Source organism: Brevundimonas sp. GW821-FHT12E07, assembly GCF_058807035.1.
On sequence record NZ_JBXAQH010000003.1, the window covers coordinates 1 to 56,136 of the forward strand.

Consider the following 56,136-nt stretch of genomic DNA (forward strand, 5'->3'; position numbering starts at 1 on the left):
GCCGCCGCCGGCGCCGCCCCTGTCGGCGCCACGACTGGCGCCCCCGCAACCGCTCCTGCCGCGGCGCCCGCCGCGCCGGCCGCCCAGTAATCGCGAGCCCGATAGAGATCATGGCCACCGACATCACTGCTGACGATCACGCGCACGGGCACGACGCCGCCCACGACGCTCACGACCACAAGCCGGGCTTCTTCACCCGCTGGTTCCTGTCCACCAACCACAAGGACATCGGCACCCTGTACCTGCTGTTCGCCATCATGGCGGGCATCGTGGGCGGCGCCCTGTCGGGTCTGATCCGCTGGGAACTGGCCGAGCCGGGCATCCAGATCTTCCGTGAAGGCTCGTCGATCAACCTGCTGGGCCTCGTCGACCAGTCCAAGCACGGCTACAACGCCGTGGTCACCGCCCACGCCCTGATCATGATCTTCTTCATGGTCATGCCGGCGATGATCGGCGGCTTCGGCAACTGGTTCGTGCCGATCATGATCGGGGCGCCGGACATGGCCTTCCCGCGCATGAACAACGTCTCGTTCTGGCTGCTGGTCGCGGCCTGGGTGCTGCTGATCATCTCCATGTTCTCGGACGGCGGTTCGGGCCACGGCATCGCCGGCGGCTGGACCATCTATCCGCCGCTCTCGACCAAGGGCGCTCCCGGACCGGCTGGCGACCTGGCCATCTTCGCCCTGCACGTCGCGGGCGCCAGCTCGATCCTGGGCGCGGTCAACTTCATCACCACCATCTTCAACATGCGCGCCCCGGGCATGACCCTGCACCGGATGCCGCTGTTCGCCTGGTCGGTGCTGATCACCGCCTTCCTGCTGCTGCTGTCGCTGCCGGTTCTGGCCGGCGCCATCACCATGCTGCTGGCCGACCGCAACTTCGGCACCAGCTTCTTCGACCCGGCCGGCGGCGGCGACCCGGTGATGTTCCAGCACCTGTTCTGGTTCTTCGGTCACCCCGAAGTTTACATCCTGATCCTGCCCGGCTTCGGCATCATCTCGCACATCGTCTCGACCTTCTCGCGCAAGCCGGTCTTCGGCTATCTCGCGATGGCCTACGCCATGGTCGCCATCGGCTTCATCGGCTTCATCGTGTGGGCGCACCACATGTACACGGTCGGGATGTCGGTGAACCTGCGCGCCTATTTCGTGGCGGCGACCATGATCATCGCCGTGCCCACGGGCGTGAAGATCTTCAGCTGGATCGCCACCATGTGGGGCGGCTCCATCGACTTCAAGACGCCCATGCTGTGGGCGATCGGCTTCATCTTCCTGTTCACCGTCGGCGGCGTGACCGGCGTGGTCCTGTCGAACGCCGGCATCGACTACAGCCTGCACGACACCTATTACGTCGTCGCCCACTTCCACTACGTCCTGTCGCTGGGCGCGGTGTTCGCCATCTTCGCCGGCTTCTACTACTGGTTCGAGAAGATGTTCGGGGTGAAGTACAACGAAGCCCTGGGCTGCGCGCACTTCTGGATCATGTTCGTCGGCGTGAACGTGATCTTCTTCCCGCAGCACTTCCTGGGCCTGCAGGGCATGCCGCGTCGCTACATCGACTATCCGGACGCTTTCACCCTGTGGAACCACGTCTCGTCGATCGGCTATGTGATCACGATCATCGGTGTCGGCGTCTTCCTGATCATGCTGCTGGAAGCCGCGATCCGTCGCCGCAAGGGCGTCGCCAACCCCTGGGGCGAAGGCGCCACGACGCTGGAGTGGACCCTGTCTTCGCCCCCGCCCTACCACCAGTTCAACGAACTGCCGGTGGTCAAGGACGAGCACGACCACTGAGGTCCTCGCCCCGCAAGGGTGCGAACCTCGAAACGACCAAGGGACCCCGGTGGCCGCCGCGCCGCCGGGGTTCTTCTCTTCCAGCGCCCCGTATCCGGGGGTAAGAGACCCGCGTGACCAAGACCGCCGCCACCCCCGTCCTCTCCACCGCCCAGCCGGAAGACTATTTCCAGCTGCTCAAGCCGCGCGTCATGTCGCTGGTGGTGTTCACCGGCGCGACGGGGCTGGTGGTGGCGCCGGGGTCGATCAATCCGTTCGTGGCGGCCATCGCCATCCTGTGCATCGCCGTCGGCGCGGGCGCGGCGGGGGCGCTCAACATGGCCATCGAGGGCGAGACCGACGCCCTGATGCGGCGCACGCGTGGCCGTCCGGTCGCGGCGGGGCGCGTCAACAAGAATGACGCCATGGCCTTCGGGGCCGTGCTGTCGCTGTTCTCGGTCATGCTGCTGGGCATGAACACCAACTGGATGGCGGCCGGTCTGCTGGCCCTGACCATCGTCTATTACGCCGGCTTCTACACGGTGATGCTGAAGCGCCGGACGCCCCAGAATATCGTCATCGGCGGTGCGGCGGGCGCCCTGCCTCCGGTCATCGGCTGGGCGGCGGCGACGGGATCGGCGCCCTGGCAGGCCTGGCTGCTGTTTATGATCATCTTCCTGTGGACCCCGCCGCACAGCTGGGCCCTGGCCCTCTATTCGGCCGGGGACTACGCCAAGGCGGGCATTCCGATGATGCCGGTGGCGCGGGGCGCGAAGTCGACCCGGCTGCAGATCCTGCTCTATTCCCTGATCTTCGTGCCGGTCGCCATTGCGCCGGGCCTGACGGGTCTGGGCGGCTGGATCTATCTGGCGGTGTCGGTGGTCGGCGGCCTCGGCTTCCTGGGCTTGGCCTGGCGGCTCTATCGTTCGCGCGCGGGCGACCCCGTCGGCGCCGAGGGGCCTGACAAGGCGGACACCGTGGGGAGGGAAGCCGCGATTTATGACGTCAAGCTTGAGGCCAAGCCGGCCCGCAATCTGTTCGCCTTCTCTATCCTGTATCTGATGGCCCTGTTCGCGGCATTACTCGTCGAGAACCTGTCCAGCCTGCCGCCTGTCTCCCTGTAGGACGCCGCTTACGATGGTCATCCAGCTTTCCCCCGCAGAGGTCGCGGCGCGCAGCCGCCGCAACGTCTGGATCGGCCTGGCCCTGGCGGCCTTCGTGGTCCTGTTGTTCTCGACCACCTTCCTGAGGATGCAGGCCAACCAGAAGGCCGAGCGGGAGAAGCAGGCGGCCGTGGCCGCCGGCCCGATGCACCCCGAAAAGACCTACGATTCGACGCTCGCCCGATGAGCCAGCCTGCGAGCAAACGGGCGCGGATGATCGCGGCCATCTGCCTCCTGACGGTGATCGGCATGACCGGCGCCGCCTTCGCCGCCGTGCCCCTGTACCGGATGTTCTGTCAGGTGACCGGGTTCGACGGCACGGTGCGCCGGGCCGAGAAGGCGCCGGACCAGATTCTGGACCGGATGGTGACGATCCGCTTCGACACCAATGTGCGCGACCTGCCGATGAAGTTCGTCGCCGAACAGACGCTCCAGCGGGTGCGGATCGGCGAGACGGGCCTCGCCTATTTCGACGTGACCAACACCTCGGACCAGCCGATCCAGGCGCGCGCGGCCTATAATGTCGTGCCGGAATACGCCGGACCCTATTTCCAGAAGCTGCAGTGCTTCTGTTTCGACTCCCAGACCATCGCGGCCGGCGAGACGCGGAAATTCCCGGTCCAGTACTTCGTCGCCCCCGAACTGGCGACGGACCGCGAGGCGAAAGGGGCGACGGAAATCACCCTCAGCTACACCTTCTATCCGGCGAAAGACGGCGCACCCGAAGCCTTGGGTAACGGCCGGACGGGGCTGGCGATTCCGGCGAAAAGCTGAGCCTGCGGGCTTCCGGCAACGCTCGCCTCATTTTTGCCCCGCGCCCCGCTCGACGGACCGTCAAAATCGGCTATAGCCTGAAGCTGACGACTTTCGCGTTCTCAACGAGATCCTGAAGATGGCCGATAACCACGCCGCTCCGCATCACGACTATCACCTCGTGAATCCCAGCATCTGGCCGCTGTGGTGCTCCGCCACCACCGTGGTGATGATGGTTGGCGCGGTCATCTGGATGAAGGGCCTGTTCGGCTTCGAGGCCGGCACCCACTGGCCGTTCTTCCTCGGTCTGCTCCTGACGCTCGGCGGCATGGGCCTGTGGTGGGCGGATGTGGTCAAGGAAGCCAACCAGGGCGACCATACCCCGGTCGTGGCCATCGGCCTGCGCTACGGCATGGTTCTGTTCATCGCCTCCGAGATCATGTTCTTCGCGGCATTCTTCTGGATGTTCTTCGAGATGTCGGTGTTTCACACCGCGCGTCAGCACATTCCGGAAGTCGCCGGCTGGGCCGACACCGCCAAGGCCTGGTCGGCCTGGCCGCCCAAGGGGATCGAGGTTCTGGACGCCTGGCAGCTGCCGCTCCTGAACACCGTGACCCTGCTGCTCTCGGGCTGCACCGTGACCTGGGCTCACCACGCCCTGCAGGTCGGTGACCGCAAGGGCGCCAAGCTGGCCCTGTTCCTGACCATCGCCCTGGGCCTGCTGTTCACCTGCGTGCAGGCGTACGAGTACCACGAGATCATCGGCGAGAAGCTGTTCTTCAACGAGGAAGCCGCCAACTCGGGCCTCTATGGTTCGATCTTCTTCATGGCCACCGGCTTCCACGGCTTCCACGTTCTGGTCGGCACCATCTTCCTGATCGTCTGCCTGATCCGTCTGCTGAACGGCGCCTTCACGCCCAAGCAGCATTTCGGCTTCGAGGCCGCCGCCTGGTACTGGCATTTCGTCGACGTGGTGTGGCTGTTCCTGTTCGCCTTCGTCTACGTCATCTTCGGCTAGTTGAGCCGGGACCCGCAGTCTGAAACGCTTGAGCCGGCCCGGATCGACCCGATCCGGGCCGGTCTGCTTTGCCGCTGTCCGAACTGCGGCAAGGGCCGGCTGTTCGAGGGCTTCCTGAAGGTGGTCGAGCGGTGCGCGGCCTGCGGCTTCGACTTCACCCGGCTGAACACCGGCGACGGGGCCGCCATCTTCATCATGCAAATCGCCGGCGGCCTCGTGGTGTTCACGGCCCTCTATCTGCAGATCGCGCTGAACCCGCCGATCTGGCTGATGCTGCTGATCGCGCTTCCGATGTCGCTGATCCTGTCGCTGGGTCTGATGCGGCCCGGCAAGGGGCTGATGATCGCCTTGCAGATGAAGAACCGGACGAAGGGCTGACCATGAAGCGCTTCCCCTGGATCCTGACGCTCGCCGTCCTGCCCTGCCTCGTCCTGCTGATCGGGCTGGGGGTTTGGCAGGTGCAGAGGCTGCACTGGAAGGAAGGCCTGATCGATCAGGCCGACGCGGCGGCGAAGGCCGCGCCGGCGCCGATCACCGAGGTTCTGACCGCCGGGGATCCGGAGTTCAGGAAGGCCCTGATCGTCTGTCCCGGCCTGCCGACCGCGCCATACGTCGAATTGCAGACGATCCATGAGGGCGATGTCGGGGTCCGGCTGGTTTCGGTCTGCCGCGCGCCGGGCGAGGCGAAGCCCTTCCTGATCGACCGGGGCTTCCTGCCGGACACGGTGTCGGCCCGGCCGCGCGTGACCGAATCGACCCTGCCGCTTTCGCTGCTGGTCGAGCTGCGGCGCACGCCCAAGGCCGGAGGCGGGATGACGCCGCCGCCCGCAGGCAATCATTTCTACGCCCGCGACAGCGCTGCCATGGCCAGGGCCCTTGGCGCGTCGGACGCCTCGGAATTCACTCTCTACGCCCTGTCGTCCAGCAATCCGGAGCTGGGCGCGCTTCAGGCCTCGGCTCCGCCCGCCGCCTTCGCCAACAATCATTTCGGCTACGCGCTGACCTGGTTCGGACTGGCGGTGGCCCTGATGGGCTTCTATGTGGCCCTGCTCCGTCGGCGACTGGCGCCGGCGCCCGCGAAAGACACACACTGACCGCCACCCTCCATACCCTCACCAACGGCGTCCGCGTCGTCTGTGATCCGATGCCCGGGCTGAAGACCCTGGCCCTGACCGTCGCCGTGCGCGGCGGGGCGAGATGGGAGAACGAAGGGCAGTCCGGATGGTCCCATCTTCTCGAACATCTGGTGTTCAAGGGCGCCGGAGACATGGGGGCCAGGGACATCGTCGAGCGGATCGAGGCCGAGGGCGGCACGATCAACGCCGCCACGGGCTATGAGCGCACCAGTTTCGAGGTCCGGGCCCTGGACGGCTCGCTGGGGCTGGCCATGCAGGTGGTGTCGGACCTCGTCTTCCGCCCGACGCTGGATCCGGCCGAGATCGAGCGCGAGAAGGATGTGGTGGCCCAGGAGATCGCCGAGGCCTTCGACACCCCCGACGATCATGTATTCGAAATGGCCCAGACGAAGGCCTTCGCCGGCCAGTCGATGGGGCGGCCGATTCTGGGCTCGGTCGAGAGCCTGAAGCCGGTCACGCGCGAGAGCATCGGCGACTGGCGTGCGCGCCTCTATTCGCCCGACCGGATGGTGGTGGCGGTCTCGGGCGCGGTGGACGAAGCCGAACTGCTGGAACTGGCCGGGCGCTGGTTCGGATCGGCCGTGGCGACGCCCGCCGAGGCGCCGGAGCCCGCGACCTTCACCGGCGGGGCCGCGACGCTGAGCCGCAAGATCGAACAGGCCAATATCGTCTTCCAGCTGCCTTCGGTCTCGGCGACCGACCCGGACCTGCCGGCCATGCGGCTGTTCACCGAAATCCTCGGCGGGGGCATGGCCTCGCGCCTGTTCCAGAGCGCGCGCGAGGAGCGGGGTCTGGCCTATGCCATCGACGCCTATCAGGAGGCGTACGAGGACACCGGGGTGCTGGGCGTCTATGCGGGCGCGGCCGCTGACCGGTCGGTCGAGCTGGCCGGGGTCTGCGCTGACGAGATCAAGGCCCTGGCGACCGAGGGGCCGACGGACGCGGAACTGTCGCGGGCGAAGGCGGTGCTGACCGCCGGCCTGTGGATGTCGGACGAGAGCCCGGCCAGCCGCGCGGGCCGCAACGCCGCCCAGACCCTGATCTATGGCGCGCCCGTGTCGTCCGACGACAGCGCGGCCCGGATCGCAGCGGCGACGGCGGACGATCTGCGCCGGGTCGGGCAGCGGGTGCTGGCCTCGGGCCTGTCGGCGACCTCGGTGCTGGGCCCCAAGGCGGCCCATGCGGCGGGGACGGCGTTCGCGAAGGGTCTGAAATCCGCCTGAGGGAACTCACGGGTTCACAAGTCCGCGGTCTCCACGCTAACCTGACCCCATGGCCCTTCTCGACTGGATGACGGATGCGACCGGCCCGGTGGTCGAAGGGCGGGGCGTGATCCTCCGGCCGCCGCGCATCGGCGACTATGCGGCCTGGGCCGACCTGCGCGAGAGCTCGCGCGACTATCTGCAGCCGTGGGAGCCGGCCTGGCCTGACGACGACCTGACCCGCGCTGCCTATCGACGGCGGCTGACCGTCTATGCGCGCGAGATGGAGCTGGGCAACGCCTGGCCCTTCTTCGTGCTCGATCCGACCGGGCGGACCCTCTACGGCGCCATCACCCTGTCCAACATCCGCCGGGGCGTCGCCGAGACCGGCACCCTGGGGTACTGGATCGGCCGTCCCTATGCGGGCGAGGGGCACGGCACAGCGGCCGTGAAGGCGATGTCGCGCCATGCCTTCCGCCAGCTGAAGCTGCACCGGCTGGAGGCCTCCTGCCTGCCCTCCAACGGCCCGTCGCGGCGCGTGCTGGAGAAATCCGGCTTCCGGCTGGAGGGCGAGGCGCGGGCTTATCTTAAAATTAACGGCGCATGGGCAGATCATCTGCTGTTCGGCCTCTTGTCAGAAGACGCCGAACGGGCCGACTTAAGGTCCTCCTGAAGGAAGAGCGCCCCCTCCCGTGACCCCCACGCGATCCCGAACACTGGCCTGGGATGCGACGACGGCGATCGAGGCCCTGGCCGCGGCCGACACCGCCCTGTGGATATGGACCCCTTCCGAAGACACCCTGCGCTTCACCGGCGCGACCCGCCCGCTGGGTCTGGGCCCGCTGGCGCCGGAATGTTCGGGCGCCGCCTTCGTCGCCGTCACCCTGCCGCAGGACCGGTCGCTGGCCGAGAGCATCCTGACCCCGAAAGAGGAAGGCTCCGAGATCGCCGTGCGTCTGAGAATGCGCGGCTCCGAGACCTGTCTGTGGCGCGGCGTCTGGCTGGAAGACGGATTGCGCGCCGCCGGGATGGTGGCGCTGGAGACCAAGTTCGCGAGCGCGGACAAGGACGCCCTGACCGGGCTTCTGGACCGCCGCGCCTTCCTGGCCCGCGCCTCCGATATTCTCGCCGTGCCCGGCGACTATGACGTGGTCGTCGCCGACGTGGACCGGCTGCGGCGGCTGAACGAAGCCCTGGGCCACGAACGCACCGATCTGGTGCTGTCGGCCCTCGGCTCGCGGCTGGCGGCGGCCTTCTCGGACGGGGCCGCGCCGGCGCGGATCGGCGAGGACGAGTTCGCGGTCATCCTGCAACGGGGCATCACCCACTCCAGCGACCGGGTGCGGGATGCGCTGGAACAGCCGCTGCGCATCGCCGGCTTCGACATCTATCCGACCGTCTCGATCGGCTCGGTCGCCTGCGAGGGCGGGGCCGATGCGCCGGATCCGGCCGAGCTGCTGCGCCGCGTCGAACTGGCCGTGGGTCAGGCCAAGGGCGCCGGGCGCGGCGGGGCCGCCGCCTATGGGCGCGCGCTGGAGAGCGACAGCCTCAGCCGTCTGGCGCTGGAGGCGGACCTCAGGAACGCCTTCGTGCGCGGCGAGATCGAACCCTTCTTCCAGCCGATCGTGAACCTGAACACCGGCGCCGTCGCCGGTTTCGAGGCCTTGGCCCGCTGGCGTCACCCCAAGCGCGGTCTGGTGCCGCCGGACGAGTTCCTGGGCCTGACCGACGAAATGGGCCTGATGAACGATCTGGGCCTGATGATGATGACCCAGTCGGCGCGTCAGCTGGCCGAATGGCTGCAGCGTCACCCCCTGGCCGGCAAGCTGTTCTGCAGCGTCAATCTTTCGGTCGGCGAGATCGAGCGGCCCAATCTGGTCGAGGACGTCCAGCGGGTCATTCAGGAGACCGGCCTGCCCAAAGGCGCGCTCAAGCTGGAGGTCACCGAGGGCGACATCATGCGCGACACCGCCCGGGCGGCGGTGATCCTGCAGCAGCTCAAGGACGTTGGCGCCTCGCTGGCGCTCGACGACTTCGGCACCGGCTTCTCGTCCCTGTCCTATCTGGCGCGCCTGCCGTTCGACACCCTGAAGATCGACCGCTACTTCGTCCTGACCATGGACAAGGACGAGGGCTCGGCGAAGATCGTCAAGTCGGTGGTCAATCTGGGCCGCGACCTGAACCTGGAGGTCGTCGCCGAAGGGGTGGAGAACGCGCCTCTGGCCAAGCTGCTGCTCGACGCCAGCTGCCACTATGGTCAGGGCTTCGGCTACGCCCCCGCCCTGCCGGCGCAGGAGGCCGAGGTCTATCTGAATGAAAGCCTGTCCGACGGCGCCGCGCCGCTGAAGCAGCGGTCGGCTTGATTTGAAGGTCGTCCAGTTATTGGCGGCCGTGCTCGTCGCCGTCCTACTGGCCCTTATGTTGTTCGCTACGCGCCCCAAACCCGAGGGCTTGGCCATCAAGACGGTCGAGAGCGCGTTGGGCGAGAACTTTGCCGGGACGGCCAAAGTGACCGGCCGCTATCTTTTTCGCGATACCGACGGCGCCGTTCGGCGCTGGACGGAACTGGTCTGCGGCGTGGCCGGAGACATTGATCGGCGGACCTTTGCGGTTCTGGTCTACAAGCGCCGCAGCACCATGAGAGTGGAGGAGTTCGCGATCTCGTTGCCAGCGGGTCGGACGCCGACCGCGCGAGAGGCTCAGTTACTCGGCGCCTGCCCTACCTGATTCTCAGGTTCCCGGCTGGCGGTAGGGGATCAGGCCGACCAGACGGCGTTCCTCGCCGCGCGGGTCGGGCGTGGCCCTCGAGACCGTATTCCACTGCATGGTGACCCGGCCGGGCAGCTCATACTTCGGCCAGGCGGGGACGCCGGAACCGTTCGGATCGCCGGTTCGGGCGAAATTGATCAGGGCCGAGGACATGGCGTCGGCGACGGCGTCCGTATCGGGTCCGCCGCCTGTCATCGAGACCATCTCGCGGTGATTGCGGAACATGAAGGGGATGTCGCCGCAGTGGGGCGCGCCCATCCGCCCGTCCAGCACCGGACTCTGCCAGTCGAATTGATAGACCCAGGTGTTCGCCCCCGGCTGGACCGCGCGGCGATCGGCCTGAATGATCTGGGCCCGCCAGGAGCGCAGCTCGGTGGTCATGGCGAAGAAGATCTGGCTGGGCGAATAGCCGGGATGTTTGTCGCGGTACCAGACGACCGCCGATTCCGGCGTCAGGGGCCCGAAGAAGTTCGGGATCGACCGCTTCAGGGTGGGCAGCAGCTCGTCCCACGTCAGGGTGGACAGGGCCGGATCGTCCAGACCGATCAGATAGCGGGTCTCGTCATGGGTGTTGCCCATGATCAGGGCGACGTCGCGCGAGACCGGGGTGGCGTCCGGCTCGAACGGGTCGCGGGTCAGGGAGCGGCCGTCCAGCACCGGTCCGGTCGAGACCCCGCGCGTCGCCGCGATCAGCTGGTCCTTCGACATCGTCAGCAGGGCGTCGGGGCTTTCGACGGCGGCGTTGGTCAGGAATTTCCGCGCCGCCGTGGTCGCCATCTCGGCCGGGGTGACGGTCACCTGCTGGCCGCTCATGGTCATGACCCGTTGGAACAGGCCGCGCGCGGCGGGCATGGCCATCAGGACAGAAGCCTTGGCCCCGCCGCCCGACTGGCCGAACAGGGTGACCCGGCCGGGATCGCCGCCGAAGCCTTCGATATTGTCGCGGATCCACTGAAGCGCGAGGACGAGGTCGAGCATGCCGGCATTGCCGGAATCGGCGAAGCGCTCGCCTCCCAGTTGGCCGAGATAGAGATAGCCGAAGGCGTTAAGGCGATGGTTGACGGTGATGACGACCGCATCGCCCCATTTGGCCAGATTGGCGCCGTCGTAGAGGAGGCTGTTGGCCGACCAGCCCGAGAAGCCGCCGCCGTGGAACCAGACCAGCACCGGCCGCTTCGCGCCGTCGAGCGCGGGGGTCCAGAGGTTGAGGTTCAGGCAGTCTTCCGAGGTCTGGGCTTGAGTATAGGTGCTGTCGGGCAAATAGCCGGCGCCGGGGTTGCCGCCCGGCTGGGGCGCGGGGGCGCCGAAGTCGAGGCAGGGCCGCACGCCGCGCCAGGGCCGGGGCGGCTTCGGCGGCGCGAAACGGGTCTGGGCCGTATCGGCGCCATAGGGCACGCCCTTGAAGACGGCGACGTCGCGGTCGCGGAAGCCCCGAATGCGCCCGGCGTTGGTTCTTGCGTGGACACCGGTGTCATCGCGAGGCACGGCGAAGGACGGCGAGGCGGCGAGGCCCAAACCCAGACCTGCGCTCGCGGCGGCTCCGGCCAGAAGGCCACGGCGGTCGATGGGGTCTGTCATGGCGTTTCCTCGGGGCTTTGGCCGCGTCTCGTTGCGGCGACCTTCGGCCCGCGAGGAAGGGTGGTCAAGACGGAACGGGCTTGCCTCGAAGCCGCGCCGGGTCGAGGTTGGCGGCGGGAGAAGAAACCATGTCCAGACGCCGTCTCGCCGCCTTCGCCCCAACCCTCGCGCTGCTGTCGCTGCTGGCCGCCTGTGGCGAGCGCAAGCCCGCCGATAGTCCCTCGCCGCCCGCAACCCCCGCCGCCGCACCTGCCCCGACCGCATCCGCTGTGCCGGCCGGATGGAAGACGTACAGCGACCCGGTCCTGGGCATCGCCTTCGACTATGCGCCCGATCGCCATACGGACGGCTGCGGCGACGTCGGCGAAGGGGTGGTCTGCATTGGCCTGTTCGGGCCGGGCTCGAAAGAGGCCCTGATCTATTTCCAGCCCATCGACGGGTCGCTGGACACGGTGGCGAAGGAGCAGGCCGGGTTCGAGAAAAACGCCCAGGGCGTGCTGATGACCACCTACGGTCGGTTCGAGCCGGTTCCGGTGGAGCGCTTCACAGCGCAGGGCGGGCCGGGGCTGAAGGCGACCGTGACCTGCGGCACGCAGGACGAGGAAACGGGCTTCCACGCGGCGGGCGGCGAATGCCTGTGGGCCGTGGTCAGCGACGGGACCCATGCGGTGGTGGCGACGACCCAGGGCGTGATCGGTCTGGACGCGGAAACGATGAAGAGCCTGACCTCCGTGCGGTTCATTCCGAAAGGCTGAAGTCTTCCCTACTCTTCGACGCCGCCGGGTACGGCTCTCGAGGCTTTCCGAAATTTCACGTGCCAATCCAGTCTGATCGATCGATGCTACCGGAAGGTGTTTCCGGAGGGCTTGAATGACAAGATTGCTGACCGTCCTGACGGGTGTGCTGGCGGGGCTGGTGTTTTGCGGCGCCGCCTTCGCCCAGAGCTCTGCGCCGATCACCGACAGGGACGTGATCGGTGAGTGGAGGCTGCTGATCACGCCTGCCGAGGGACAGGGACGCACCATTACATTCAAGGCCAGAGACGGGAGCCAGCGGCTGGATTTCCCGGTGGCGATCACGGCCAGACCCAACGGCCGCCTCGGCTGCACCGTCAGCGGTGATCTCGCCGAATGCACGATCAGGAATGGCGATCTGCGTATTTCGTCGCCGGGCGACGGCTTCACCATGGTGTTCACGCTGACCGACCGAACGCGGGCCGGATTTGGCGGCGTGGCCGATTTGAGAGTCCGTAGGATGCCGATCGGCGGGCGCATCGGGACCGTGAGCATGGCTCGCCGCCCCTGACCGCCTCTCCCGGCGGCCTGTGACGTCCGGTATCCGCTGGCGATCAAAGCCGATCCCTGCGATCAAGGTGCAAACCGGGAGACCCCTGATGAGCGGAAAAACCTATGTCGGTATCGGCGGCTGGACCTTCGAGCCCTGGCGCGGCGTCTTCTATCCGGACAAGCTGAGCCAGAAGAAGGAGCTGGGCTACGCCAGTTCGAAACTGACCTCGATCGAGATCAACGGCACCTACTATTCCGGCTTCAAGATCGACACCTGGATGAAGTGGCGCGACGAGACGCCCGACGACTTCGTCTTTTCGGTCAAGGCCAGCCGCTTCTGCACCAACAGGAAGGTCCTGTCGGAGGGCAATGAGAGCCTGGAGCGGTTCCTGGATCAGGGGCTGACGGCCCTGGGGCCCAAGCTGGGGCCGATCAACTGGCAGTTCATGGCCACCAAGAAGTTCGACCCGGTTGATTTCGAGGGGTTCCTGAAACTGCTGCCCAAGGAAAAGGACGGGGTCCGGTTGAGGCATGCGCTCGAGGTCCGCAGCCCGACCTTCGACAATGAGCAGTTCTACGACCTGGCCCGAAAGTACGGCGCGGCCATCGTCTATGCCGTCGATGACGAAAGCCCGACCTGGCCGAAGATCGATCAGGAGACCGCCGACTTCACCTATGCCCGGCTGATGTCGAGCCGCGAGGACGAGCCGACGGGCATGTCCCCGGCCGAGCTGGACGCCATCGCGAAACAGACGACGGGCTGGGCGAAGCGCGGCGACGTCTTCGCCTACTTCATCGCCGGGGCCAAGGTGCGCAATCCGGCCGCAGCCATGGCTCTGATCGAGAAGCTGAAGTAGGCGAAGACGGGCCTCGTCAGCGCTCCACGGTGCGCACGACGCGATAGAGGCCGGGGTGGGCCGTGCCGAAGGCGCGGTTGCGCTCCAGCCAGCCTTCTGCGGTCAGGTGGGCGAAGACCTGTCGCATGGCCGCCTCGTCTTCGGTCTGGGCGTAGTTCACGATCCGGGTCCGGTCGAGGCTCAGGTGCAGACTGGCCGAGAGCCAGCCGGGCACATGGTCGCGGCAGGATCCGGCGGCCTCGGTCAGCAGGTCGATCAGGTCTTCCTGTCGGCCGGGATGGACGTCGAACACATTGATCTGGGTGATGACGCCGTTGTCGGCGGTGATGATGGGCAAGGCTCTTCTCCACGATTGAGGCAAGTCGGGAGAGGTCGTTCGGACTTCCCGACAAGCCGGACGACGCGCAGGCGTCAGGCTTGTCGAGGGGCGGCGCATGGGGCGCTGCCGGAGCCTTCCTGTTCGGGAAGGGCGACGGGCTTACCGATGCCGTCGCAGGTCCTTTTCGACAGTCGAGCCTTAGACTTTCGGTGTTGTCTCCGCAATCGCCGCCGCCGCCGCGTCGTCATGACCTCTCCGAACCGGATCACGCCGCGTAACACCGGCTTTTCGCGCAACTCCGCGCGGGCTAATGCTTTTTTCAAGAGCCGGTCGGGGCGGCAGACCCCGACGGCGTGGACAGGAAACAGGACGGGGAAACGCAGATGGCGCGAGTGGCTCTGGTGACCGGCGGAACGCGCGGCATCGGCAAGGCGATTGTTCAGCGGCTGAAGGAAGACGGCATGTCCGTCGCCGCCGGCTATTCCGGCAACACCGAGGCCGCCGAGGCCACGGCGCGCGAACTGGGCGTCATGGTGGTCAAGGGCAATGTCGGCTCGTTCGAGGACTGCGCCCGCGCCGTCGCCGACGTCGAGGCCGAGCTGGGCCCCATCGATGTCCTGATCAACAACGCCGGCATCACCCGCGACGGCTTCTTCCACAAGATGAGTCACGACCAGTGGTCCGACGTGATCCGCGTCAACATGGACTCGGTCTTCAATATGACGCGCCAGGTGATCACCGGCATGCGCGACCGCAACTATGGCCGCATCGTCAACATCTCCTCGATCAACGGCCAGAAGGGCCAGGTCGGCCAGACCAACTATTCCGCCGCCAAGGCCGGGATGATCGGCTTCACCAAGGCGCTGGCGCTGGAGAACGCGCGCAAGGGCGTGACGGTCAACTGCATCGCGCCCGGCTATATCGACACCGAAATGGTCGGCGCCATGGACCAGAAGGTGCTGGATTCCATCATCGCCCAGATCCCCGTCGGCCGCCTCGGCAAGGGCGAGGAGATCGCCGACATGGTGTCCTGGCTGACGGGCGAACGTGCCGGATATGTCACAGGCTGCACCCTCAGCCTGAATGGCGGCCAGTATCTGGTCGGCTGAACACAGCGGCGCCCAAAATCCGCCGCGCCAAGCTTGCACCGATAAGCGCATGAAGTTGCAACGGGTCGAGACGGCGACAGCGCCGCTTTCGGCGACGATGGCGTTTGTCGCTCTCGTCGCCACGACCCTCATTGCCACGACCGTTCCGGCGGAGGCCCAGGTCCGCACCAACGCCCAGCAGGAACAGTCCCGGAGCCTCGGCCGCGGCGCGACGCGCACCCAGCCGGAAACCGGCCGCTATGTCGCCGAGTCCGGCGAGAGCTTCATCTTCGATCGGTCCGGCCCGCGCCCCCTGTTCCGCTTCGCCAGCCGAAACGAGACCTGGGCCCTGACGGCCCGTCCGGCCCCCCGCGGCGACATCATCTATCGCAACGATGCGGGCGACCAGATTCTGCGGGTCACGCCCGACGGCGGGATGACCCTGTATTCGGTGCGGGCGCCGAACGGCTCGCCCGCCTCCATGGCCGGTCCGGCGCCGGCGCTGGAGCGGCCGCTGCTGGGGCCGATCCAGCTGTCCAACCTGATGGTCCAGCGCAGCTTCCTGATGAGCCGCGCGCTCGGCCGGATGATCAGCGTCCAGCTGGACGGCGAACAGGACGAGGGCCTGTGCACCGACGCCCTGATGGTGACCACCGAGGCCGTGTTGCGGATGGCGGCGTCGCCCGCCCTGCGAAGCCAGCTCAACGGGTTGCAGACCGTGACCATCATCGAGGGGCGGACCAGCTCGGTGACCTATTCCGGCGGCGAGCTGCGTGTGACCGTGCACCCGAACCAGGGGCCGACCGGTCGCCCGTCCTCGGCCCGGATCATCCAGGCGGTCCGCCGCTAGGCTTGTTTCAGCCCGTGAAGCCGTCCTTGGCCGCCCGTCGGGCGCCGAAGTCGGCCGCGTCCCGCGCGCGCAGGAAGGGGTTGAAGGCCTTTTCCACCGCCAGCGTCGTCGGCTCGGTCGGTTCGCCGCGCTCGCGCATGGCGAAGATCATCTCCGCATGGGCCCGCATTTCCGGCCGGTCGTCGATCGACAGGGCGAAGCGGGCGTTGGCGGCGGTGTATTCATGGGCGCCGTAGAGGACCGTTTCGTCGGGCCAGGCGGTGATGGCCTCGAAGCTGGACCACATCTGTTCGGCCGTGCCCTCAAACAGCCGGCCGCAACCGAGCGGGAACAGGGTGTCGCCGACAAAGGCGATGTCGTCGGCGGCCGAGCGATAGAGGATATGGCCGAGCGTATGGCCGGGGGCGGCGGTGACCTCGAACGCCGTCTCGCCCAGCATGACCGTTTCGCCGCCCGCCAGAACCCGGTCCAGTGGGGCGATGCGGCGGACCTCCTCGGGGCCCTGGATCTCGCAACCGGTCGCGGCCTGGATGGCGGCGTTGCCGCCCGCATGATCGGGGTGCCAGTGGGTGTTGAGAATGAGGTCCAGCCGGCCCCAGCCCAGCCGCTCCAGCTCGGCCAGGATGGCTTCGGCGTCGGGGGTGTCGACCGTCGCCGTCATGCCGGTCGCCTCATCGCGCAGCAGGAAGCCGTAGTTGTCCGAGAGACAGGGGAAGAGGTGGACGGTCAGGGCCATGCGGGTTCTCGTTAGTCGTCTGGAGGGAGGGCGACGAACGCCGTCCGAACGCATATAGTGCGCCCCATGCGCCGCAGCATCGAGGATCTTCGCGCCTTCTACGGCGAGCCGACCGGGGCCCTGGTCCGTCGGCTGCTGGCGCGGCGTCTGGAGGACGCCTGGGGCGAGGCGACCAACTGCGATGTTCTGGGCATCGGCTATCCCACGCCCTGGCTGGACGCCTTCGTCGGCGCGCGCCGCGTGGTCGCCGCCATGCCGGGCGGGCAGGGGGTGGAGCTCTGGCCCGCCGCCGGCCGAAACCGCACCCTTCTGGTCGACGACAAACGCCTGCCCTTCGCGGCGGGCGCCTTCGATCGCATCCTGATGATCCATGCGCTGGAGGAGGCTGACGACCCGACCCTGCTGCTGACCGAGGCCGTGCGGGCTCTGGCCCCGGCGGGGCGGATCATTCTGGCGGCGGCGGCGCGGGGCGGCCTTTGGGCGCGAGCCGAGGCGACCCCCTTCGGGCACGGCCGGCCCTTCACCCGGGGGCAGCTGGAGCGGCTGGTGCGTTCGGTCGGGCTGGAGCCCACGGCCTGGTCCCAGACCCTCTATACGCCCCCGTGGCGCCCCCTGCTGGGCATGGCCGACGGCATCGAACAGATCGGCAAGACCCTGGCGCCCGGAACGGCGGGGGTGATCCTGCTGGAGGCATCGCGTCAGGCCTATGCCCGGGTCCGGCCCGGCGGCTCCGCCGTGCGCGTGCGGGCCACGCCCGATCTGGTCCCGCAACCGGCGTCGCGGAGCCACAGGTCGGCAGGGGAAATGGATCACAGGACCGTCGACGGTCTGGATGCTCCGTCCAAAGCGCCGTAAAGCCGGGGCATGCACCGTCTTATCCTGATGCGACACGCCAAGACCGAGCGCGCCGCCGCCTCCGGGCTCGACCGCGACCGGTCGCTGACCGACCGCGGCCGCGCCGACGCCGCGATCATGGGTCGCGTCCTGGCCGAGAAGGGTTTGCGGCCCGACCTCGCCCTGGTCTCGACCGCGACCCGGACGCGCGAGACGTGGGAGGTCCTGCAGGAATCATTCGGCGATGTCGAGGTGCGGCTGGAGCCGACCCTCTACAACGCCCCGCAGGACGTCATTCGCCGCTTTGTCGAGGGCGCGGAGGAGGAGGCAGGTTGCCTGCTGGTCCTGGCCCACAATCCCGGCGTCCACATGCTGGCCTATGAATATCTGATCGAGAGCGCGGCCTCGCCGAGCGTGATGGACCGCATGGCCGGGGGCTTCCCGACGGCGGCGGCGGCGGTGTTCGAGGTCGATGTGGCCGGACGCTGCGCCTATGACGGCTATCTGATCCCCAAGGCCTTCGGCGGCGGCGCGGACGAATGAGCAGCCATCCGACCGAGGCCTTCAAGGTCGTCGACGCGGCCGAATGGGCCGAGGCCGAGGCGGCCGGTTCCTATGCCGGATCGGCGGTCGATCTGGCCGACGGCTATATCCACCTGTCGGCTGAGGACCAGTTGGCGGAGACCGTCAGCAAACACTATGCGGGCCGCGAAAGCCTGCTGCTCCTGACCGTGAACCTCGACGCCCTGGGCGAGACCATCGTCTGGGAGCCCTCGCGCGGCGGCGCCCTGTTTCCGCATATCTACGGCCCCCTGCCGGTCGCGGCGGTGACGGCGAAGAAGGCCTTTTCGGTCGGCGCCGACGGCGGGATGATCTTCGCATGAGCGGCCTGACGGATGTCGGCGCGGCCCTGCTGCGCAAGCTCGATCCCGAGACCGCGCATGGTCTGGCGATCAAGGCCCTGCAGACCGTTCCCCTGCCGGCGCCGGCCGCCGACGATCCGATCCTCAAGACCACCCTCGCGGGGCTGACCCTGCCCAATCCGGTCGGTCTGGCGGCGGGTCTGGACAAGAACGGCGAGGCCCTGAGCGGCCTGTCGAAACTGGGCTTCGGCTTCGTCGAATGCGGCTCGGTCACGCCCGTGGCCCAGGCCGGAAATCCGAAGCCGCGCCTGTTCCGGCTCAGCGAGGACCGGGCGATCATCAACCGGATGGGCTTCAACAACGCCGGGCTGGAGGCCTTCGCCGGCCGGTTGGGCGATCGTCGGCGGGGACCGGTCGTCGGCGCCAATCTGGGGGCCAACAAGGACACCGAGGACCGCGCCGCCGACTATGTGACCGGCCTTCAAAGGCTGGATGGTCTGGCCGACTATTTCACCATCAACATCTCCTCGCCCAACACCCCCGGGTTGCGCGCCCTGCAGGGGCGCGAGGCCCTGGATGACCTGCTGGGCCGGGTCGCCGAGGCGCGGCCGAAGGTCGCAGTCCGATACGCCCCGGTCTTCCTGAAGATCGCGCCTGACCTGACGGCGGCCGAGATCGCCATGATCGTCGAGGCGGCCCTGGCCCACGGCATCGACGCCCTGATCGTGTCCAACACCACCCTGGATCGGCCGGGCCTGCGTTCAGCGGACGCGGGCGAGGCCGGCGGCCTGTCCGGCGCGCCCCTGAAGGACAGGGCCCTGCACGCCCTGCGCGACGCGGCGGCGGCGGCTCAAGGCCGTCTGCCCCTGATCGGGGTGGGCGGCATCGGCTCTGGCGCGGACGCCTATGCGCGCATCCGTGCGGGCGCCTCGGCGGTCCAGCTCTACTCCGCCCTGATCTACGAAGGGCCGGGTCTGGTCGGGCGGATCAAGCGCGATCTGGCGGCCCGTCTGCGCGCGTATGGATTTTCCAGCGTTTCTGAGGCAGTTTCGACCTGACGTTGACGGAGCGTTAGGGCCAAGGCGTCATTGTCCCGCGATCGGGGGCGCGTATTCGCCTCGGCCGGGGACACTCATGTCGGAGGTTGCCATCCAGACGACCGCTGAGCGTTGGGAGCCCGCCGTCGTGCAGCGCCGCAAGGCCTTGCTGCAGCGCCTCGGCATGGGCGCCGCCACGGCCATGATCTTCAGCCCCTTGTTCGGCTGGGAAGTCAGCGCGGCCTGGATCCTTGTCTATTTCGCCGTCCAGCTGTTGGATCTGATCGTCTTCGCGCCGCTCAACTCGGGCGAGCCCGAGCGAATGGGGCCGCTGCGCACCTTTGTCGGCGGGCTGGTCCTGTTCCTGAACGCCGCCAGTTTCGGCAGTCTGTCGGTCGCCCTGTGGCTGTTCGGCGGCCCGATGGGCGGGGTCTGCGCCGCCATCGTCCTGGCCTCGGGGGCCATCTACGGCGTGGTCAACTCGCCCCGCTCGGCCGAGGTGCTGGTCATCACCATCGCCCCGCACTGCATCTATATGGCGATGATGCCCTTCTTCATGATCGCCAACGGGGCCGAGCCGGCCTTCGTCACGGCGGTCGCCATCTCGGTGGTGGTCTTCATCGCCTATTGTATCTCGACCTGGCGCAGCATGAACGAGGCCTATGAGGCCGAGAGCCGGGCCCGGATCGACGCCGAGCGGCGCGGCGTCGAGGCAGAGCGCGCCATGGCCAGCCGGTCCGCCTTCCTGGCCGCCATCGGCCACGACCTGCGCACCCCGATCGGCGCCATCCTGACCGGAGCGGCCGAGATGGACCGTCTGGCCGGCGACTCGGCGTCGCGCGCCAACGCCGCCCTGATCACCGACGCCAGCCTGATGATGAAGGGCTTACTGGACAATCTGCTGGACCATTCCAAGCTCGACGCCGGCCGGATGACGGTCGAGGTGGCCGACTTCAACCTCCGCGCCATGCTGGCCCAGACCCTGCGTCTTTGGGCCGGCCCGGTCCGGGCCAAGGGGCTGTCGCTGCGGGTCGAGGGCGCCAGCGAAATGCCCGCCATGGTGCGCGGCGACGCCATGCGGCTGCGTCAGGTGCTCAACAACCTGGTCTCCAACGCGCTCAAATTCACGGACACCGGCTCGGTGACCCTGCGACTGAAGTCGTGGGCCGAGGAGCCGTCGGGCCACGCCATCCTGATCGAGGTCGAGGACACCGGTCCGGGTATGACCGCGGCCCAGCTGCTGCGCCTTTTCACCCCCTTCGACCAGACGGCGGACGGCGTCAGCGCGCGTCACGGCGGGACCGGCCTGGGTCTGGCCATCAGCCGCGATCTGGTCGGCCTGATGGGCGGACGGCTGACGGCCCGCAGCCTGCCCGGTCAGGGCGCCTGTTTCACCCTGTCGCTGACCCTGGCGCCGGCGATCAATCCCGAGGCGGTGGTCAAGGTTCTGGACGCCGACAGCCGCGCCGACGTCGCCCGCGTCCTGCGTCCCGCCGAGGTCGCTCGCGCCGAAGCGAAGCCGGCGCCCGCGCCCGCACCGAAACCCGAACCCGCCGTCGTCCCGGTCAACACCGCCGAGCCGGGAAGCGCCGCCGAAGCCCTGCTGGCCTCGCTGCTGTCCGCCCCGATCGAGAGCGCGCCCGCAGTCGCTCCGGTTGAGGCGGATCCCGCCGAAGCGCCGGTCGTGGAAGACGTCTTCCCCGTCGAACCCGTCTCCGAGGCTTCGGTCGAGGAGGAAGAGGACCGTCCACTGCGAGTTCTGGTCGTCGACGACCACGACATCAACCGCCGCGCGGTCGAGCTGATCCTGGCCCCCCTGGGCTGCGACATCTCCACGGCCGCCGACGGCATGGCTGCCCTGCGCCAGTGCGAGGCCGCCGCCTTCGACGTCATCTTCATGGACGTGCGGATGCCGGAGCTGGACGGTCGTGAGACCACGCGCCGCCTGCGCGCCGGCGAAAGCCCGAACGCCACGACCCCGGTCATCGCCGTCACCGCCGACACGGCGCCCGACGACATCGCCGCCTGTATGGCCGCCGGGATGGACTATTTCGTCTCCAAGCCCCTGACCCCGCCGGCCCTGCTCGGGGCCCTGCAGCAGGTGCTCTCGGCCACGGAAGAGGCCCAGACCGTCGCCGCCTAAGCCCTGATCTCCGCGATCAGGGTTTCCGCGAAGTCGGGCGCCTTCATTTCGCATTCCCAGACGGTCACCACGCGCCAGCCCTGCTCGGTCAGGGCGGCGGTGTTGCGCGCATCGCGGTCGCGGTTGCGGCCGATCTTGGCGATCCAGTAGTCGGCGTTGGCCTTGGGCTGGCGCGCGCCGCGGGCGCAGTCGTGGCCGTGCCAGAAACAGCCGTGGACGAACAGGGCGACGCGCCGGCCCTTCATCACCACATCGGGCTTGCCGGGGAGGCTTGCCCCGCCCAGCCGATAGCCGATCCCGGCTTCGCGCAGCAGGCGACGCACGGCCAGTTCCGGTGCGGTGTCCTTGCCCTTCACCCGGCGCATGACGGCGCTGCGTTTCTCGGGCGAATAGACGTCGGTCATTCCATCACCCGCTCATCCCCGCGAAAGCGGGGACCCAGTGCTTTGGGCGATGGAATCCCGGCATCGTGCTCATGAAAGAACTGGGTCCCCGCTTCCGCGGGGATGAGCGGAATGGGAACCTTACAGCTGGGCCAGCAGATGTTCGGCGGACGACACCTTGAACTCGCCGCCGGCCTCGATGTTGAGCTCAGTGACCACGCCGTCCTTGACCAGCATGGAGTAGCGCTGCGAGCGCTCGCCCATGCCGAAGCCGCGCGCGTCCAGGGTCAGGCCCAGGGTGCGGGTGAAGTCGCCGGAGCCGTCGGCCAGCATCAGGATGTCCTCGGCGCCGTCGGTGGCCTTGGCCCAGGCGCCCATGACGAACGGGTCGTTGACCGACAGGCAGGCGATGGTGTCGACGCCCTTGGCTTTGAAGTCGGCGCCGTTGTCGATGTAGCCGGGCAGGTGGCGCGCCGAGCAGGTCGGGGTGAAGGCGCCGGGGACGGCGAACAGGGCCACGGTCTTGCCCTTGAAGATCTCGTCGGTGGTGATCGGCTTGGGGCCGTCCGGGGTCGGGGTGCCGAGGGTCGCGGCCGGGATGGTGTCGCCGATCTGGATGGTCATGGGTGTCTCCAAGGGTTTGGTTGGGAGCCGTGGCTCCAGAAGCGCAGATAGGCCCGCACGGTTGCGCCGCCAAGCCGCAAACGGGCGCCGCGGCTTGCAAATGGAGGCCGCCGCACCGATCATTCGGCACATGGACGATTTCCAATCCCTCGTCGGACGACTTCTGGTCGCGATGCCGGGCATCGGCGACGACCGGTTCGAGCATGCGGTGATCCTGGTCTCCGTGCATGAGCCCGACCACGCCATGGGGCTGAGGCTCGACCTGCCCGCCCCCGCGGTGGACCTGAAGTCGGTGCTGGCCAGGCTGGAGATCCCGGCGCCCGACAGCGCCATCGGCCGTCCCGTCATGGACGGCGGGCCGGTGGACCGCGAGCGCGGCTTCGTCCTGCACACCGACGACTGGATGTCGCCCGAAGCCAGCGTCGGCTTCTTCAGCGGCCTGGCCATGACCGGGACCAAGGACGCCCTTCTGGCCATGACCGACGTCGCTACAGGGCCGCGCCGGTCCAAGCTGCTGCTCGGCTACGCCGGCTGGGGCGAGGGCCAGCTTGAGGATGAGCTGGGCGAGAACGTCTGGCTGACCGCCGACGCCGACATGGACCTGATCTTCGACGGCGACCACGAGACCAAGTGGAGCCGGGCCCTGGCGCGGCTGGGCGTCAACGCGGCCTTCCTGTCGGGACAGGCGGGGCGGGCCTAAAGCCTATTTCCGCTCGTAGACCACCTTGCCGTCCACCACGGTCAGGACTGCATGGCCGTGGGGAATCTGCGCGGCCGGGACGGTCATCAGGTCGATGTCGAAGGCGGTGAAGTCGGCGCGTTTGCCGACCTCGATCGTGCCCAGCTCGTTTTCGCGGAAGCTGGCGTACGCCGGCCAGAGGGTGAACATCTTCAGCGCCGTCTCGCGCGACACGGCCTCCTCCGGATGCCAGTCGGGGCCCTGGAAGCCTTCCAGATCGCGGCGGGCGACGGCGGCATAGAACTCGATCAGGGGATCGCCGCGCTCGACCGGTGAATCCGAGCCGCCCACGACGATGACGCCGAGGTCCACGAGGCTCTTCCAGGCATAGGCGCCGTTCAGCCGCTCCTCGCCCAGACGGGCCGGGGCGAAGTGGAAGTCGCCGATGGCGTGGCTGGGCTGCATGGAAGCGATGATCGGCAGGTCGACGAAGGCCTGATAGTCCGAGGGCCTGAGAATCTGGGCGTGTTCGATGCGCCAGCGGATGTCGGTTCCGCCCTTCCAGTCGGAACGCGGGACCTCCGCCATGGCCTGGCGATACCATTCGATCACCGAGCCGTTGCCGCGGTCGCCGATGGCGTGGGTGGCGACCTGGATGCCCGCGCGCAGGGCGCCTTCATAGATGGGCACGATCTCGGCGGCGGTGGTCTGCATCAGGCCGCGCGTCTCGGGCGCGTCCGAATAGGGGTCGTAGAGGGCCGCGCCGCGCGAGCCCAGGGCGCCGTCGGCATAGAGTTTGATCGCCCGGGTGATGATCCGGCCGTCGGCGACGCTGCGCGGGCCCGAGGCGAACAGGGCCTGGGCCCCGTCGGGGGTGACGGACGTATAGACCCGGATCGGGGCTTCACCCGACTCGGCCATCTCTTCCAGCAGGGGGATGTCCTTCCACGGCGCGCTCATGAAGTGGACGCCGGTCCAGCCATAGGCGGCCTCGACCCGGAAGCCGGCCTGATAGGCGGCCCTGAGGGCGGCGGGGTCGGCTTGGGGCCTCAGGCCCTCGACGAGAGACATGGCGGCGTCCAGCAGGAAGCCGGTGGGCTTTCCGGAAGCGTCTCTGGCGATCTCCCCGCCCGCCGGGGCTTGGGTCGTCGCGTCGATGTGGGCCGCGGCGAGGGCGGCGGAGGAGGCGGTGACCGCATGGCCGTCGGCCCGGCCCAGCAGCACGACCCGGCCGGGGGCGGCGGCGTCCAGATCGGCGGCGGTCAGGAAGCGGGGGCCATTCGCAGACTCTGGCCATCGGGTCTCGATCCAGCCGCGGCCGATGATGGGGCCGTCCGGATGGGCGGAGGCCCAGGCGCGGAGCCGGGCCATGGCGTCGGCGACCGAGGTCGAGCCCTCGAGGTTCAGGGTCAGCTCGCGCCAGCCGATGCCGTCCAGATGGGCGTGGCCGTCGGTGAAGCCGGGAAACAGGGTCGCGCCCTTCAGGTCCACGACCGGGACCCCGGGGCTGGCGGGCAGGTCGGCGGCTTTGCCCACGAAGGCGATGCGGCCGTCCCGGACCAGAACCGCCTCGGCGGTCGCGTCGCCGGAGAGGCCGGTGTGGATGGTCCCGCCGCGCAGGACCATGTCCTGGGCCATAGCGGGCGAGGCGCCGGCGAAGATCAGCACGGCGAGGGCGGCGAGGGACGGCTTCATGAGGACGGCTCCGGAGGACCCGGCATGGGTGCAAGCGGTCGCCGGTTCCGTCAAGCGCCACGCCCGGGGAGGGCGCGCCCAAAAAGAAAGGAGGCGGCCCGTTTCCGGACCGCCTCCCAGGTCTTTAGCCGTTTGGCTTCGTCTTAGAAGCGCGTGCCGACCGTCAGGACCATGGTGCGCGGGGCGCCCAGGCTGAAGGTACGGACCGAGCCGGTGAACGGACGGATGCCCGGGCCCGGATCGATGTCGGCGATGGTCGCGGCGTTGGAGCCCGACGAGATGTTGCCGGCGTGGAACGAGTCGAACAGGTTCGAGATGTTGAACTGAACGTAGGCGTCCTTGATGCCGAAGGTGTTGGTCAGGTCGTAGCGGGCGTCGAAGTCGACGACCGTGTAACCGGGGACCTTCTCGTCGTTGACGTCGGTGGTGAACCGGTCATCGACCCACTTGGCCTGCAGGCCGAGCGACAGTTCCTCGGTGGCCTGCCAGTCGCCGCGGAAGGTGGCTTGCCATTCCGGGGTTTCGACGACCTTCTTACCCTTGGTCGGCAGGTACCAGTACTGGGTGGTGCCGGCGGTGCAGCCGGCGCCGGGGGCGGTGCCGGTCGGCGGAGTGGCCGGGCAGGTGAAGGCCAGGGCGACCTGGTCTTCCTGCAGTTCCGAGTCGGTGTAGGTCGCCGAGGCGTACAGCGAGATCGAGTCGGTCACGCGCCAGCCGATCGAGCCTTCGACGCCCTGGGTCTCGACCTTGCCGATGTTACGGTCGACGGTCAGGCCGAAGGTCGGCGAGGTCGGGTCGTTGTCCAGGGTGGAGACGACGCGGTTGTTGTACTCGTTGAAGTAGGCCGAGATCGAGGCGACGATGGCCGAGGTCGTGTAGCGGTAGCCCAGCTCGTAGTTCTTGCTGGTTTCCGGCTGCACGCCGTTGAAGGCGAGCGGCTGAACCGTGGTCGCATTCGCCGTACGCGTGGCGACGTAGAGGTTGTCGGTGCGCGGCACGGCGATCTGTTCCGAGTACGAACCGAAGATGTTCGAGGCGCCGAAATCATAGCCGACCGTGATGTTCGGCAGGATGTCGTCGTACTTGAAGGTCTGCTGGTACGGGCGGATGTACTGGTTGGTGTTGCCGATGAAGGCGACGTTGCCGTTGGCGCCCTGGGTCAGGGTGGCGTCCGGCGTGGTGGTCACGACGCCCGTGGCGCTGGTCGTGGTGGTGAAGCCGACCGGGGTCTGGGTGGTGCAGAGCACGTTCGACGAACCGTTTTGCGAGTAGCAGAACTGGTTCAGGTTACGCGTGAAGAACGGGGCGCGGATGCCGACCATGACGGTCAGGGCGTCGTTCAGGAACTCGCCGCGGTAGTCGAGCGAGAACTGGTTCAGGATGGCTTCCGAGAAACGGTCGCGGGTGCGCAGGTACGAACCATCGCGGCCGATGACGCGGGCCGACTCGTCACCCCAGGTGTTCTCGCCGCCGAAGACGTTGATCGGGAGGCCGCCGCCGATGGTGCGGGTGGCTTCGCCGGTCTGGCGGTGACGACCGTAGTCGTTGGAGTACGACAGGCGCAGGCGCTGGGTGTCGGTGACGTCCCAGATCAGCGAGCTCAGCACGCCGTAACGACGGGTGTTGGTGTTCGACGGCGTGTAGAGGGTCACGTTGTCGCAGCTGTCGCCGTCGCCGTTCAGATCGACGCCGGTGCGGTTCACGGCCACGGCGGCGCAGGAGGCCGGGGTGGTCAGGGTGGCGTTGTTCGAGGTGTTCTGGTCGAGGCGGTCATCGCGCTCGCTGACCACGGTGAAGCCGCCGCCGTTGGCCATCGTGTACTGGAACGAGGGGTCGATGGTCAGGCGCAGGTTGTCGCGCAGGTGGTAGCTGAAGTTACCGCGCAGGCTGCCCGTGTTCGACGGGTTGTTGCGCAGTTCCGAGGCGTTGGTGCAGCTCGTGTTGTTCAGCACGCCGCCGAAGTAGGTGATGGCGGTCGACTGGGTGGTTTCGTTCTGGACGGTGCCGTCCACGCCGATCGGCGCGAAGCAGGCCTTGTCGTTTTCAGGACGCAGGCCGGCGTTGAACGTCGCCAGGTTGTTGAAGTTGTTGTAGGAATTGTTGCGGTTTTCGTTCCAGTTGAACGCCAGGGCGGTGAAGTCGCCGTTGTCGCGCAGTTCCTGATAGACGCGGCCGTTGTACTGGATCTTCTCCAGTTCGCCCGGGCCCTTGAACTTCTGGTAGTTCGTGTAGGAGGCGGCGAGGAAGGCGGTCGTGCCCCAGGGGCCGAAGGCGCCCGAGTCGACGCGGCCGAAGACGCGGCCATAGGAGAAGGTGCCCTTCGAACCCGTGAAGGTCGCGCCCGGCTCATCGTAAGGACGGACGGTCTGGTAGTTGATGATGCCGCCCAGCGCCGCAGCCGTCGGGCTGTCGTTGTCGGTCGTGCCCTGGTTGACCGAGGCGCGCTCGATCAGTTCCGGGTCGATCTGCTGGTTGGTGTAGGTGGCGTAGTTGCCGGTGTCGTTCAGCGGCACGCCGTCGACCGCCAGGCCGACGCGGTTGCCGTCATAGCCACGCAGACGGATGTTGCCGCCCGAGTTGCCGTAGGGGTCGGAGTTGGTGAAGTTCAGGCCGGGGACCAGGTTCAGGGTCTGCAGGATGGTCTGGCCGGGTTGCTGGCGCGCGATGACTTCCTGGGTGATGGTCGAACGGGCCTTGTCGACGCTCTGGGCGACGGCCGGGCCGACGGCGCGCGGACCGCGCTGGCCGGTGACGACCACTTCTTCGACCGACGTGGCTTCAGCGGCGCTGGTGCCGGTCGATTGGGCCGAGGCGGCGCCGGCGATGATCATGCCGGTAAAGAGGGCGGAGGTCGCCCAGAACACGCGTTTGCGGTTCATCATTGTATCTGTATCCCCAGATGATGCGGGCGAACGCGCCCATGGCCGTCAGATGGCTGACCTGACGAAATCCTGCCCCATCTAGGACCGCTCTTGTAACGCCGGACGACAGTTATGTGACGGTGATATGACAAGGCCACAGGGTTGCCCCTCGGCCACACTTCCGAAACACAGATATAATCTTCGTAAAGACCGAAATCTAAGCGCCCCAGACCGCCCTCAGACGGGCGGCGCGGCCACAGAATCGCGAATAGCCTGCATAGCGGGCCGGGTTCAAGCGGGCAAAGTCCTGATGATAGGCTTCAGCCGGCCAGAAGCGGCCCGCGTCACGGACCGGGGTGGTGAAACGTCGGGCGCCGATGACGGCCATGGCGGCCTGGCGCGAGGCCTCGGCGGCGGGCTTCTGGGTCGGGCTGGCGAAGACCGCCGTTCCATAGGCCGGGCCTGTGTCGCAGAACTGGCCGCGGGCGTCGGTGGGGTCGATGGTGCGCCAGAACCGATCGACCAGCTGGCGATAGCTGATCCGGCCGGGATCAAAGGTGACCTGAACAGCCTCGACATAGCCGTTGCCCGCTTCCACCGCCTCATAGGTCGGACGGGGCGAGGTTCCGCCCGCATAGCCTGACACGGCGCTGACCACGCCGGGGATGTGCTCCATGTTGGATTCGACGGACCAGAAGCAGCCCCCCGCGAAAACGGCGACCTCGCGGCGCCCGGTGTCGCGCGGCGCCGGAGCCTGGGCGGCTGCCGGGGCCGAGGGCTGTGCGGCGGCCGGGGTTTCGCCCTGCGAGCAGGCCGCGGCGGACAGGACGACGGCGGCGGCGATCAGTCTGGGACGAAGCGGGTGGCGAATGGCGGGCATGGCGATCGAACTCTCGACGAAGGAGGACCGGCGCCTCGCGTTCGTTTCCGAACGGGCGTCGTCATCAGATACGTCCGAAAGCGTCGGCCGGATACATCACCGGCCCGCCAGAGCCTCAGAGGGGGCCGCCCCGGGTTTCGAACACCGTGGCCAGGGCCAGGGCGGTCGGGAGCATCGATCGGGGCTCATGATAGTTGCCGTTGACCTGGCTGCGCGCGATGACATGGGCGCGGAAGCGGGTGAACAGACCCGTGTCGGGCGCCCTGGGGTTCGACCAGAAGGCGTCGAGAGGCTTCTGGTCGGTCAGGCCTTCGAAGTCGAAGAAGGCCTGACCCAGCACCTTGACCGGCGTATGGAAGCCGAGCGCCGACAGGGCGGCGCTGGAGTTGTTGACCACCATGCCCCGCGATGCGCGGCAGAGCTGGGCCAGATTGCCGCCGTCGATGAAGTCGACCCGGTCGGACAGGCCGCGTTCTTCCGCCAGGGCGCGGGTGATCAGTTCCAGATTGACGAGGCCGGGATCGAGCGGATGGTTCTTGACCACCAGTCTGGCCTCGGGCGGGGCCTGATCCGCGAAGCTGTTCATGACCTCGGCGAGGAAGGCCGTATTGTCGGCGAACCGTGAATAGCGGAGCAGCTGGGCGTCGCCCTCACGCTGGAGACAGGCGATGAAGAACGGGCCGCGCCGGGCGATCCGGTCAGCGTCGCAACGATTGCGGGGCTGGAAGGCCAGGCCGAAATAACGCCGGATATGCCCGGCGCACTGCAGCCAGGGCGCCTGGGTATAGGGCGCGACATAGCGGGGAAAGAGCCAGCGGCCAGGCAACTGGATCAGGTGATAGATGCTGATGTTGAGCACATGGTACGGCAGGATTCGACCGACCGGCCGTGTGACCGGCGTTTCGGGCACCGGAGGCTCATAGGCGAGACGGTGGCGGGGCAGGGCGCTGGAGGCGTTGACGCCGTTGCGCTCGACCGTCACCCAGTCGGGGCGGAAATAGCCGTTCTCAAGCACCCAGACCCGGCGGCCCGAAGTCGCCGCGTCGCGCAGCACGGCCTGGTTGTATACGCCGCCTTCGCCGAAGACGATGACGTCCGTATAGTCGGGCAGAAGGGCTTTCAGCCGGTCGGGCCACTGGGCCGAGCGTTCCTTGAACCGGATCGCACCGGGGCCGCGCCAGTAGAAGACATCGCCGGCGTTGAAGAGCATCCGGGTCACTTCCGCTCCCCGCGAGCGTAGCGCCTTGGCCAGAACCAGCCCGAAAGGCCCGAACGGCGCAGTGACGATCAGGAAGCGGCGGCCGGCCAGCCCGTCGGTCGTCGCGCCCACCATGACGGGGGAAGGCGCTTCCGGGTAATCGGGGTCGAGACTGGCGAGCAAACCCGTGGACTTTCTGAGTTCTGCGCTGAGGTCCCTCTTACTAGAGCGCCACCTTGGCCGCTGACAAGGCGGCTCACGCATGGGTCGTGTGAAAGATGTCGATTCCGTCGGGCGGGGGGCGAAAAGGTGACGCCGGAACTGGCGCACCCGCCCGGAATGCATTGTCTCGATAGGGGTTCCAGGCGCCCGGCGGGTTAGACGGCGGGTGTGGTTCCGGCGCCGGATTCGCGGACACCGGGCGGGCGGCGGTAAGGCGGACATCGCGTCCCGAACGCAGAAACGCCGGCCTCGCTTGCGCGGGGCCGGCGTTTCAAAGTCTTCGACATCCGAAGACCGTCGGGGCCTGCCGGAGCAGGCCCCTCGGGACTTAGAAGTTGATGTCGATGGTGGCGCGGCGGTTCAGCGGCTCGCGGACACCGTCGGCGGTGGCGCGGGCCAGCTGGGTTTCACCCTTGCCGTCCAGCGAGATCACGCCGCCGGCGACGCCTTGAGCGACCAGGGCGTCAGCCGTGGTGCGGGCGCGGCGGTTCGACAGACCGATGTTGTAGGCGGCCGAACCCGAGGTGTCGGCGTGGCCGACGACCAGGATACGGGTCGGAGCGCCGGTCTTGGAGTAGGCGGCGGCCTGGGCGATGACCGCCTGGGCTTCCGTGGTCAGAACCGAGCGATCCCAGTCGAAGTAGACGACGAACTGGCGAGCGGCGGGCTTCTGAACCACCGGCGGACGCGGCGGCGGGGGCGGAGCGACCGGCGGCGGGGCCGGCGGAGCCACGTACGGCGGCGGGGCCGGCGGCGGGGCGACCGGCTCGGCGCCGAAGGCGTAGCGCAGACCCAGGGTCACGGTGTGGCTGTTGTCGTAGTCGCCTTCGAACGTGCCCTGGTTGTAGGCGGCGAGCGAGGTGGTCGAGGCGAACTCGGCGTCACCCGTCAGGTAGCGGTAGGTCAGGTCGATGTTGGCGCGGTCCGAGATCGACCAGGCCAGACCGGCGATCGCCTGGGCGGCGAACTTGGTCGAGCTGTCGTCGGCGACGAAGCCGATCAGACGGTTGTTGCGCAGGCGGCCGACGACGTCGGTGTTGACGTGGTTCACACCGGCGCCGAGGCCGACGAACGGACGAATGCCCCAGGCTTCGTAACCGAAGTCATAGATGACATTGGCCATCAGGGTGGTGGATTCGATGTCGCCGTCCGGCGAGTAGCAACCGCCGGTCGCGGGCGTGATGTTGCAGACGCCGTTGGCGCCGGAGACGGCGCGGACCTTGCCGAGGTCGCCCGAGCGATAGCCGCCTTCGACTTCAACGCGCCAGTTCGGGTTGAACCGGTAGCCCAGACGGGCGAACGCGGCCCAGCCGTCGTTCACTTCAAAGTTGAAGTTGTTGCCGGTCGATTGGGATTCGGCGTTGATGCCGTCTTCCATCGTGTGATAGCCGGCGTCGATCGCGCCGTACCAGCCGTCCGGCTCAGCCGAAGCGGCTCCAGCCGACAGGGCGATAGCCGCCGCGGCGCTGGACGCCAGAAAAACACTCTTAATACGCATGGGTGTGAGCCCTCCGCAGCCAATATTGTTTCATGCGGCGGTCTCACCGCCTCAGGCCTTCTAACAGCGTTGCCGTTAGAGGTCGAGCCGATATCGCCGGTATTCTCCGTGTGCCCGTTCAACCGTGACGCTGATGCTACAGGCGAAAATCATGCTGTGGTTCTGTGGGTTCGGCGATGGGAGCAACGGTGTCTTCCGGCGGCCGCCGAACCGTCCTATGCACTGCGAGCATGACATCGGACGCCCCGCGCTGTGAAATCATCGCCGAAGTCGGCGTGAACCATGACGGGCGAGAGGATCTGGCCTTGCGGCTGGTCGAGGCTGCGGCCGAAGCCGGGGCGGACACCGTCAAATTCCAGACCTTCGACCCCGCCGAACTGTCCACGGCCTCGGCGCCGACGGCCGCCTATCAGGCCGAGGCGGGGCAGGGCGCGGTTCAGGCCGAGATGCTGGCGCGTCTGGTCCTGCCCCGCGACGCCTTGTCGCGCGTCGTCGATCATGCTCGCGCCTGCCGGGTCCGCTTCCTGTCGACGCCCTTCGACATCGGTTCGGCTCACATGCTGGTCGACGATCTGGGCATGGAGCGGATCAAGGTCGGTTCCGGCGAACTGACCAATCTGCCCTTCCTGCTGGCGCTGTCCCGAATGGATCGCCCGCTGCTGCTGTCGACCGGTATGGCGACCAAGCAGGAGGTCGAACAGGCGCTGGGCTGCGTCGTGTTCGGCCGGGTCGCGGGGGGCGCGGAGGCGCCGTCCCTGGCCGCCTTCGCCGAGGCCTTCCGATCCGCCGAGGCCGCGCCCGTCCTGGCGGAGACGGTCGTGATGCAATGCGTGACCCAGTACCCGGCGCCCCATGACCAGGCCAATCTGAGGGTGATGGACGCCTATGCGGCGCTCGGCGTCCGGCCCGGCTATTCGGACCATACGCTCGGAATCGACATCGCCCTGGCCGCCGTGGCGCGCGGCGCGACGGTCATCGAGAAGCATCTGACCCTGGACCGCACGGCCGAGGGCCCTGATCACAAGGCCTCGCTGGAGCCCGGCGAGATGACCGCCCTGGTCGCCGGGGCGCGCCGGGTCACGGAGGCCCTAGGCGACCTGGTCAAGCAGCCGGTCGCAGCCGAGATCCCCAATATCGCCGTGGCGCGGCGCGGTCTGGTCGCGGCCCGACCCATCGCGGCGGGAGAGGCCTTCAGCGCCGACAATCTGGCGGCCCGGCGCGCAGGCGGCGGCCTGGCTCCGGGACGGCTGTGGGACCTGATCGGCCAGCCCGCGACCCGCGCCTATGCCGCCGACGAGATCATCGAGGCGTGACCGAAAAGGCTCCCGCCAGGATCGGCGTCTTCACCGCGACCCGGGCGGAATACGGATTGCTGCGGCCGGTTCTGACGCGGCTGGAGGCTTCGGAGCGCCTCGGACCCGTCCTGATCGTCAGCGGGACCCATCTGTCGGAGCGGCATGGAGCGACCGTGTCGGAGATCGAGACCGACGGGCGAGCCATCGCGGCGCGGATCCCGGTCCCTCTGGCGGGCGACGACGGCCTGTCGGTCGCTGACGACATGGCGGCGGTGCTGGCCGGGGCGGCGAAGGCCTATGCCGACCTTCGGCTGGACGCTGTCATGATCCTCGGCGACCGGACCGAGGCCCTGGCGGCGGCGGCGGCGGCGGTCCCCTTGGGTCTGCCCATCCTGCATCTGGAAGGCGGGCACCGGACGGCGGGGGCGGTCGATGACTCCATCCGGCATGCGATCACCAAGCTGGCGGCCCTGCATTTCACCGCCGCCGAACCCTACAGCCGCCGTATCGTCCAGATGGGGGAGGCGCCCGACCGGGTCTTCACCGTGGGCGCGACGGGCGTGGACAACCTCGTCGCCTTCGGCCGCTCTAGCCGGGCCGAGGTGGCGGTGATGCTGGGTCTGGCGCCGGATGGGCTGGAGCCGGGCTTCGTGGTGGTCACCTTCCATCCGGAGACGCTGGCTGAGGTTTCGGCCGAGGCGCAGATCGCGGCCTTCCTGAAAGGGCTCGGCACAATCGCGGATCGGAAGATCGTCATCACCCTGCCCAACGCCGATGCGGGCTCGGAAGCGATCCGGGCGGCGTTGAAAGCCTTCGCGGACCAGCGGCCCGATCAGGTCCTGACTTTCGAATCGCTGGGCGCGCGGCGCTATGCGGCGGCGCTGACGGCCTGCGACGCCGTGGTCGGCAACTCCTCAAGCGGGGTGATCGAGGCCCCGGCGGCGGGGACGCCTTCGGTCAACGTCGGGGAGCGGCAGGCGGGACGGTTGAAGCCGCCGAGCGTCATCGACTGCGCCAATACCTCTGAGGCGGTGGCGGCGGCCCTGAAGCAGGCGCTGGATCCGGCCTTCCGCACGGCGGCGCGCCATCAGCCGGCGCCCTTCGGCGACGGGCATGCGGCGGAGCGGATCGTCGCGGTGCTGGAGCGGACCGATTTCGCCGGACTGGCTCGCAAACCGTTCGTCGATCTGGCCTAGCGGCGGACCCCGCCCAGATCCTCGCCCGCCGTCACATGGGGCCACAGGGCCTCACAGACGACGAAGTCGAACAGGGTGTCGACGTCCCAGCCGCGTTCGGGCGGCATGGACCAGGTCAGGGTCCCTTCGGACTGGAAAGACCGGTCGCGGCCGAGGATGCCGGGGCGCCCGACATAGACGGCGCCGTTGATGATGACGGCTTCATCCGTGGCCGGATCATTGCGCTTCCACAGGCCGTCCCCGCTCACAGAGCCGTAGAAGCCCGGCGGCTTGGGCATGGGCGAGACCCCGATCACCGAGGGGGCGTTGCGGGCGTGGCAGAGGGCCACGGCGCCGTCGATGTCGGCGGTTGTGCGCAAGGGCGAGGTCGGCTGCAGCAGGACCACATAGTCCCATTCCCCGCCGATGGCGGTCAGGGCGTGGTCGATGGCGTCGATGACGGAGGCCTTGGCGTCGGCCAGTTCGGCGGGACGGCGCAGGGTTTCGACGCCCATACTCTCGGCCAGGGCGATGACGGCGTCGTCGTCGGTCGTGACCACCAGACGGTCGATCGTGGTCGAGGCCTGACCGGCCGCCAACGTCCAGCCAATCATCGGTCGACCGGCGAGGGCGCGCAGGTTCTTGCCCGGCAAGCCTTGCGAGCCCGCGCGGGCGGGAACGAGGCCGAGCACCCGTTTGCCGTCGATCATGCCGTTCCTCTCTTGGCGCGGGGCTCAAGACATAAGGACTAATGCCGACCCCGGCCTTACGCGCGGTTAACCACGTCCGGAGAATCATGCGCGCGACAGCGGCCCGCCGGGGAGCGCGGCCGCACGGAGCAGACGGCGTGGACGATCTATTGAAGGCCTATGCGGGCAAGCGCGTGCTGGTCACGGGCGCGGGCGGCTTCATCGGCAGCCGGCTGACCGAGCGGCTGGTCGAGCTGGGCGCGAACGTCCGGGTGCTGGTGCGCTATACGTCGGACGGCGACGCCGGCTGGCTGGACCGGTCGCCGGTCCGGCCGGATCTGGGCGTGCGGCGTGGCGACCTGGCTGACCGCGACAGTGTGTACGATGCGGTGAAGGACCGGGAGATCGTCTTCCACCTCGGCGCCCTGATCGCCATTCCCTATTCGTATCTCGCGCCGGAGAGCTATGTCCGGACCAATATGATGGGCACGCTGAACGTGCTGCAGGCCGTGCGGGAGCTGGGCGTCGGCCGGCTGGTCCACACCTCGACCAGCGAGGTCTATGGCTCGGCCCAGACCATTCCGATGACCGAGTCCCATCCCCTGGTCGGCCAGTCGCCCTATTCCGCGACCAAGATCGCCGCCGACAAACTGGCCGAGAGCTATCACCGCTCCTTCGAGACTCCGGTCGTGACGCTGCGGCCGTTCAACACCTTCGGGCCGCGCCAGAGCGCCCGGGCCGTGATCCCGTCGATCACCATGCAGGCCTTGGCCGGCAGACCAGTGATGCTGGGTGATGTCCGGCCGACGCGGGACTTCGTCTTTGTGGACGATACGGCCGACGCCTTCCTGAGGGCCGGGATCGTTCCGGCCATCGAGGGGCTGACGGTCCATACCGGCGGCGGACGCGAAGTGCGTATCGGCGACCTGCCGGCGATGATCGGCAAGGCGGCCGGGATCGAGGTTCAGGTCGTGGAAGACAAGCAGCGCATCCGCCCGCCGGCAAGCGAGGTCGAGCGGCTGATCGCCGACGCCTCGCTCGCGAAGGCGAAACTGGGCTGGGCGCCGACGGTCAGCGTCGAGGAAGGCCTGGCCCGCACCGCCGGCTTCATTCGCGAACACCCGCAGCTGTACCGCCCGGCGGAGTATGCGGTGTGACCGCCTCCGCCAAGCTGCCGACCAGTTCGCCGTCCAATCTCGAGGCCCAGATGATGGGCCCGGACACGCCGCTTCTGGCCGCCATCGAGCGGCTGGATCAGGTGCGCCGCAAATTGATCCTGGTCGTGGACGCGGAGCGCCGGCTGGTCGGTTCGGTCTCGGACGGCGACATCCGCCGGGGCCTGATGCGTCGGCTGACCATGGACGCCCCGCTCAGCGCGGTGATGAACGCCAATCCGGTGTCGCTGAAATCCGGTGTCTCGGACAAGGAGGCCGTGCGGGCCCTGTCGGACCGTGGTGTCGGTCTGGCCCCGCTGGTGGACGGCAAGGGGCGGGTCATCGGACTCTATCCCGACGTGCTGGGCGTCGCCGCGCCGCGCGACAATCTCGTGGTGCTGATGGCGGGCGGGCGCGGGGCAAGACTGTTCCCCCTGACCCAGAACTGCCCGAAGCCGATGCTGAAGGTGGCGGGCCGGCCCCTGCTCCAGACCATCATCGAGCGTCTTCAGGCCCAGGGCTTCCGGCGCTTCCGACTGGCGGTCAACTATCTGGCCGAGATGATTGAGGATCACTTCGGCGACGGTTCCAGCCTCGGCGTCGAGATCGACTATTTGCGGGAAGATCATCCGCGCGGCACGGCGGGCGCCCTGTCCTTGCTGGCCGATGACATCGACCAGCCGATGCTGGTCATGAACGGGGACCTCCTGACCCGGATGAGCTTCGGCGATCTGATCGACTTCCACGTGGAGCATCAGGCCAGGGCGACGCTCTGTGTTCGGGAGCACAATTTCCAGTCGCCGCACGGGGTGGTGGAGACGGACGGGCCGCGCGTCACCAGCCTGACCGAGAAGCCGACCTTCCGCTGGCTGGCCAATGCCGGTGTCTATTGCCTGTCGCCCGAGGTTCTGGCGCGCGTGCCCGCTGAAGGCATGTACGACATGCCCGACCTGCTCAACGCCCTGAACGCGGACGGAGAGACGGTCGGCGCCTATCCGATCCACGAATACTGGCTGGATATCGGACGCCCGCCGGACTTTGAGAGCGCCCAGGCCGAGTTCACCGCCATCTTCGATCCCGCGGAGTAGGGCTGGCGGAATAGTCAGCCGCCGCCGGTGCGCCCCGTGGCCTTACCCGTGCCTTCGCAGACCGGGCAGGTTTCGCCGTCAGGCAGCGTGCCCACACCCTCGCATTCGGGGCACAGGCTCGCATCGTGATGCTGGGCCAGGGCCGGATCGACCGGGGTCAGGCCGTGGTCGTCGATGTCATGTTCTTTCATGTCGCCCTCCTTCTCCATGGCTGAACGGTCAGGCGGGGCGTGGAGTTTCATGGCCTTTCGCCGTGACAGCGCCACGCTTCGCGTTTATCAGCCCGCCGAATGATGGACGAAGTTGAACGCCAGTCGGAAGAGCGCGGCTGGGCCACGGCGAAAACCCTGGCCGAGGCCCTGCCCTATATCCAGATCTACGACCGCGAGACGGTGGTGATCAAATACGGCGGCCACGCCATGGGCGAGACCGCCGTGGCGAAGCAATTCGCCGCCGATGTGGTCCTGCTCAAGCTGATGGGCGTCAACCCGGTCGTCGTCCACGGCGGCGGGCCGCAGATCAGCGCCATGCTGGACAAGGCCGGGGTGAAGTCGAACTTCATCGACGGCCTGCGCGTCACCGACCGGGACACGATGGTCGTCGCCGAGATGGTGCTGTCGGGCGCCGTGAATAAAGAGATCGCCCACTGGATTTCGGTCGCGGGCAAGGAAGCCGATGTGCGCGGCATCGGCCTGTCAGGCAAGGACGCCGGTCTGCTGACGGTCGAGAAGACCACCCGCACTCGGCGTGACCCCGACAGCCTGATCGAACACGAGGTCGACCTGGGCTTCGTCGGCGAACCCACGAAGGTCGATCCCAAACTGATCGCCGGCCTGATCGCGTCGGAGACCGACGACTGGGTCCCGGTCATCGCTCCGATCGGCGTCGCCGAGGACGGCATGACCTATAATGTCAACGCTGACACCGTCGCGGGCGCCGTCGCCGGATCGCTGAACGCCAAGCGGATGCTGCTGCTGACCGACGTCAAGGGCGTGCTGGACAAGAACGGCCAGCTGATCCGCCAGATGACGGTCGCCGAGGCGCAAGGCCTGATCGACGACGGCACTGCTTCGGGCGGCATGATCCCCAAGCTGCAGACGGCCATGGACGCGGTGAAGGCCGGGGTCGAGGCTGTGGTCATCCTGGACGGTCGCCGTCCCCACGCCATGCTGGTCGAGCTGTTCACCGAGCACGGCGCCGGCACTCTGGTGAAGGCGTGACGGCTGAACCTGTTGCGCCGCCCTCGGAAACGGGTGAACCGGCGACCGAGCTTTCCGCCGACCTGACCGGGATCACCACCTGGCTGTTCGACCTCGACGACACCCTCTATCCGCCCGAGAAGCAGATCCTGAAGCGGGTCTCGGGGCGGATCTTCGACTATATGGTGCGGCTGACCGGCCTGCCCGAGGATGAGGCGCGGGCATTGCAGCTGCGCTATCTCACCGACCACGGCGCGACCCTGGGCGGCCTGCTGCAGGACTACAAATTCGACCCCGCCGACTTCCTCGCCGACGTCCACAATGTGCCGCTGGACGGGCTGGATCCGGAGCCGGGCCTGCGGCTGGCGCTGGAGCGGCTGCAGGGGCCGCGTTATGTCTTCACCAATGGCTCGACCGGGCACGGACGGCGGGTGCTGGAAGCGCTCGGCCTGACCGATCTGTTCAGCGGTCTGTTCTCGATCGAGGACGCGGACCTGCTGCCCAAACCGGCCCCCGAGACCTTCGCCAAGATGATCGTCCGCTTCGGCATCGATCCGACCCGCACCGCCTTCTTCGAGGACACGCCGCGCAATCTGGCGCCGGCCAAGGCTCTGGGAATGACCACGGTGCTGGTCGGCCCGAAGGCGCTGACCTCGGCAGACGCCTATATTGACTTCCGGGCCGCCGCGCTCGGCCCCTTCCTCGCCACCGCCCATCTTGCGGAGAGACCAGAATGACCTTCGATCGCGCCCAGCTGGAAACCGTCATCGAAAAGGCGTGGGACGACCGCGCAGAGCTGTCGCCCTCGACCCATGGTGACGTCCGTCATGCCGTCGAACAGGCCCTGGCCCTGCTCGATTCGGGCGAGGCCCGCGTGGCTACGCGCGGCGACGACGGCGCCTGGACCACGCACCAGTGGTTGAAGAAGGCGGTGCTCCTGTCCTTCCGTCTGAACGACAACCAGATCATGCGCGCGGGCGAACGCGCCGTGGCCAGCCCGACCTCGGGCGCACCCGGCGTCGGCCCCTTCTGGGACAAGGTGCCCAACAAGTTCGGCGACTGGACCGCGGCCGACTATCAGGCTGCGGGCTTCCGTTCCGTGCCCGGATCGATCGTCCGTCAGGGCGCCCATGTGGCGAAGAACGTGGTCCTGATGCCGTCGTTCGTGAACATCGGCGCCTTCGTCGATGAGGGGACCATGGTCGACGCCTGGGCCACCGTCGGCTCCTGCGCCCAGATCGGCAAGAACGTCCACCTGTCGGGCGGCGCCGGTATCGGCGGGGTGCTGGAGCCTCTGCAAGCCAATCCGACCATCATCGAGGACGGCTGTTTCATCGGCGCCCGCGCCGAGGTCGCCGAGGGCGTGATCGTGCGCGAGGGCGCGGTCCTGGCCATGGGCGTCTATCTGTCAGGCTCGACCAAGATCGTCGACCGCGCCACCGGCGAGGTCTTCCGTGGCGAGGTGCCGGCCTACAGCGTCGTAGTGCCGGGCTCCCTGCCGGATCCGAATGGCGGGCCGTCGCTCTACTGCGCCGTCATCGTCAAGCGCGTCGACGCCCAGACCCGGGCCAAGACCGGCGTCAACGAACTGCTGCGCGACTAACCGACCAGGACTGGACCCCCGGCGCCGTCCGGGCAGACCGCGCCCAGCACCGTGACGTCCGCTTCGCCGAAGCTCAGGCCGAGCGTGTCCAGGATCGGATTGATCACCGCGTCCAGCACGGGGCCCAGCGGGGCCAGCAGGGTTCCGAGCGCGCTCACCAACCCGCCAAGTCCGAGCGGCAGGCCGATGATGTTGACGGTGACGTCCAGCTTTTGAAGCAGGCTGACCACGACGCCATTGACCAGACCGGTTGCATGGACGGTCTTCATCGTCTGGGCGGTGATCTCGGCGTCGGTGAAGGCGACGGGTTTGAAACCATGATCCGCCGCCTCGACTGTCGCGCGTCCGGTCAGGCTGACGACCCCGGCGACCGACATCAGGGTCGCAGGCGTCACCATCAGGGTGTGGGTGAAGTCGCCCAGCTTCGTTTCGTCGACCGTTCCGATATCCGCTCGCGCCAGTCCGGGACGGACGCCCAGCGTGACGGTGCGTGACGGCTTGCAGGTGATGGTGTCCAGCCGGGCCTCGGACGAGGCAAGCTCGATCAGGATCGGCAGATTGACCTGGGCGAGACCAGACAGCTTCTGGCTGGTCCGTGCACGGACATAGAGCCGCGTCTGCGCGGTGCGGACGATGGGTTCTCCTTTCGAGGTGACCGTGATCCAGGGGGAATGATTGGGCCGTTCGCCGATGGCGAGGCGGATCTGAAGATCGGCGATCCCGGTCTGGGCGCCGGTGGTCAGGGCGATTTGCCGGTCCCCTGCGCCGATCTCCAGCAGGGCCATGGCGAGGTCCATCGCGGAGACGGAGGCGTCCAGTCCCCGGGCCAGGCCGTCGGTCGCGTCCGCCTCGACGCCGATCAGATCTCCGACCTGGAGCGTCGTTCCGACTGCGGCGTTCGCCAGACGCGACAGGGCGCCGGACGCCTGGCTGCCCGCGAGCGCGCTCAACACTCTCAGAGCCCGGCCAGCGTCGACGTCCCGGGTCAGAAGGGCGTCATAGTCGCCGGCCTGAACCCCGATGTCGGCGGCGAGGGCGTCCGAGAAGGTCAGCAGGTTCACCTTCGCGTCGGCCAGGGCGTTGTAGTCCATGACGCTGAGCGAGACGCTGCTTCCGGTCAGGCCGCTGAGCAACTGGTTGGCCACCCCTCCGTCCAGCGCCGCCAGCCGCGAACCGATGGAGAACAGGGCGCGAGGCTCTCCGGGCGTCGCCGCCGTGCCGGACCGGGTGATCTCCAGGGCGTCCTTGCCGAGGATCCATCGCCCGAAATAGAGGGGCGCGCGGGCGGTCAGGGTGACCCTGACGGCGTTAAGGTCGGCGCCGCCTGTGGTGAACCGCTGGTCGGGGGCGAGGCTCCTGTCCGACACATAGCGCCCCTTCTGGACAATGGAGGCGACCTCCATCCCGGCATTGGCCCGAGCCGTGGCCAGGGCGGCGGCCTCGGCATGGTCGAGATCGTGGGCGCCGGACAGGGCGGCCAGATCGGCCGCGCCCTGGAGCTGCCGGGCGTGCAGGGCGAGGGATCCGACGTCTATGGTCAGGGCGGCCATGGCGCAGAACAGGCCCCCGGCCATGGCGGCCATGACCGCGATTCCGCCCCTTCTGTCGGTGAGCAGGGGGGCGGACGGGCTCCGACGGACATCCGGCCTCGACATCTCAATAGCCGCCGATCCGCACGGTGGCGGAGCGCTCGATAAGGCCGGGCGGTTTGGGCAGGGGTCCGGCCAGCAACATCACCGGGTTGTTGCGCGCGTCATAGGCCACCCGAACACGGATCGCCTGGGCGTCGCTGGTTACCTTGACGGTGACGAGCGCCGGATCCAGTCCAGCGGCGCCGCCTGCCTGGTCGGTCACGAAGGCCCGGGCCAGCTGTTCGCGCTCGGCGGCGTCCAGCCCGCCGACGGCGGCTCGCGCGCCCTCAGTCGCCAGCGACTGCACGGACTGCGCGAGCCAGAACCAGCCGCCGTAAACAACCATTCCGGCCAGGAGCAGGATCATCATGGGACCGACCAGGGCGAACTCGATCGCGGCCGATCCCTGTCGTCGGACACGCCCTGAACCGTGTCTCGGGCCGCACACCAGCCCCTGTCTCGTCGCTTCGTTCCGAAATCCCCGTCTCATGACGCTCGCCCCGTTTCCGATGGAAAACGTCTCAAATCATCATTAAACAATGATTAGGGTGCGAAGATCATCGTTTTACGGTGCTTTCGGAGCGTTAGAACGCTTAAAGGCGCGGTCCGCCGCGAAAGGTTCCAATTGTAATATGATTTGATCTTTTCGGGACTGTAGCTTGACACCGGTGTCACGTGTCGGGTTAGTAGCCGGGCCGAAACACGGCGAGATTCTGTTCAGCCTCCAGAGAGAGGCGGACGTCTTGGGAGGAGAACAGAAATGAACACGCTTCGCGTGCGCGCCCTGCAGTGCGCATCCGCCACCGCCCTGATCATGGGTGTCCTGTCCGCGCAACCCGTGATGGCCCAGACGGCGCCGGCGCAGTCGGATGACGACGCCGCCCAGGTCGACGAGGTCGTCGTCACCGGCATCCGCGGCGCCCTGCGCAGCGCCCTGAGCACCAAGCGCAATGCCAACGTGATGGTCGACGCCATCAACGCCGAGGACATCGCCGACTTCCCCGACGCCAACCTCGCCGAATCCCTGCAGCGCCTGCCGGGCGTCTCGATCGACCGCGACAACGGCGAAGGCCGCACCATCACCGTCCGCGGCCTCGGCTCGGACTTCACCCGCGTGCGCCTGAACGGCGTCGAGGCCCTGTCCACCGCCGGCGCCTCGATCGCGGGCGACAGCCCCAACCGCTCGCGCGGTTTCGACTTCAACACCTTCGCCTCGGAACTCTTCAACTCGCTGAAGGTCCAGAAGACCGCTTCGGCCGAGACGGAAGAAGGCTCGCTCGGCGCCACCGTCGACCTGCAGACCGGCCGCCCGTTCGACTATCGCGGCGCCCGCTACGCCCTGTCGGTCCAGGACGCCTATTACGAGAACGGCGAGACCAACAATCCGCGCGTCGCCGCCCTGGTCTCGGACCGCTGGCGCTTCAACCACGTTGGTGAGTTCGGCCTGCTGGGCTCGATCGCCTACAACAAGCGCGATCAGACCATCGACAGCTACCAGCGTCAGGCCGGTCAGTCGGACTACACCTACCGCGGCGCCACCTTCGCCGGCACGCCGAACCTTCTGCCGGGCGTCAGCATCCAGACCCGTCAGGGCTTTGCCGCTCCGACGGGCACCTCCTGTAACAACGGCGTCATTCCCGGCGTCAACATCACCAACATCTCCTACTGCGACGCGCTGCGCGGCTCGAACCTTGCCGCCTACAACCTGATCAACAGCCCGATCGGTTCGACGCTGAAGAACAATGCCACGACCGGTAGCGCCGCGGCCGGCACGACAGTGTCACCTGGCTCGCTGGTCCGCATTCCGGCCCTGCCGACCCTGAACCAGCAGGATCTGAGCCAAGAGCGCGTCGGCATGACCTTCGGCGCCCAATGGCGTCCGAGCGATCGCACGACGATCAGCTTCGACGGCGTCTATTCGCAGCTGGACCAGGTCTCGACCAACTATCAGATCGTTCCGGTCGGCCTGAACCGCAACAACACCCAGGGCACCGCCAACCAGGCGACCTATCAGCTGTCGAACGCCAACCTGCCCAGCACGGCGGCCCAGCGTCGCGCCCTCTACGCCTCCTGCACGCAGCGCGCCGAGACCGACATCATCGCCGGGGTCGATTGCGGTCAGCAGATCTACGGCAATACGCCGGTGGCGCTGACCAACGGTTCGGGCTTCAGCTTCAACCCGAACAATCTTGACCCGTACGACTACTATAACAGCCCGAGCTCGCGCGGTTATATCAACGACCCGACCCAGCTGGCGATGCGTAACGCCCTGATCGGTCGTCCGTCGATCCGCCTGATCGACGCGGCGCTGAGCCCGAACGGCCAGAACGCCGACTATCTGGTGCTCAGCAATGTCGACATGCGTTCGGCGGCGGATGAGGCCCGCTACACCACCTACTTCCAGCAGGGCACGATCAATATCGACCACGAGATCACCGACACCCTGCGGGTGCACGCGATCTACGGTGAGAGCCGGTCGGTCAACAAGTCGCAAGGCTCGCTGGTCGAGTTCAGCCGCATGAACTCGGGCTCCGGCGCCGCCGGCGATGGCTATTTCGTCTATGACGCCCGCGGCGGCGGCGACATGCCGTCGATGGATTTCGGCTTCGACGTCGCCGATCCGACCAAGTGGGATGTGGTCAAGGGCTTCTCCGCCATCCGCTATTTCGAGCGGACCGTGGACAACCACTACGAAGGCGGCGCGGTCGACTTCGCCTATGACCACAACGAGAACATCACGCTGAAGTGGGGCGCCTCGCAGCGTCGCTACACCTTCTACACCACCGCCCTGCAGCGTGAATCGAACCGCGAAACCCTGAACCCCAGCCTGATCGAGGCCGGAACCACGATCGACAAGGTCGGCAGCCTGCATTCCTTCGGCCAGGGCCTGGACCTGCCGGCGGGCACCCCGACCAGCTTCTACGCTCCGGATCTGGACGCCTTCCGCAGCCTGTTCGATTTCGAGTGCAACTGCGTCAACAAGTGGAACGACTGGCGGATCTCGACGAAGTACAACTTCGCCCAGACCTTCCAGGTGCAGGAAACCGACAGCAGCTTCTTCGGCCAGATCGACTTCAACGTTCCGGTCTTCGGCCGCACCCTGCGCGGTAACGTCGGCATCCGCCGCGCCTATACGGATCTGGATTCGGACGGCTTCACCAACCGCGGCCGGGCGATCAACGCCAGCAACAACTACAAGAACGACCTGCCGTCGCTGAACATGGCCTATGAGGTCGCGGACAACATGCTGATCCGCCTCGGTATCGCCAAGGTGATGTCGCGTCCGCTGCTCGGCAACCTGGCGCCCAGCGTCACCGCCTTCACCGTGCCGAGCGCCCTGGGCGCGACCACGGGAGGCTCGATCACCATCGGCAACCCGCAGCTGAGCCCCTTCACGGCGACCAACTACGACCTCAGCTTCGAATGGTATTTCCAGCCTGACGCCCTGTTCTCGGTCGCCATCTTCGACAAGGAAATCGAGAGCTTCCCGCAGACCCTGGTCGGCGACGGCACCCTGTCCTCGATCCTGGACGCCACCGCCATCGCCGAGCTACGCGCCGAGTTCGAGGCGATCATCGCGGACCCCACCACCAGCGCCACCAACCGCCAGAACGCCCAGAACCAGGTCGACTACATCAACGCCGACAGGGCCTTCGGCATTCGCCAGTTCCGCGACGCGCCGGGCGGCTATATCCGCGGGATCGAGCTGAACTATCAGCAGAACCTGACCTTCCTGCCCTGGTACTTCGAGAACCTGGGCATCCAGGCCAACTACACCCACCTCGAGTCCGAGCTGAACTACATCCTGACGCCGCAGCCTCTGGTCACCGGCGTGGGGCCGTTCACCGGCGCCTCGCCCGACGCCTTCAACTTCACGGTCTTCTATGAAGTGCCGAAGTTCTCGGCCCGTGTTTCGGCTGCCTACCGCGCGGAATATGTGACCCAGTATCCGATCGCTTCGGGCACCACCGACCCGGGCTTCTCGGACTCGCCGCTGGTCAACGACTTCCTGGGTTCGGAAGAGACGCTGAACATCGACGCCTCGATGACCTACAAGCTGAACAAGCAGATCACCCTGACGCTCGAGGCCCTGAACCTGACGAACCAGACGACCAACCGCTGGGGTTACGCCGAAGATCCGGTGGTGACCAACTACGGTTCGACCGGTCGCCAGTTCTTCGTCGGCGCCCGCGCCGTCTTCTAGGGGCGAGCCGAACACTCCCCCGGGCTTCCGTCCTGCCGGAGCGTCGCAAGACGCTCCGGTTCTTTTTGGAAAGCCGGGTGTCGCCAGACGCAGAAAGGCCGGGCCGTCGCGAGACGGCCCGGCCTTTTGTCTGTGCGCCGATCAGTTGATCAGGTTGCGGCGCAGGGCCGGGACGGCGAGGGCGAGTTCGCGGGTCACCATGGCCGAGAAGAAGCTCGCGCCCGTCGGACCGAGGTGGGTGTAGTCGAACGACAATTTGGCGTCCCCCATCGGCTCGACCGCGTTGTTGTTCTGCGCGGGAGCGGGCGTCGGCGCAGGCCCGGTGGCCGCGTTCGCCGCGGGCGCGGGAGGAACGGGCGCGCCGGTGTTGGCCGGGACCGTGGTCCCGGTCAGGAGGGCGGCGGCGACGATCCGCGATGGCGGCGACTGGGCGAAGCCGGCGGCGAGGCTGGGCCCCATGGCCTGGACGGCGGCGGCGCTGTCGGCGTTCAGATCCAGCAGGGGGGTGTGGGTCTCGGCGGCGACGGCGCGGATCGCGGCGGCCCAGGGCTCCAGATCATTGTCCAGCTTTCCGTCCACGAACTGGCGGCGCGTCAGGGGGGTGACCAGAACCGGAATGGCCCCCCGCTCCCGCGTCTCGGCGACATAGCGGCGCAGGTTCTGCGGAAACTCGGTCGCCAGATCCGTCGAGCGACCCGGCTTTCCCGGCTGGTCGTTATGGCCGAACTGGATCAGCACATAGGTGTCGACATAGGCGCGTGATCCCGCCGGCGTCGCGGACGCCATCTCGGCCAGGGCGATGTCCCACGAGCCTTCCGCCCGATAGTTGCTGGTGCTGCGTCCGCCGCGCGCCAGGTTCAGGCAGGCGACGAAGGACACGACGTGGTCCGAGCAGAACCGGCCGCCCCAGCCGCTGCCGCCCTGGGTGGTCGAGTCGCCGACGAGGATGATCTTGGAGGCCCGGATCGGGCGGGCGGGTTCGGGCGCCGGCGCGGTGGCCGGTGCGGTCTGGGCGAAGGCGGCCGTCGCGGCCGAGGCGAGCAGGGCGGCCGAGACGGCGGTGGTCAGAAGGCGGGTCATGGGACCAGGCATTGCGGCGTCAACTCCTCGAAATCGGCGGCCTCCGAAGGCGATTCTTCGGCCCAGCCCCTTGTCGCCGTCTGTCGCGGCGCTACGATGGATTTATAATACAAATCGGCTCGACGAGGAAACAGCCATGAAGATGACGAGACGCGGAGCCTTCGGTCTGGCCGCCCTGGGCGTGGCCGCGCCGACACTCTCCAAGGCCCAGACTCCGGCGGCGGAAGCCCCCGCCGCGCCCCTTAGCCGCGACGCGGCCCGCTCGTTCGGCGACTGGACGTCGATGACCTGGCCCAAGGGAATCGAGGGCCAGCGTCTGGCCGACCTCGGCGACGGGACCTTCCTCAATCCGATCCTGGCCGGCGACCATCCCGACCCGTCGATCCTGAAGGACGGCGACACCTATTACATGACCCATTCCTCGTTCGAATCCGTGCCCGGATTGACGATCTGGTCGTCGAAGGATCTGGTGAACTGGACCCCGGTCGTGGCGGCCCTGACGAAGAACATCGGCTCGGTCTGGGCGCCGGAGCTGTGCAAACACGACGGCCGCTTCTTCCTCTATATCCCCGCCCGCACGGACGAGTACCGCTCCAGCTACGTCATCCACGCCGAGAAGATCGAGGGGCCGTGGAGCGAGCCGGTCGACCTTCACCTGCCCAACCACATCGATCCGGGCCACGTCGTCGGCGAGGACGGCAAACGCTATCTGTTCCTCAGCGGCGGCGACATGATCCAGCTGACCGACGACGGCATGGCCACGGTCGGCGAGGTCCGTCACGTCTATGACCCCTGGCGCTATCCGGTCGACTGGGACGTCGAGGGCTTCTCGCCCGAGGGTCCCAAGGTCCTGAAGCACGGCGACTATTTCTACATGATCACCGCCGTGGGCGGCACGGCGGGTCCGCCGACCGGCCATATGGTCATCGTCGCCCGTTCGAAGTCGGTCTTCGGACCGTGGGAGAACCATCCGCGCAACCCGATCGTCCGCACCGCCACCGCGCGCGAGAAATGGTGGTCGCGCGGCCACGCCACCCTGATCGAAGGTCCTGCCGGCGACTGGTGGACCGTCTACCACGGCTATGAAAACGCCTTCTGGACCCTCGGTCGCCAGACCCTGCTGGACAAGATCGTCTGGTCGGCGGACGGCTGGCCCGATGCGACCGGCGGCGACCTCTCCCACCCGATGGCCAAGCCCGCCAACCTGCCCGGGCAGCATCACGGCATGGCCCTGTCGGACGACTTCTCGACCGACAAGTTCGGCGTGCAGTGGAGCTTCTATAATCCGGGTCCGGACGAAGGTCGTCGCTTCCGTCGCGAGGGCGGGGTGCTGCACATGGCCGCCAAGGGGACGGCGCCCAAGGACTGTTCGCCCCTGACCTTCGTCCAGGGCGAGCACGCCTATGAGATCGAGTGCGAGATCGAGATCGACGAGGGCGTGACCGCCGGCCTGCTGCTCTTCTACGACTTCGGCCTCTACGCCGGCCTGGGCTTCGACGAGCGCCGCTTCGTCACCCACACCTACGGGATGGAGCGCGGACGGCCGGGCCATTCGAACGGGCGGCGCATGCATATGCGGATGACGAACGATAACCACATCGTCACCTGCTACTCGAGCCCGGACGGCGTGACCTGGACCAAATTCGACCGCCAGATGGAGGTCTCGGGCTATCACCAGAACGTGCGCGGCGGCTTCATGATGCTGCGCCCCGGCATCTATGCGGCTGGCGGCTCGGGCGAGGCGCGCTTCAAGAACTTCAAATACCGGGCCCTCTAGGCCTGATGCTCGCTCTCGACCCGACGGAAGCCTGCGTCGATGACGGCGAGCATGGCGGCGGCGGCCCCCGGGCCGTCGCGCGCCTCGATGCGGTCGACGATGCGTTCGTGGGCGTCGACGGTCTCACGGTGCAGGTCGGGGGCGCGGGTCGGCGGGCTGAGGGTGAAGGCCTCCAGCAGCGCCGTCTCGATGACGCTGGCGATCGAGCGCATCATCGGATTGTTCGACGCCGCCCCGATGGCCAGGTGCAGCGACAGGTCGGCGCGGGCGAATCCGTATTCGGACCTTGTCTCGTTGCGCATGGCGGCGACGGCCGTGCGCATGGCCATGAGATCATCCGGGGTGCGGTGCTGGGCGGCGAGCTCCGCCGCCGCCGGCTCCACCGCGCGGCGCATCTCGGCCAGATGGCGGCGGAAGTCGGCGTCCATGCCGGTTCGCACCTTCCAGGACAGGACCTCGGGATCGAACAGGTTCCAGCGGACGCGGTCCGACACCTTGGTGCCGACGCGCGTCTTGACCACCAGCAGCCCCTTGGCCGTCAGGGTCTTGATCGCCTCGCGCAGCGAGGTGCGCGACACCCCGAACCGATCCAGCAACTCGGGCTCGGGCGGCAATTTCTCTCCGGAGACGAAGCGGCCCGCCAGGATGTCCTCGCCCAGCGTGCGGACGATCTGGGCGTGACCCGACAGGGCGCGGTCGCCGCGTTCCGGTTGTCCTTCATGACCGATCGGTCGGGATTTGGTCGCGCGTCTGGCCATACTTCTCCGGCTGTACAGCCCTTTGAACTCTACGGCAAAGCCACGATTTGTCGGATGATAACACCTAATTCCCTCTTGAAGCGCCGCTGTGGCGCAGGACGACCCGTGTGACTGACACTCCTCTGAAGACCTCCAAACCCCTGCGCAGCCGCGCCTGGTTCGACAATCCGGAGAACCCGGATATGACGGCGCTCTATCTGGAGCGCTATCTGAACTACGGCCTGACGCTGGAAGAGCTACGCTCGGGCAAGCCGATCATCGGCATCGCCCAGACGGGGTCGGACCTCGCCCCCTGCAACCGTCACCACATCGAACTGGCCAAACGGGTCCGCGAGGGCATCCGCGAGGCGGGCGGCATCGCCCTGGAATTCCCGGTCCATCCCATTCAGGAGACGGGCAAGCGGCCGACCGCCGGGCTGGATCGCAACCTCGCCTATATGGGTCTGGTCGAGCTGCTGTACGGCTATCCGCTGGATGGGGTCGTCCTGACGATCGGCTGCGACAAGACCACGCCCGCCTGTCTGATGGCGGCGGCGACGGTCGATATTCCGGCCATCTGTCTGTCGGTCGGGCCGATGCTGAACGGCTGGCTGAAGGGCGAGCGGATCGGCTCGGGCTCGATCATCTGGAAGGCGCGCGAGATGATGGCGCGGGGCGAGCTGGACTATGAGGGCTTCATCAATCTGGTGGCCACCTCGGCGCCCTCGGTCGGCTATTGCAACACCATGGGCACGGCCTCGACGATGAACTCGCTCGCGGAGGCTCTGGGTATGTCGTTGCCGGGGTCGGCGGCGATCCCGGCGCCATATCGCGAACGGCCCCAGGTCGCCTACCAGACCGGCAAGCGGATCGTGGAGATGGTGCATGAGGACCTGAAGCCGTCCGACATCCTGACGCCGGACGCCTTCCACAACGCCATCGTGGTCAACTCGGCCATCGGCGGCTCGACCAATGCCCCGATCCACATCACGGCCCTGGCGCGTCACTCGGGCGTCGATCTGCCGATCAAGGCGTGGGAGACGGTCGGCCATGCCGTGCCCCTGCTGGTCAATCTGCAGCCGGCCGGGACCTATCTGGGCGAGGACTTCCATCAGGCGGGCGGCGTGCCGGCCGTGATCAACCAGCTGATGGAACAGGGGCTGATCCGCGAAGGGGCGCTGACCGTCAACGGCAGGACGATGGGCGAGAACTGCGCCGGCGCCGAGATCGTCCTGCCCGACGTCATCCGGCCGTTCGACAAGGCACTGATGACGGATGCGGGCTTCCTGGTGCTGGGCGGCAATCTGTTCGAGAGCGCCATCATGAAGACGAGCGTGATCTCGCCGGAGTTCCGCGAGCGCTATCTGGAGGATCCTGCGGACCCGGAGGCCTTCGAGGGCCCCGCCGTCGTCTTCGACGGGCCCGAGGACTACCACCACCGTATCGACGACCCGGCGACGGGCATCACCGAGCGGTCGATCCTGTTCATGCGCGGGGCCGGGCCGATCGGCTATCCGGGCGCGGCCGAGGTGGTGAACATGCGTCCGCCTTCGTACCTGATCGAGAAGGGGATCACGGCCATCGCCTGTATCGGCGATGGGCGGCAGTCGGGCACCTCGGGTTCGCCATCGATCCTCAACGCCTCGCCGGAAGCGGCGGCGGGCGGCAATCTGGCCCTGCTGCGCGAGGGCGACTGGATCCGCGTCGACCTGAAGACCCGCCGCGTCGATGCCAAGGTCTCGGACGCCGAGATGGCCGAGCGCCGCGCCGCGCTGGAGGCGGCGGGGGGCTTCCGGTATCCGCCGTCACAGACGCCCTGGCAGGAGCTGCAGCGCGCCACGGTCGGCCCGCTGCAGACCGGGGCCGTGCTGGAGCCGGCGGTGAAGTATCACCGCATCATCGACAGGTTCGGCAACCCTCGCGACAACCACTGAGGGGCGTCACTCCCGGCCGATGGTCATCCAGAGGGACAGGGTCTCGCCGGGCTGGAGCACGGTGAAGCCCTGTTCGCCCGGCGCCGCCTGGTTGAAGACGTCGGGTCGGTGGCTGACAGGCTCGACGCAGAGGTAGGCCTCGCCGGTCGGGACATAGACATGGAGCCGGTCGGCCGAGGCGCGGAGGGTCGTGGTTCCCTCGACGTCGGACAGGCGGGCCTCTCCGGTCCAGCCCTCGAAGCAATGGTCTACGAACGGGGCGTCCGCGACCAGCCGGTCGGTCCAGTCGATGACCTCATCCAGCGGCGCGAGGTGGTCGGGGACGATGTCTTCGCCGGTCCAGACGCCGGTGGCGGGGACGTCGAGGCGGCTATCCGTCTTACGCGGGAAATAGGGATGCAGGCCGATGCCGGCGGGCATGGGCGTGGTGTCGCGATTGATGACGGCGAGGTCGATGCGCAGGCCGTCATCGGACAGGCTGAAGGTCTGGCGTGCTTCATAGCGCCAAGGCCAGCCGTCAGCGCCGAAACTGAGGGTCACGCGGTCGGCGGCCTGCTCCAGCACCGTCCAGACGCCCAGCCAGCCCTCGCCGTGCAGGGCGTGGGGAGAAAACCGGTCGAGGACCGGCAGGCGCACCTCGCGGCCCTCGAAGACGAACCGGCCCTGGGCGATCCGGTTCGCATAGGGGACCAGAGGGAAGCAGGCGAAGTCGAGGATGTCGGTCGCGCCCGCCGGCGTCGGACGCAGGACCTCCGCGCCCGCCCGGGTCAGGGCGGCGACGGCGCCGCCCTGAAGCGCGATGGCGGCGACCCAGTCGCCGTGTTCAAGCCTGATCATCCGGCCGAGTACGAGGTCTTGGTCTGGGTGAAGAACTCCTGCGCCGCGAAGCCCTGTTCGCGCGCGCCGTAGCTCGACTTCTTCGTGCCGCCGAAGGGCACATGGTAGTCGACGCCCGCCGTCGGCAGATTGACCATGGTCATCCCGGCCTTCGCGCGGCGCTGGAAGTCGCGGGCGTGCTTGAGGCTGGAGGTGACGATGCCCGCCGACAGGCCGAACTCGACGCCGTTGGCGACGGCCAGCGCCTCCTCATAGGACTTGACCCGGATGGTGGAGGCGACGGGGCCGAAGACCTCTTCACTGTTGATCTTCATGTCCGGGGCGGTGTCGGCGATCAGGGTCGGCTGGACGTACCAGCCGGGCGTCTCCAGCGTCAGCCGCTCGCCGCCGACGGCGATCCGGCCGCCTTCGGACTTCGCGATGTCGATGTAGCGATAGGAGGTCTCCATCTGGGCCTCCGACACCGCCGGGCCCATCTGGCTGGTGGGATCGAGCGCCGGGCCGACCTTCAGGGCCTTCAGCTTCTCCGACAGGGCGGCGACGAATTTGTCGTGGATGCCGTCCTGGACGATCAGGCGGCTCGACGCCGTGCAGCGTTGGCCGGTGGCGAAGAAGGAGCCGTCCAGGGCGATGGCGACCGCGCGGTCGAGGTCCGCGTCGTCGAGCACGATCAGCGGGTTCTTGCCGCCCATTTCCAGTTGAACCCGGGCCTGACGCGCGACCGCGCCCGCCGCCACGCCCGCGCCGACGCTCTGGGAGCCGGTGAAGGAAACGGCGTCGACATCGACGTGGTCGACGATGGCCTGACCGACGCCGCCGCGGCCGATGATCATATTGACGACGCCCTTCGGCAGACCCGCCTCATGCAGGATGGCGACGAGGGCCTCGGCGGTCGCAGGGGTCAGGCCGGCGGGCTTGATGACGACCGTGTTCCCGAAGGCGAGAGCCGGGGCCATCTTCCAGGCCGGGATGGCGATGGGGAAGTTCCAGGGCGTGATCAGGCCGACGACGCCGACGGCCTGGCGATAGGTCTGGATCTCGACGCCGGGACGGGTCGAGGCCAGGTTCTGGCCGTGCAGGCGCAGGGCCTCGCCGGCGAAATACTTGAGGATGCGGCCGGCGCGGACGGTCTCGCCGATGCCTTCCGGCAGGGTCTTGCCCTCTTCGCGCGACAGCAGGCGGCCGAGTTGCTCGCGGCGCTCCATGACCAGGGTCCCCGCGCGATCCAGCACATCGGAGCGGACTTCCGGCGAGGCCTCGGACCAGCTCTCGAAGGCGGCCTTGGCGGCGGCGACCGCCTGATCGACCTCGGCGACGCCGCCGTCGGGCGTGCGGGTCACGACCTCGCGCGTGTCGGACGGGTTCAGACCCTGTCCCGGACGGTCGGCGGAGACCTTCTCGCCGTTGATCCAGTGGGAGAGTTCGAGGGTGTCGGTCATGGCAATGCCTTCAAATGAAAACGGGCGGCGGGGGAGCGCCGCCCGTTGGGGGATAAGCTGGCCGAACGGTCAGCCCTGCATGTCTTCCAGTTCGCGACCGCGCGTCTCCTTCACCCAGGCCTGGACCAGGAAGTAGGAGATCAGGGCGCAGGCGGCGTAGAAGCCGTAGGTGATCGGCAGGCCGAGACCGGCGGCCATGGCCGGGAAGCTGACCGAGATGCCGAAATTGGCCAGCCACTGGGCCAGACCCGCTACCGCCAGCGCCGAACCGCGCATCTGGTTGGGGAACATCTCGCCCAGCATGACCCACATGACCGGGCCCCAGCTGAAGTTGAAGAAGACGACATAGAGGTTGGCCGAGATCAGGGCGATCAGGCCGACCTGATCGGGCAGGTGCATGGCGCCGTCGACGAACTGGGCCTGCGAGAAGCACCAGGCGAGGACACCGAGCGTCACCGCCATGCCCGCCGAGCCGATCAGCAGCAGCGGCTTGCGGCCGATCCGGTCAATGACGGCGATGGCGGCCAGACAGGCGAGGATCGACAGGCTGCCGGACAGGATGTTGATCAGCAGGGCGTCGTTCTCGGAGAAGCCCACCGACTGCCACAGGGTGGCGCCGTAGTAGAAGACGATGTTGATGCCGACGAGCTGCTGGAACACGGCCAGGATCAGGCCGGCCCAGAGGATCGGACGCACCTTGCGGGTCGACGGATCGAGCAGGTCCTTGAAGCTGGGCTTGTGGTCGGCGGCCAGGGAGGCGCGGATTTCGGCGACCTTGCGGGCGCCGGCCTCGGCGCCGAACAGTTTCGACAGCACGGCCTGGGCCTGGGCGTCCTTGCCCTTGGCGACGAGGAAGCGGGGGCTTTCCGGAATGGCCAGCAGGGCCAGCAGATAGATGGTCGCCGGGACCACCTGCAGCCAGAACATCCAGCGCCAGGCCGGGAAGCCGCCCCAGAACTCGGCGGTCGAACTGCCCGCCGTATGGGCCAGGGCGTAGTTGCCGAGGAAGGCGCCGGTCAGGCCGGTGATGATCATGATCTGCTGCACGCTGGACAGGCGTCCGCGCATGGAGGCGGGAGTCACCTCCGAGATATAGGCCGGGGTCAGGACGCTGGCCGCGCCGACGCCCAGACCGCCGATGAAGCGGGCGATGACGAAGTGGAGCGAGGAGTCGGCGGCGCCGGCCCAGAAGGCGCTGATCACGAACAGGCCGGCGGCGATCAGCATCACCGTCTTGCGCCCGATCAGGTCGGCCAGACGACCGGCGATGAAGGCGCCGACCGCACAGCCCAGAAGGATGGCGCCGACGTTGATGCCGACGCTGAGCTCCGACAGGTTGAAGGCGCTCTTCAGCCCCTCCTGGGTGCCGTTGATGACGCCGGAGTCATAGCCGAACATGAAGCCGCCGATGGTGGCGACGGCCACGATCAGGGCGATGAAGGCCATATTGACCTTGTCGGTCCCGGCGATGTCGGGGCCATTGCCCCCGGTTGGTCCTGCCATTTGCCTCTTCTCCTCCGCATGGGGCTCTGACGGCCCCTGTTGTGATGATGGACTGTTGCCTCAGCGCCAGCCGGCGTCGACCCAGTATTCGTGGCCTGTAATGAAACGTGCATCGTCCGAGGCGAGGAACATGGCGAGCGCCGCGACGTCCTTCGGCTCGATCCGGCCCTTGAGGCACTGGGCGGCGACGATCTCGGCCTCGCCCTCGGGCGTGTACCACTTCATCTGACGGGGCGTTTTGACGTTGCCGGGCACGATGCAGGCGACGCGGATTCCATCCACGCCCAGCTCGCGCGCCAGACCCCGGGTCATGCCCTCGATCCCGGCCTTGGCGGTTTCATAGAGCGACAGGTCCGGTAGGCCGAGGTGCCAGGAGATGGAGCCGAGGTTCAGGATCACCCCCTGACCCGCCGCCTTCATGCCGGGCGCAACGGCCTGGGCCGCGAAATAGAGGTGGCGCAGGTTCACCGCGATCCGGTCGTCCCAATAGGCGGGCGTGACCTCGGCCAGCGAATGGCGGTCGTCGTTGGCGGCGTTGTTGATCAGGACCTCGATCGGCCCGACCTCGGCGGCGATGGCGTCGAAGGTCGCTTTCAGGGCTGCAAGGTCGGTCAGGTCGCAACGGCGATAGGCGGGGGCGGGGGACAGGTCCGACAGGCTGTCGGTCAGGGCGGTCGAATCCGCATCGGCGACGTCGAGGAAGACGACCCGGGCGCCCTGCCGTGCGAAGCCTTCGGTCAGGGCCGCGCCGATGCCCGAGCCGCCGCCGGTGACGACAACCACCTTGCCGGCGAGAGAGGGGTATTGATTGCTCATCAGGCGGCTCCCAGAAGGCCGCGGCCGGCGAGATTCTTGATCAGGGCCATGACGCCCATGGTCCAGGGGGCGGCGAGATCGCAGGTGGTGACCTCATTCTCCAGCACGCCGAGCCGCGGGGAGGAGACCTTTACCCGGTCGCCGACCTTGTGGGTGAAGCCGCCGCCGGGCGTGTCGCGATCCTGGATCGGGGCGAACATGGTGCCGAGGTAGAGGGCGAAGCCGTCCGGGTACTGGTGGCTCTTGCCGGATGCCTGTCTGGCCAGTTCCTCCGGATCGCGGCTGATCAGGCGCATGGAGCTGGCGCCCGACAGGATGAAGCCTTCGGGGCCTTTGACTTCCAGGGAGACGGTGGCGTCGCGGACGTCGTCCATCGAGAAGCCGGCGTCGAACAGGCGGATGAAGGGACCGACCGAGGCGGAGGCGTTGTTGTCCTTGGCCTTGCCGAGCAGAAGCGCCGAGCGCCCTTCGATGTCGCGCAGATTGACGTCATTACCCAGCGCCGCGCCGACCGGCTTGCCGGCCGGATCG

The 56,136-nt window shown here is 67.9% G+C and carries 53 protein-coding genes (1 of these 53 only partly in view); 32 read left to right on the forward strand and 21 right to left on the reverse strand.

Annotated features, from left to right (window positions below):
- Positions 1-110 precede the first annotated feature (110 nt).
- From ctaD to AC1ROD_RS11805, 11 genes are all read left to right on the forward strand, one after another.
- Positions 111-1,793, forward strand: a complete 1,683-nt coding sequence (gene ctaD / locus AC1ROD_RS11755; protein WP_492948453.1) for a cytochrome c oxidase subunit I — start codon at positions 111-113, stop codon at positions 1,791-1,793.
- A 113-nt stretch (positions 1,794-1,906) separates the two neighbouring features.
- Complete coding sequence (cyoE, locus tag AC1ROD_RS11760; protein ID WP_492948454.1) at positions 1,907-2,896, forward strand: heme o synthase; 990 nt, start codon at positions 1,907-1,909, stop codon at positions 2,894-2,896.
- Positions 2,897-2,909: 13 nt separating this feature from the next.
- Entirely contained in the window at positions 2,910-3,122 is a 213-nt protein-coding gene (locus tag AC1ROD_RS11765) for a cytochrome c oxidase system small membrane protein (protein ID WP_492948455.1), read from the forward strand.
- Positions 3,119-3,709 (forward strand): cytochrome c oxidase assembly protein, encoded by a 591-nt coding sequence (locus tag AC1ROD_RS11770; RefSeq protein WP_492948456.1) that lies wholly within the window; start codon positions 3,119-3,121, stop codon positions 3,707-3,709. Before AC1ROD_RS11765 ends, AC1ROD_RS11770 begins: the two co-directional genes overlap by 4 nt.
- A 118-nt stretch (positions 3,710-3,827) precedes the next feature.
- Positions 3,828-4,706, forward strand: a complete 879-nt coding sequence (locus tag AC1ROD_RS11775) for a cytochrome c oxidase subunit 3 (RefSeq protein WP_492948457.1) — start codon at positions 3,828-3,830, stop codon at positions 4,704-4,706.
- Positions 4,707-5,084, forward strand: coding sequence for a DUF983 domain-containing protein (locus AC1ROD_RS11780; protein ID WP_492948458.1), 378 nt, complete (start codon positions 4,707-4,709; stop codon positions 5,082-5,084). It begins immediately after the preceding gene.
- 2 nt (positions 5,085-5,086) lie between these two features.
- Positions 5,087-5,800, forward strand: coding sequence for an SURF1 family protein (locus tag AC1ROD_RS11785; protein ID WP_492948459.1), 714 nt, complete (start codon positions 5,087-5,089; stop codon positions 5,798-5,800).
- 50 nt (positions 5,801-5,850) lie between these two features.
- On the forward strand, positions 5,851-7,065 hold the full coding sequence (locus tag AC1ROD_RS11790) for a M16 family metallopeptidase (protein ID WP_492948460.1): 1,215 nt from the start codon (positions 5,851-5,853) through the stop codon (positions 7,063-7,065).
- A 49-nt stretch (positions 7,066-7,114) separates the two neighbouring features.
- A complete protein-coding gene (locus AC1ROD_RS11795) occupies positions 7,115-7,717 on the forward strand; it encodes a GNAT family N-acetyltransferase (RefSeq protein ID WP_492948461.1) in 603 nt (200 codons plus the stop codon).
- Between the two features lie 19 nt (positions 7,718-7,736).
- On the forward strand, positions 7,737-9,407 hold the full coding sequence (locus AC1ROD_RS11800) for a putative bifunctional diguanylate cyclase/phosphodiesterase (protein WP_492948462.1): 1,671 nt from the start codon (positions 7,737-7,739) through the stop codon (positions 9,405-9,407).
- A 1-nt stretch (position 9,408) separates the two neighbouring features.
- A complete protein-coding gene (locus AC1ROD_RS11805; RefSeq protein ID WP_492948463.1) occupies positions 9,409-9,771 on the forward strand; it encodes a hypothetical protein in 363 nt (120 codons plus the stop codon).
- A 3-nt stretch (positions 9,772-9,774) separates the two neighbouring features.
- Here AC1ROD_RS11805 and AC1ROD_RS11810 read toward each other — a convergent pair whose 3' ends face one another.
- Positions 9,775-11,391 (reverse strand): carboxylesterase/lipase family protein, encoded by a 1,617-nt coding sequence (locus AC1ROD_RS11810; RefSeq protein WP_492948464.1) that lies wholly within the window; start codon positions 11,389-11,391, stop codon positions 9,775-9,777.
- A gap of 128 nt (positions 11,392-11,519) precedes the next feature.
- Between AC1ROD_RS11810 and AC1ROD_RS11815 the strand changes: the two genes are divergently transcribed.
- The 3 genes from AC1ROD_RS11815 to AC1ROD_RS11825 all read left to right on the forward strand — a co-directional run bounded on the left by AC1ROD_RS11815 (position 11,520) and on the right by AC1ROD_RS11825 (position 13,534).
- The gene (locus AC1ROD_RS11815) at positions 11,520-12,146 is read left to right on the forward strand and encodes a hypothetical protein (protein ID WP_492948465.1); all 627 of its coding nucleotides are present in this window, start codon (positions 11,520-11,522) and stop codon (positions 12,144-12,146) included.
- 124 nt (positions 12,147-12,270) lie between these two features.
- Positions 12,271-12,696, forward strand: a complete 426-nt coding sequence (locus AC1ROD_RS11820) for a hypothetical protein (protein WP_492948466.1) — start codon at positions 12,271-12,273, stop codon at positions 12,694-12,696.
- Positions 12,697-12,784: 88 nt separating this feature from the next.
- Positions 12,785-13,534 (forward strand): DUF72 domain-containing protein, encoded by a 750-nt coding sequence (locus AC1ROD_RS11825; RefSeq protein ID WP_492948467.1) that lies wholly within the window; start codon positions 12,785-12,787, stop codon positions 13,532-13,534.
- 16 nt (positions 13,535-13,550) lie between these two features.
- On the opposite strand, the gene AC1ROD_RS11830 is transcribed toward AC1ROD_RS11825, so the two are convergent.
- On the reverse strand, positions 13,551-13,871 hold the full coding sequence (locus AC1ROD_RS11830) for an antibiotic biosynthesis monooxygenase family protein (protein ID WP_492948468.1): 321 nt from the start codon (positions 13,869-13,871) through the stop codon (positions 13,551-13,553).
- A 365-nt stretch (positions 13,872-14,236) separates the two neighbouring features.
- Between AC1ROD_RS11830 and phbB the strand changes: the two genes are divergently transcribed.
- Both phbB and AC1ROD_RS11840 read left to right on the forward strand, forming a co-directional pair.
- Complete coding sequence (gene phbB, locus AC1ROD_RS11835; RefSeq protein WP_492948469.1) at positions 14,237-14,962, forward strand: acetoacetyl-CoA reductase; 726 nt, start codon at positions 14,237-14,239, stop codon at positions 14,960-14,962.
- 49 nt (positions 14,963-15,011) lie between these two features.
- Positions 15,012-15,791: a DUF4908 domain-containing protein gene (locus AC1ROD_RS11840; protein WP_492948470.1), complete on the forward strand. Its 780-nt coding sequence runs from the start codon at positions 15,012-15,014 to the stop codon at positions 15,789-15,791.
- A gap of 7 nt (positions 15,792-15,798) precedes the next feature.
- On the opposite strand, the gene gloB is transcribed toward AC1ROD_RS11840, so the two are convergent.
- Entirely contained in the window at positions 15,799-16,527 is a 729-nt protein-coding gene (gene gloB / locus AC1ROD_RS11845; protein WP_492948471.1) for a hydroxyacylglutathione hydrolase, read from the reverse strand.
- Positions 16,528-16,593: 66 nt separating this feature from the next.
- Between gloB and AC1ROD_RS11850 the strand changes: the two genes are divergently transcribed.
- The 5 genes from AC1ROD_RS11850 (at position 16,594) to AC1ROD_RS11870 (ending at position 21,404) form a co-directional block, all read left to right on the forward strand.
- Positions 16,594-17,382 (forward strand): class I SAM-dependent methyltransferase, encoded by a 789-nt coding sequence (locus tag AC1ROD_RS11850; protein ID WP_492948472.1) that lies wholly within the window; start codon positions 16,594-16,596, stop codon positions 17,380-17,382.
- A gap of 9 nt (positions 17,383-17,391) precedes the next feature.
- Entirely contained in the window at positions 17,392-17,904 is a 513-nt protein-coding gene (locus AC1ROD_RS11855) for a SixA phosphatase family protein (protein WP_492948473.1), read from the forward strand.
- Complete coding sequence (locus AC1ROD_RS11860; RefSeq protein WP_492948474.1) at positions 17,901-18,245, forward strand: DUF952 domain-containing protein; 345 nt, start codon at positions 17,901-17,903, stop codon at positions 18,243-18,245. Before AC1ROD_RS11855 ends, AC1ROD_RS11860 begins: the two co-directional genes overlap by 4 nt.
- Complete coding sequence (locus tag AC1ROD_RS11865; protein WP_492948475.1) at positions 18,242-19,282, forward strand: quinone-dependent dihydroorotate dehydrogenase; 1,041 nt, start codon at positions 18,242-18,244, stop codon at positions 19,280-19,282. The genes AC1ROD_RS11860 and AC1ROD_RS11865 overlap by 4 nt, the downstream gene beginning before the upstream one ends.
- 76 nt (positions 19,283-19,358) lie before the next feature.
- The gene (locus AC1ROD_RS11870; protein ID WP_492948476.1) at positions 19,359-21,404 is read left to right on the forward strand and encodes an ATP-binding protein; all 2,046 of its coding nucleotides are present in this window, start codon (positions 19,359-19,361) and stop codon (positions 21,402-21,404) included.
- On the opposite strand, the gene AC1ROD_RS11875 is transcribed toward AC1ROD_RS11870, so the two are convergent.
- Positions 21,401-21,808, reverse strand: coding sequence for a very short patch repair endonuclease (locus AC1ROD_RS11875; protein WP_492948477.1), 408 nt, complete (start codon positions 21,806-21,808; stop codon positions 21,401-21,403). The genes AC1ROD_RS11870 and AC1ROD_RS11875 overlap by 4 nt on opposite strands.
- A 120-nt stretch (positions 21,809-21,928) precedes the next feature.
- Positions 21,929-22,411 (reverse strand): peroxiredoxin, encoded by a 483-nt coding sequence (locus AC1ROD_RS11880; protein WP_492948478.1) that lies wholly within the window; start codon positions 22,409-22,411, stop codon positions 21,929-21,931.
- Between the two features lie 130 nt (positions 22,412-22,541).
- Between AC1ROD_RS11880 and AC1ROD_RS11885 the strand changes: the two genes are divergently transcribed.
- Positions 22,542-23,111 (forward strand): YqgE/AlgH family protein, encoded by a 570-nt coding sequence (locus AC1ROD_RS11885; RefSeq protein ID WP_492948479.1) that lies wholly within the window; start codon positions 22,542-22,544, stop codon positions 23,109-23,111.
- Positions 23,112-23,114: 3 nt separating this feature from the next.
- Here AC1ROD_RS11885 and AC1ROD_RS11890 read toward each other — a convergent pair whose 3' ends face one another.
- The 5 genes from AC1ROD_RS11890 to AC1ROD_RS11910 all read right to left on the reverse strand — a co-directional run bounded on the left by AC1ROD_RS11890 (position 23,115) and on the right by AC1ROD_RS11910 (position 31,444).
- Entirely contained in the window at positions 23,115-24,785 is a 1,671-nt protein-coding gene (locus tag AC1ROD_RS11890; RefSeq protein WP_492948480.1) for an amidohydrolase, read from the reverse strand.
- A 143-nt stretch (positions 24,786-24,928) separates the two neighbouring features.
- Complete coding sequence (locus tag AC1ROD_RS11895; RefSeq protein ID WP_492948481.1) at positions 24,929-27,664, reverse strand: TonB-dependent receptor; 2,736 nt, start codon at positions 27,662-27,664, stop codon at positions 24,929-24,931.
- 199 nt (positions 27,665-27,863) lie between these two features.
- Positions 27,864-28,526, reverse strand: coding sequence for a peptide-methionine (S)-S-oxide reductase MsrA (gene msrA / locus AC1ROD_RS11900; RefSeq protein WP_492948482.1), 663 nt, complete (start codon positions 28,524-28,526; stop codon positions 27,864-27,866).
- Between the two features lie 115 nt (positions 28,527-28,641).
- Positions 28,642-29,859, reverse strand: a complete 1,218-nt coding sequence (locus AC1ROD_RS11905) for a capsular polysaccharide export protein, LipB/KpsS family (protein ID WP_492948483.1) — start codon at positions 29,857-29,859, stop codon at positions 28,642-28,644.
- A gap of 415 nt (positions 29,860-30,274) precedes the next feature.
- A complete protein-coding gene (locus AC1ROD_RS11910) occupies positions 30,275-31,444 on the reverse strand; it encodes an OmpA family protein (RefSeq protein WP_492948484.1) in 1,170 nt (389 codons plus the stop codon).
- A 230-nt stretch (positions 31,445-31,674) separates the two neighbouring features.
- Here AC1ROD_RS11910 and AC1ROD_RS11915 point away from each other — a divergent pair, with 230 nt between their 5' ends.
- Both AC1ROD_RS11915 and neuC read left to right on the forward strand, forming a co-directional pair.
- Positions 31,675-32,757, forward strand: a complete 1,083-nt coding sequence (locus AC1ROD_RS11915) for an N-acetylneuraminate synthase family protein (protein ID WP_492948485.1) — start codon at positions 31,675-31,677, stop codon at positions 32,755-32,757.
- The gene (neuC, locus tag AC1ROD_RS11920) at positions 32,754-33,935 is read left to right on the forward strand and encodes a UDP-N-acetylglucosamine 2-epimerase (RefSeq protein WP_492948486.1); all 1,182 of its coding nucleotides are present in this window, start codon (positions 32,754-32,756) and stop codon (positions 33,933-33,935) included. The genes AC1ROD_RS11915 and neuC overlap by 4 nt, the downstream gene beginning before the upstream one ends.
- Here neuC and AC1ROD_RS11925 read toward each other — a convergent pair.
- Entirely contained in the window at positions 33,932-34,624 is a 693-nt protein-coding gene (locus AC1ROD_RS11925) for an acylneuraminate cytidylyltransferase family protein (protein ID WP_492948487.1), read from the reverse strand. The two genes, neuC and AC1ROD_RS11925, sit on opposite strands and share 4 nt — an antisense overlap.
- A gap of 137 nt (positions 34,625-34,761) precedes the next feature.
- Between AC1ROD_RS11925 and AC1ROD_RS11930 the strand changes: the two genes are divergently transcribed.
- Positions 34,762-35,760, forward strand: coding sequence for a GDP-mannose 4,6-dehydratase (locus tag AC1ROD_RS11930; protein ID WP_492948488.1), 999 nt, complete (start codon positions 34,762-34,764; stop codon positions 35,758-35,760).
- Entirely contained in the window at positions 35,757-36,845 is a 1,089-nt protein-coding gene (locus tag AC1ROD_RS11935; RefSeq protein WP_492948489.1) for a nucleotidyltransferase family protein, read from the forward strand. Before AC1ROD_RS11930 ends, AC1ROD_RS11935 begins: the two co-directional genes overlap by 4 nt.
- A gap of 14 nt (positions 36,846-36,859) precedes the next feature.
- Here the strand turns inward: AC1ROD_RS11935 and AC1ROD_RS11940 are convergent, their stop codons facing one another.
- Positions 36,860-37,036 (reverse strand): hypothetical protein, encoded by a 177-nt coding sequence (locus tag AC1ROD_RS11940; protein ID WP_492948490.1) that lies wholly within the window; start codon positions 37,034-37,036, stop codon positions 36,860-36,862.
- Between the two features lie 102 nt (positions 37,037-37,138).
- Between AC1ROD_RS11940 and argB the strand changes: the two genes are divergently transcribed.
- The 3 genes from argB to dapD are packed head-to-tail and all read left to right on the forward strand — an operon-like array spanning position 37,139 to position 39,647.
- Positions 37,139-38,065, forward strand: a complete 927-nt coding sequence (argB, locus tag AC1ROD_RS11945; protein WP_207932683.1) for an acetylglutamate kinase — start codon at positions 37,139-37,141, stop codon at positions 38,063-38,065.
- Entirely contained in the window at positions 38,062-38,781 is a 720-nt protein-coding gene (locus tag AC1ROD_RS11950; protein WP_492948491.1) for a pyrimidine 5'-nucleotidase, read from the forward strand. The genes argB and AC1ROD_RS11950 overlap by 4 nt, the downstream gene beginning before the upstream one ends.
- Positions 38,778-39,647, forward strand: a complete 870-nt coding sequence (dapD, locus tag AC1ROD_RS11955; RefSeq protein ID WP_492948492.1) for a 2,3,4,5-tetrahydropyridine-2,6-dicarboxylate N-succinyltransferase — start codon at positions 38,778-38,780, stop codon at positions 39,645-39,647. Before AC1ROD_RS11950 ends, dapD begins: the two co-directional genes overlap by 4 nt.
- Here dapD and AC1ROD_RS11960 read toward each other — a convergent pair.
- Both AC1ROD_RS11960 and AC1ROD_RS11965 read right to left on the reverse strand, forming a co-directional pair.
- Positions 39,644-41,302, reverse strand: coding sequence for a TadG family pilus assembly protein (locus tag AC1ROD_RS11960; RefSeq protein ID WP_492948493.1), 1,659 nt, complete (start codon positions 41,300-41,302; stop codon positions 39,644-39,646). The two genes, dapD and AC1ROD_RS11960, sit on opposite strands and share 4 nt — an antisense overlap.
- Position 41,303: 1 nt before the next feature.
- Positions 41,304-41,768 carry a TadE/TadG family type IV pilus assembly protein gene (locus AC1ROD_RS11965; RefSeq protein WP_492948494.1) on the reverse strand — a complete coding sequence of 155 codons (465 nt, stop codon included), beginning with the start codon at positions 41,766-41,768 and terminating at the stop codon, positions 41,304-41,306.
- Between the two features lie 270 nt (positions 41,769-42,038).
- Between AC1ROD_RS11965 and AC1ROD_RS11970 the strand changes: the two genes are divergently transcribed.
- Complete coding sequence (locus AC1ROD_RS11970) at positions 42,039-45,482, forward strand: TonB-dependent receptor domain-containing protein (RefSeq protein WP_492948495.1); 3,444 nt, start codon at positions 42,039-42,041, stop codon at positions 45,480-45,482.
- 141 nt (positions 45,483-45,623) lie between these two features.
- Here AC1ROD_RS11970 and AC1ROD_RS11975 read toward each other — a convergent pair whose 3' ends face one another.
- Positions 45,624-46,562 (reverse strand): GDSL-type esterase/lipase family protein, encoded by a 939-nt coding sequence (locus tag AC1ROD_RS11975; protein ID WP_492948496.1) that lies wholly within the window; start codon positions 46,560-46,562, stop codon positions 45,624-45,626.
- A 136-nt stretch (positions 46,563-46,698) separates the two neighbouring features.
- Between AC1ROD_RS11975 and AC1ROD_RS11980 the strand changes: the two genes are divergently transcribed.
- Positions 46,699-48,339: a family 43 glycosylhydrolase gene (locus AC1ROD_RS11980; protein ID WP_492948497.1), complete on the forward strand. Its 1,641-nt coding sequence runs from the start codon at positions 46,699-46,701 to the stop codon at positions 48,337-48,339.
- Here AC1ROD_RS11980 and AC1ROD_RS11985 read toward each other — a convergent pair.
- On the reverse strand, positions 48,336-49,097 hold the full coding sequence (locus tag AC1ROD_RS11985; protein ID WP_492948498.1) for a FadR/GntR family transcriptional regulator: 762 nt from the start codon (positions 49,095-49,097) through the stop codon (positions 48,336-48,338). The two genes, AC1ROD_RS11980 and AC1ROD_RS11985, sit on opposite strands and share 4 nt — an antisense overlap.
- Before the next feature lie 122 nt (positions 49,098-49,219).
- Here AC1ROD_RS11985 and AC1ROD_RS11990 point away from each other — a divergent pair, with 122 nt between their 5' ends.
- Positions 49,220-51,010, forward strand: coding sequence for an IlvD/Edd family dehydratase (locus AC1ROD_RS11990; protein WP_492949070.1), 1,791 nt, complete (start codon positions 49,220-49,222; stop codon positions 51,008-51,010).
- 6 nt (positions 51,011-51,016) lie between these two features.
- On the opposite strand, the gene AC1ROD_RS11995 is transcribed toward AC1ROD_RS11990, so the two are convergent.
- The 5 genes from AC1ROD_RS11995 to AC1ROD_RS12015 all read right to left on the reverse strand — a co-directional run.
- A complete protein-coding gene (locus tag AC1ROD_RS11995) occupies positions 51,017-51,847 on the reverse strand; it encodes an aldose 1-epimerase (RefSeq protein WP_492948499.1) in 831 nt (276 codons plus the stop codon).
- Positions 51,844-53,286: an aldehyde dehydrogenase family protein gene (locus AC1ROD_RS12000; protein ID WP_492948500.1), complete on the reverse strand. Its 1,443-nt coding sequence runs from the start codon at positions 53,284-53,286 to the stop codon at positions 51,844-51,846. Before AC1ROD_RS12000 ends, AC1ROD_RS11995 begins: the two co-directional genes overlap by 4 nt.
- 69 nt (positions 53,287-53,355) lie before the next feature.
- The gene (locus AC1ROD_RS12005; RefSeq protein WP_492948501.1) at positions 53,356-54,789 is read right to left on the reverse strand and encodes a sugar porter family MFS transporter; all 1,434 of its coding nucleotides are present in this window, start codon (positions 54,787-54,789) and stop codon (positions 53,356-53,358) included.
- Between the two features lie 60 nt (positions 54,790-54,849).
- Positions 54,850-55,608 (reverse strand): D-xylose 1-dehydrogenase, encoded by a 759-nt coding sequence (gene xylB / locus AC1ROD_RS12010; protein WP_492949071.1) that lies wholly within the window; start codon positions 55,606-55,608, stop codon positions 54,850-54,852.
- Positions 55,605-56,136: the end of a fumarylacetoacetate hydrolase family protein gene (locus AC1ROD_RS12015; protein WP_492948502.1), read on the reverse strand. It continues 614 nt past the right edge of the window; only the last 532 of its 1,146 coding nucleotides appear in the window; its start codon lies beyond the right edge, outside the window; the stop codon is at positions 55,605-55,607. Before AC1ROD_RS12015 ends, xylB begins: the two co-directional genes overlap by 4 nt.

Bases quoted from the DNA above. Each gene is read 5' to 3' on its own strand.
- ctaD (WP_492948453.1), top strand. From the start codon at position 111: ATGGCCACCGACATCACTGCTGACGATCACGCGCACGGGCACGACGCC.
- AC1ROD_RS11765 (WP_492948455.1), top strand. From the start codon at position 2,910: ATGGTCATCCAGCTTTCCCCCGCAGAGGTCGCGGCGCGCAGCCGCCGC.
- AC1ROD_RS11770 (WP_492948456.1), top strand. From the start codon at position 3,119: ATGAGCCAGCCTGCGAGCAAACGGGCGCGGATGATCGCGGCCATCTGC.
- AC1ROD_RS11775 (WP_492948457.1), top strand. From the start codon at position 3,828: ATGGCCGATAACCACGCCGCTCCGCATCACGACTATCACCTCGTGAAT.
- AC1ROD_RS11785 (WP_492948459.1), top strand. From the start codon at position 5,087: ATGAAGCGCTTCCCCTGGATCCTGACGCTCGCCGTCCTGCCCTGCCTC.
- AC1ROD_RS11790 (WP_492948460.1), top strand. From the start codon at position 5,851: ATGCCCGGGCTGAAGACCCTGGCCCTGACCGTCGCCGTGCGCGGCGGG.
- AC1ROD_RS11795 (WP_492948461.1), top strand. From the start codon at position 7,115: ATGGCCCTTCTCGACTGGATGACGGATGCGACCGGCCCGGTGGTCGAA.
- AC1ROD_RS11810 (WP_492948464.1), bottom strand. From the start codon at position 11,391: ATGACAGACCCCATCGACCGCCGTGGCCTTCTGGCCGGAGCCGCCGCG.
- AC1ROD_RS11815 (WP_492948465.1), top strand. From the start codon at position 11,520: ATGTCCAGACGCCGTCTCGCCGCCTTCGCCCCAACCCTCGCGCTGCTG.
- AC1ROD_RS11825 (WP_492948467.1), top strand. From the start codon at position 12,785: ATGAGCGGAAAAACCTATGTCGGTATCGGCGGCTGGACCTTCGAGCCC.
- phbB (WP_492948469.1), top strand. From the start codon at position 14,237: ATGGCGCGAGTGGCTCTGGTGACCGGCGGAACGCGCGGCATCGGCAAG.
- AC1ROD_RS11840 (WP_492948470.1), top strand. From the start codon at position 15,012: ATGAAGTTGCAACGGGTCGAGACGGCGACAGCGCCGCTTTCGGCGACG.
- gloB (WP_492948471.1), bottom strand. From the start codon at position 16,527: ATGGCCCTGACCGTCCACCTCTTCCCCTGTCTCTCGGACAACTACGGC.
- AC1ROD_RS11850 (WP_492948472.1), top strand. From the start codon at position 16,594: ATGCGCCGCAGCATCGAGGATCTTCGCGCCTTCTACGGCGAGCCGACC.
- AC1ROD_RS11855 (WP_492948473.1), top strand. From the start codon at position 17,392: ATGCACCGTCTTATCCTGATGCGACACGCCAAGACCGAGCGCGCCGCC.
- AC1ROD_RS11860 (WP_492948474.1), top strand. From the start codon at position 17,901: ATGAGCAGCCATCCGACCGAGGCCTTCAAGGTCGTCGACGCGGCCGAA.
- AC1ROD_RS11865 (WP_492948475.1), top strand. From the start codon at position 18,242: ATGAGCGGCCTGACGGATGTCGGCGCGGCCCTGCTGCGCAAGCTCGAT.
- AC1ROD_RS11870 (WP_492948476.1), top strand. From the start codon at position 19,359: ATGTCGGAGGTTGCCATCCAGACGACCGCTGAGCGTTGGGAGCCCGCC.
- AC1ROD_RS11875 (WP_492948477.1), bottom strand. From the start codon at position 21,808: ATGACCGACGTCTATTCGCCCGAGAAACGCAGCGCCGTCATGCGCCGG.
- AC1ROD_RS11880 (WP_492948478.1), bottom strand. From the start codon at position 22,411: ATGACCATCCAGATCGGCGACACCATCCCGGCCGCGACCCTCGGCACC.
- AC1ROD_RS11885 (WP_492948479.1), top strand. From the start codon at position 22,542: ATGGACGATTTCCAATCCCTCGTCGGACGACTTCTGGTCGCGATGCCG.
- AC1ROD_RS11890 (WP_492948480.1), bottom strand. From the start codon at position 24,785: ATGAAGCCGTCCCTCGCCGCCCTCGCCGTGCTGATCTTCGCCGGCGCC.
- AC1ROD_RS11895 (WP_492948481.1), bottom strand. From the start codon at position 27,664: ATGAACCGCAAACGCGTGTTCTGGGCGACCTCCGCCCTCTTTACCGGC.
- msrA (WP_492948482.1), bottom strand. From the start codon at position 28,526: ATGCCCGCCATTCGCCACCCGCTTCGTCCCAGACTGATCGCCGCCGCC.
- AC1ROD_RS11905 (WP_492948483.1), bottom strand. From the start codon at position 29,859: ATGGTGGGCGCGACGACCGACGGGCTGGCCGGCCGCCGCTTCCTGATC.
- AC1ROD_RS11910 (WP_492948484.1), bottom strand. From the start codon at position 31,444: ATGCGTATTAAGAGTGTTTTTCTGGCGTCCAGCGCCGCGGCGGCTATC.
- AC1ROD_RS11915 (WP_492948485.1), top strand. From the start codon at position 31,675: ATGACATCGGACGCCCCGCGCTGTGAAATCATCGCCGAAGTCGGCGTG.
- AC1ROD_RS11925 (WP_492948487.1), bottom strand. From the start codon at position 34,624: ATGATCGACGGCAAACGGGTGCTCGGCCTCGTTCCCGCCCGCGCGGGC.
- AC1ROD_RS11940 (WP_492948490.1), bottom strand. From the start codon at position 37,036: ATGAAAGAACATGACATCGACGACCACGGCCTGACCCCGGTCGATCCG.
- argB (WP_207932683.1), top strand. From the start codon at position 37,139: ATGGACGAAGTTGAACGCCAGTCGGAAGAGCGCGGCTGGGCCACGGCG.
- dapD (WP_492948492.1), top strand. From the start codon at position 38,778: ATGACCTTCGATCGCGCCCAGCTGGAAACCGTCATCGAAAAGGCGTGG.
- AC1ROD_RS11960 (WP_492948493.1), bottom strand. From the start codon at position 41,302: ATGTCGAGGCCGGATGTCCGTCGGAGCCCGTCCGCCCCCCTGCTCACC.
- AC1ROD_RS11965 (WP_492948494.1), bottom strand. From the start codon at position 41,768: ATGAGACGGGGATTTCGGAACGAAGCGACGAGACAGGGGCTGGTGTGC.
- AC1ROD_RS11970 (WP_492948495.1), top strand. From the start codon at position 42,039: ATGAACACGCTTCGCGTGCGCGCCCTGCAGTGCGCATCCGCCACCGCC.
- AC1ROD_RS11975 (WP_492948496.1), bottom strand. From the start codon at position 46,562: ATGACCCGCCTTCTGACCACCGCCGTCTCGGCCGCCCTGCTCGCCTCG.
- AC1ROD_RS11980 (WP_492948497.1), top strand. From the start codon at position 46,699: ATGAAGATGACGAGACGCGGAGCCTTCGGTCTGGCCGCCCTGGGCGTG.
- AC1ROD_RS11985 (WP_492948498.1), bottom strand. From the start codon at position 49,097: ATGGCCAGACGCGCGACCAAATCCCGACCGATCGGTCATGAAGGACAA.
- AC1ROD_RS11995 (WP_492948499.1), bottom strand. From the start codon at position 51,847: ATGATCAGGCTTGAACACGGCGACTGGGTCGCCGCCATCGCGCTTCAG.
- AC1ROD_RS12000 (WP_492948500.1), bottom strand. From the start codon at position 53,286: ATGACCGACACCCTCGAACTCTCCCACTGGATCAACGGCGAGAAGGTC.
- AC1ROD_RS12005 (WP_492948501.1), bottom strand. From the start codon at position 54,789: ATGGCAGGACCAACCGGGGGCAATGGCCCCGACATCGCCGGGACCGAC.